General features: G+C 63.1%; 58 protein-coding genes (1 of these 58 cut by a window edge). 36 read left to right on the forward strand and 22 right to left on the reverse strand.

Features of this window, described 5'->3' with window-relative positions; genetic code table 11:
- A partial coding sequence (pbpC, locus tag FF80_RS10190) for a penicillin-binding protein 1C (RefSeq protein ID WP_035099980.1) occupies positions 1 to 1756 on the forward strand: 1756 nt, incomplete at its 5' end.
- Between the two features lie 69 nt (positions 1757 to 1825).
- Here the strand turns inward: pbpC and FF80_RS10195 are convergent.
- Positions 1826 to 3895, reverse strand: coding sequence for a TonB-dependent receptor (locus FF80_RS10195; protein WP_052153387.1), 2070 nt, complete (start codon positions 3893 to 3895; stop codon positions 1826 to 1828).
- A gap of 200 nt (positions 3896 to 4095) precedes the next feature.
- On the opposite strand from FF80_RS10195, the gene FF80_RS21370 reads away from it, so the two are divergent.
- From FF80_RS21370 to FF80_RS10240, 10 genes are all read left to right on the forward strand, one after another.
- On the forward strand, positions 4096 to 4272 hold the full coding sequence (locus FF80_RS21370; RefSeq protein ID WP_081917369.1) for a hemin uptake protein HemP: 177 nt from the start codon (positions 4096 to 4098) through the stop codon (positions 4270 to 4272).
- An 8-nt stretch (positions 4273 to 4280) separates the two neighbouring features.
- The gene (locus tag FF80_RS10200) at positions 4281 to 5336 is read left to right on the forward strand and encodes a hemin-degrading factor (protein ID WP_035099982.1); all 1056 of its coding nucleotides are present in this window, start codon (positions 4281 to 4283) and stop codon (positions 5334 to 5336) included.
- Positions 5337 to 5344: 8 nt separating this feature from the next.
- Positions 5345 to 6214: an ABC transporter substrate-binding protein gene (locus FF80_RS10205; protein ID WP_035099983.1), complete on the forward strand. Its 870-nt coding sequence runs from the start codon at positions 5345 to 5347 to the stop codon at positions 6212 to 6214.
- A gap of 17 nt (positions 6215 to 6231) precedes the next feature.
- On the forward strand, positions 6232 to 7314 hold the full coding sequence (locus FF80_RS10210) for an iron ABC transporter permease (protein ID WP_244445751.1): 1083 nt from the start codon (positions 6232 to 6234) through the stop codon (positions 7312 to 7314).
- A gap of 4 nt (positions 7315 to 7318) precedes the next feature.
- Entirely contained in the window at positions 7319 to 8143 is an 825-nt protein-coding gene (locus tag FF80_RS10215) for a heme ABC transporter ATP-binding protein (RefSeq protein ID WP_052153388.1), read from the forward strand.
- The gene (locus FF80_RS10220; RefSeq protein WP_052153389.1) at positions 8140 to 8574 is read left to right on the forward strand and encodes a hypothetical protein; all 435 of its coding nucleotides are present in this window, start codon (positions 8140 to 8142) and stop codon (positions 8572 to 8574) included. Before FF80_RS10215 ends, FF80_RS10220 begins: the two co-directional genes overlap by 4 nt.
- Before the next feature lie 11 nt (positions 8575 to 8585).
- Positions 8586 to 9281, forward strand: coding sequence for a protein TolQ (gene tolQ / locus FF80_RS10225; RefSeq protein WP_035099986.1), 696 nt, complete (start codon positions 8586 to 8588; stop codon positions 9279 to 9281).
- The gene (locus FF80_RS10230) at positions 9281 to 9715 is read left to right on the forward strand and encodes a biopolymer transporter ExbD (protein ID WP_035099988.1); all 435 of its coding nucleotides are present in this window, start codon (positions 9281 to 9283) and stop codon (positions 9713 to 9715) included. The genes tolQ and FF80_RS10230 overlap by 1 nt, the downstream gene beginning before the upstream one ends.
- Before the next feature lies 1 nt (position 9716).
- Positions 9717 to 10700, forward strand: coding sequence for an energy transducer TonB (locus FF80_RS20965; protein ID WP_052153390.1), 984 nt, complete (start codon positions 9717 to 9719; stop codon positions 10698 to 10700).
- Positions 10701 to 10903: 203 nt separating this feature from the next.
- Complete coding sequence (locus tag FF80_RS10240; RefSeq protein WP_035099990.1) at positions 10904 to 11818, forward strand: dihydrodipicolinate synthase family protein; 915 nt, start codon at positions 10904 to 10906, stop codon at positions 11816 to 11818.
- Between the two features lie 211 nt (positions 11819 to 12029).
- On the opposite strand, the gene FF80_RS10245 is transcribed toward FF80_RS10240, so the two are convergent.
- The 3 genes from FF80_RS10245 to FF80_RS10255 are packed head-to-tail and all read right to left on the reverse strand — an operon-like array spanning position 12030 to position 15007.
- Positions 12030 to 13034, reverse strand: a complete 1005-nt coding sequence (locus FF80_RS10245) for a 4-hydroxyproline epimerase (protein WP_035099993.1) — start codon at positions 13032 to 13034, stop codon at positions 12030 to 12032.
- Between the two features lie 6 nt (positions 13035 to 13040).
- On the reverse strand, positions 13041 to 14273 hold the full coding sequence (locus FF80_RS10250) for an FAD-binding oxidoreductase (protein WP_035099996.1): 1233 nt from the start codon (positions 14271 to 14273) through the stop codon (positions 13041 to 13043).
- A complete protein-coding gene (locus FF80_RS10255; protein ID WP_052153402.1) occupies positions 14273 to 15007 on the reverse strand; it encodes a GntR family transcriptional regulator in 735 nt (244 codons plus the stop codon). The genes FF80_RS10250 and FF80_RS10255 overlap by 1 nt, the downstream gene beginning before the upstream one ends.
- Positions 15008 to 15188: 181 nt before the next feature.
- On the opposite strand from FF80_RS10255, the gene FF80_RS10260 reads away from it, so the two are divergent.
- From FF80_RS10260 to pip, 7 genes are all read left to right on the forward strand, one after another.
- Positions 15189 to 16238, forward strand: a complete 1050-nt coding sequence (locus FF80_RS10260) for a LysR family transcriptional regulator (protein WP_081917370.1) — start codon at positions 15189 to 15191, stop codon at positions 16236 to 16238.
- 113 nt (positions 16239 to 16351) lie between these two features.
- Positions 16352 to 16432: a pyrroloquinoline quinone precursor peptide PqqA gene (pqqA, locus tag FF80_RS21375; RefSeq protein WP_081917371.1), complete on the forward strand. Its 81-nt coding sequence runs from the start codon at positions 16352 to 16354 to the stop codon at positions 16430 to 16432.
- Positions 16433 to 16459: 27 nt separating this feature from the next.
- Positions 16460 to 17353, forward strand: coding sequence for a pyrroloquinoline quinone biosynthesis protein PqqB (gene pqqB, locus FF80_RS10270; protein WP_035099999.1), 894 nt, complete (start codon positions 16460 to 16462; stop codon positions 17351 to 17353).
- Complete coding sequence (pqqC, locus tag FF80_RS10275) at positions 17350 to 18114, forward strand: pyrroloquinoline-quinone synthase PqqC (RefSeq protein ID WP_035100001.1); 765 nt, start codon at positions 17350 to 17352, stop codon at positions 18112 to 18114. Before pqqB ends, pqqC begins: the two co-directional genes overlap by 4 nt.
- Positions 18111 to 18434 carry a pyrroloquinoline quinone biosynthesis peptide chaperone PqqD gene (gene pqqD / locus FF80_RS10280; protein WP_152558337.1) on the forward strand — a complete coding sequence of 108 codons (324 nt, stop codon included), beginning with the start codon at positions 18111 to 18113 and terminating at the stop codon, positions 18432 to 18434. Before pqqC ends, pqqD begins: the two co-directional genes overlap by 4 nt.
- Positions 18431 to 19606, forward strand: coding sequence for a pyrroloquinoline quinone biosynthesis protein PqqE (gene pqqE, locus FF80_RS10285; protein ID WP_035100002.1), 1176 nt, complete (start codon positions 18431 to 18433; stop codon positions 19604 to 19606). The genes pqqD and pqqE overlap by 4 nt, the downstream gene beginning before the upstream one ends.
- Positions 19603 to 20574: a prolyl aminopeptidase gene (pip, locus tag FF80_RS10290; RefSeq protein WP_035100003.1), complete on the forward strand. Its 972-nt coding sequence runs from the start codon at positions 19603 to 19605 to the stop codon at positions 20572 to 20574. Before pqqE ends, pip begins: the two co-directional genes overlap by 4 nt.
- Here the strand turns inward: pip and FF80_RS10295 are convergent.
- Both FF80_RS10295 and FF80_RS10300 read right to left on the reverse strand, forming a co-directional pair.
- Positions 20548 to 21597, reverse strand: a complete 1050-nt coding sequence (locus FF80_RS10295; RefSeq protein ID WP_035100005.1) for a dipeptidase — start codon at positions 21595 to 21597, stop codon at positions 20548 to 20550. The two genes, pip and FF80_RS10295, sit on opposite strands and share 27 nt — an antisense overlap.
- Before the next feature lie 9 nt (positions 21598 to 21606).
- Positions 21607 to 23091 carry a sigma-54 dependent transcriptional regulator gene (locus FF80_RS10300; RefSeq protein WP_035100007.1) on the reverse strand — a complete coding sequence of 495 codons (1485 nt, stop codon included), beginning with the start codon at positions 23089 to 23091 and terminating at the stop codon, positions 21607 to 21609.
- A 234-nt stretch (positions 23092 to 23325) separates the two neighbouring features.
- On the opposite strand from FF80_RS10300, the gene FF80_RS10305 reads away from it, so the two are divergent.
- From FF80_RS10305 to FF80_RS22210, 7 genes are all read left to right on the forward strand, one after another.
- Positions 23326 to 24012, forward strand: a complete 687-nt coding sequence (locus FF80_RS10305) for a YbaY family lipoprotein (RefSeq protein WP_052153391.1) — start codon at positions 23326 to 23328, stop codon at positions 24010 to 24012.
- Positions 24013 to 24087: 75 nt separating this feature from the next.
- Positions 24088 to 25893 carry a M3 family oligoendopeptidase gene (locus FF80_RS10310; protein ID WP_035100010.1) on the forward strand — a complete coding sequence of 602 codons (1806 nt, stop codon included), beginning with the start codon at positions 24088 to 24090 and terminating at the stop codon, positions 25891 to 25893.
- A gap of 52 nt (positions 25894 to 25945) precedes the next feature.
- Positions 25946 to 26197 (forward strand): aa3-type cytochrome c oxidase subunit IV, encoded by a 252-nt coding sequence (locus FF80_RS10315; protein WP_035100013.1) that lies wholly within the window; start codon positions 25946 to 25948, stop codon positions 26195 to 26197.
- A gap of 118 nt (positions 26198 to 26315) precedes the next feature.
- The gene (locus FF80_RS10320; protein ID WP_035100015.1) at positions 26316 to 27821 is read left to right on the forward strand and encodes a Re/Si-specific NAD(P)(+) transhydrogenase subunit alpha; all 1506 of its coding nucleotides are present in this window, start codon (positions 26316 to 26318) and stop codon (positions 27819 to 27821) included.
- Positions 27822 to 28184 carry a proton-translocating transhydrogenase family protein gene (locus tag FF80_RS10325; protein WP_052153392.1) on the forward strand — a complete coding sequence of 121 codons (363 nt, stop codon included), beginning with the start codon at positions 27822 to 27824 and terminating at the stop codon, positions 28182 to 28184.
- Between the two features lie 7 nt (positions 28185 to 28191).
- On the forward strand, positions 28192 to 29595 hold the full coding sequence (locus FF80_RS10330) for an NAD(P)(+) transhydrogenase (Re/Si-specific) subunit beta (protein WP_035100112.1): 1404 nt from the start codon (positions 28192 to 28194) through the stop codon (positions 29593 to 29595).
- A gap of 6 nt (positions 29596 to 29601) precedes the next feature.
- Entirely contained in the window at positions 29602 to 30033 is a 432-nt protein-coding gene (locus FF80_RS22210) for a hypothetical protein (protein WP_035100018.1), read from the forward strand.
- Positions 30034 to 30047: 14 nt separating this feature from the next.
- Here FF80_RS22210 and FF80_RS10340 read toward each other — a convergent pair whose 3' ends face one another.
- The 4 genes from FF80_RS10340 to FF80_RS10355 form a co-directional block, all read right to left on the reverse strand.
- The gene (locus FF80_RS10340) at positions 30048 to 30851 is read right to left on the reverse strand and encodes an alpha/beta hydrolase (protein WP_035100020.1); all 804 of its coding nucleotides are present in this window, start codon (positions 30849 to 30851) and stop codon (positions 30048 to 30050) included.
- 23 nt (positions 30852 to 30874) lie between these two features.
- Entirely contained in the window at positions 30875 to 31081 is a 207-nt protein-coding gene (locus FF80_RS10345) for a SlyX family protein (protein ID WP_035100022.1), read from the reverse strand.
- Complete coding sequence (soxR, locus tag FF80_RS10350; RefSeq protein ID WP_035100024.1) at positions 31078 to 31530, reverse strand: redox-sensitive transcriptional activator SoxR; 453 nt, start codon at positions 31528 to 31530, stop codon at positions 31078 to 31080. Before soxR ends, FF80_RS10345 begins: the two co-directional genes overlap by 4 nt.
- 143 nt (positions 31531 to 31673) lie before the next feature.
- Positions 31674 to 32147: a hypothetical protein gene (locus FF80_RS10355; protein WP_035100026.1), complete on the reverse strand. Its 474-nt coding sequence runs from the start codon at positions 32145 to 32147 to the stop codon at positions 31674 to 31676.
- A 368-nt stretch (positions 32148 to 32515) separates the two neighbouring features.
- Here FF80_RS10355 and FF80_RS10360 point away from each other — a divergent pair, with 368 nt between their 5' ends.
- The 5 genes from FF80_RS10360 (at position 32516) to FF80_RS10380 (ending at position 39087) form a co-directional block, all read left to right on the forward strand.
- On the forward strand, positions 32516 to 35497 hold the full coding sequence (locus tag FF80_RS10360) for a BTAD domain-containing putative transcriptional regulator (protein WP_052153393.1): 2982 nt from the start codon (positions 32516 to 32518) through the stop codon (positions 35495 to 35497).
- A 116-nt stretch (positions 35498 to 35613) separates the two neighbouring features.
- A complete protein-coding gene (locus tag FF80_RS10365; RefSeq protein WP_035100027.1) occupies positions 35614 to 36147 on the forward strand; it encodes a tryptophan-rich sensory protein in 534 nt (177 codons plus the stop codon).
- A gap of 84 nt (positions 36148 to 36231) precedes the next feature.
- On the forward strand, positions 36232 to 36870 hold the full coding sequence (locus FF80_RS10370; RefSeq protein WP_035100028.1) for a DsbA family oxidoreductase: 639 nt from the start codon (positions 36232 to 36234) through the stop codon (positions 36868 to 36870).
- 86 nt (positions 36871 to 36956) lie between these two features.
- Entirely contained in the window at positions 36957 to 37775 is an 819-nt protein-coding gene (locus tag FF80_RS10375) for an alpha/beta hydrolase (protein WP_052153394.1), read from the forward strand.
- Positions 37776 to 37857: 82 nt separating this feature from the next.
- Positions 37858 to 39087, forward strand: coding sequence for a multidrug effflux MFS transporter (locus FF80_RS10380; RefSeq protein ID WP_035100029.1), 1230 nt, complete (start codon positions 37858 to 37860; stop codon positions 39085 to 39087).
- Positions 39088 to 39173: 86 nt separating this feature from the next.
- Here FF80_RS10380 and rpsU read toward each other — a convergent pair whose 3' ends face one another.
- The gene (gene rpsU, locus FF80_RS10385) at positions 39174 to 39443 is read right to left on the reverse strand and encodes a 30S ribosomal protein S21 (protein ID WP_035100030.1); all 270 of its coding nucleotides are present in this window, start codon (positions 39441 to 39443) and stop codon (positions 39174 to 39176) included.
- A gap of 231 nt (positions 39444 to 39674) precedes the next feature.
- Here rpsU and FF80_RS10390 point away from each other — a divergent pair, with 231 nt between their 5' ends.
- A complete protein-coding gene (locus FF80_RS10390; protein ID WP_035100032.1) occupies positions 39675 to 40367 on the forward strand; it encodes an alpha/beta fold hydrolase in 693 nt (230 codons plus the stop codon).
- Between the two features lie 186 nt (positions 40368 to 40553).
- On the opposite strand, the gene FF80_RS10395 is transcribed toward FF80_RS10390, so the two are convergent.
- The 3 genes from FF80_RS10395 to FF80_RS10405 all read right to left on the reverse strand — a co-directional run bounded on the left by FF80_RS10395 (position 40554) and on the right by FF80_RS10405 (position 42429).
- On the reverse strand, positions 40554 to 41639 hold the full coding sequence (locus tag FF80_RS10395) for a 5-(carboxyamino)imidazole ribonucleotide synthase (RefSeq protein WP_280113896.1): 1086 nt from the start codon (positions 41637 to 41639) through the stop codon (positions 40554 to 40556).
- A gap of 4 nt (positions 41640 to 41643) precedes the next feature.
- Positions 41644 to 42138 (reverse strand): 5-(carboxyamino)imidazole ribonucleotide mutase, encoded by a 495-nt coding sequence (gene purE, locus FF80_RS10400; protein WP_200877189.1) that lies wholly within the window; start codon positions 42136 to 42138, stop codon positions 41644 to 41646.
- 75 nt (positions 42139 to 42213) lie between these two features.
- Positions 42214 to 42429, reverse strand: coding sequence for a DUF465 domain-containing protein (locus FF80_RS10405; RefSeq protein WP_035100036.1), 216 nt, complete (start codon positions 42427 to 42429; stop codon positions 42214 to 42216).
- A gap of 155 nt (positions 42430 to 42584) precedes the next feature.
- Here FF80_RS10405 and FF80_RS21380 point away from each other — a divergent pair, with 155 nt between their 5' ends.
- Entirely contained in the window at positions 42585 to 42758 is a 174-nt protein-coding gene (locus tag FF80_RS21380) for a YdcH family protein (RefSeq protein ID WP_081917375.1), read from the forward strand.
- Between the two features lie 124 nt (positions 42759 to 42882).
- Here FF80_RS21380 and FF80_RS10410 read toward each other — a convergent pair whose 3' ends face one another.
- The 4 genes from FF80_RS10410 to FF80_RS10425 all read right to left on the reverse strand — a co-directional run bounded on the left by FF80_RS10410 (position 42883) and on the right by FF80_RS10425 (position 47843).
- Positions 42883 to 43644, reverse strand: coding sequence for a sulfite exporter TauE/SafE family protein (locus tag FF80_RS10410; protein WP_035100037.1), 762 nt, complete (start codon positions 43642 to 43644; stop codon positions 42883 to 42885).
- Between the two features lie 161 nt (positions 43645 to 43805).
- Positions 43806 to 45653 carry a monovalent cation:proton antiporter-2 (CPA2) family protein gene (locus FF80_RS10415; protein ID WP_052153395.1) on the reverse strand — a complete coding sequence of 616 codons (1848 nt, stop codon included), beginning with the start codon at positions 45651 to 45653 and terminating at the stop codon, positions 43806 to 43808.
- Between the two features lie 301 nt (positions 45654 to 45954).
- Positions 45955 to 46689 (reverse strand): cell cycle transcriptional regulator TrcR, encoded by a 735-nt coding sequence (locus FF80_RS10420; protein ID WP_035100039.1) that lies wholly within the window; start codon positions 46687 to 46689, stop codon positions 45955 to 45957.
- 140 nt (positions 46690 to 46829) lie between these two features.
- Positions 46830 to 47843 (reverse strand): NAD(P)H-quinone oxidoreductase, encoded by a 1014-nt coding sequence (locus tag FF80_RS10425; protein ID WP_035100042.1) that lies wholly within the window; start codon positions 47841 to 47843, stop codon positions 46830 to 46832.
- Between the two features lie 78 nt (positions 47844 to 47921).
- Between FF80_RS10425 and FF80_RS10430 the strand changes: the two genes are divergently transcribed.
- Entirely contained in the window at positions 47922 to 48104 is a 183-nt protein-coding gene (locus FF80_RS10430; RefSeq protein ID WP_035100044.1) for a DUF1192 domain-containing protein, read from the forward strand.
- A gap of 346 nt (positions 48105 to 48450) precedes the next feature.
- The gene (locus FF80_RS10435; protein WP_052153396.1) at positions 48451 to 48969 is read left to right on the forward strand and encodes a DUF1465 family protein; all 519 of its coding nucleotides are present in this window, start codon (positions 48451 to 48453) and stop codon (positions 48967 to 48969) included.
- Positions 48970 to 49059: 90 nt separating this feature from the next.
- On the opposite strand, the gene rpmE is transcribed toward FF80_RS10435, so the two are convergent.
- Positions 49060 to 49281: a 50S ribosomal protein L31 gene (gene rpmE / locus FF80_RS10440; protein WP_035100046.1), complete on the reverse strand. Its 222-nt coding sequence runs from the start codon at positions 49279 to 49281 to the stop codon at positions 49060 to 49062.
- A 224-nt stretch (positions 49282 to 49505) separates the two neighbouring features.
- On the opposite strand from rpmE, the gene FF80_RS10445 reads away from it, so the two are divergent.
- The gene (locus FF80_RS10445; protein WP_081917377.1) at positions 49506 to 51323 is read left to right on the forward strand and encodes an ABC transporter transmembrane domain-containing protein; all 1818 of its coding nucleotides are present in this window, start codon (positions 49506 to 49508) and stop codon (positions 51321 to 51323) included.
- Between the two features lie 116 nt (positions 51324 to 51439).
- Here FF80_RS10445 and FF80_RS10450 read toward each other — a convergent pair whose 3' ends face one another.
- Together FF80_RS10450 and FF80_RS10455 are read right to left on the reverse strand one after the other, a co-directional pair.
- Positions 51440 to 52465 (reverse strand): peptidoglycan -binding protein, encoded by a 1026-nt coding sequence (locus FF80_RS10450; protein WP_035100047.1) that lies wholly within the window; start codon positions 52463 to 52465, stop codon positions 51440 to 51442.
- Positions 52465 to 53451 carry a hypothetical protein gene (locus tag FF80_RS10455; RefSeq protein ID WP_035100050.1) on the reverse strand — a complete coding sequence of 329 codons (987 nt, stop codon included), beginning with the start codon at positions 53449 to 53451 and terminating at the stop codon, positions 52465 to 52467. The genes FF80_RS10450 and FF80_RS10455 overlap by 1 nt, the downstream gene beginning before the upstream one ends.
- Positions 53452 to 53612: 161 nt before the next feature.
- Here FF80_RS10455 and FF80_RS10460 point away from each other — a divergent pair, with 161 nt between their 5' ends.
- A complete protein-coding gene (locus FF80_RS10460; RefSeq protein ID WP_035100051.1) occupies positions 53613 to 54326 on the forward strand; it encodes a DUF1868 domain-containing protein in 714 nt (237 codons plus the stop codon).
- On the opposite strand, the gene FF80_RS10465 is transcribed toward FF80_RS10460, so the two are convergent.
- Positions 54323 to 54739: the 3' portion of a group II truncated hemoglobin gene (locus FF80_RS10465; protein ID WP_035100054.1), read on the reverse strand. It continues 54 nt past the right edge of the window; only the last 417 of its 471 coding nucleotides appear in the window; its start codon lies off the right edge, out of view; it ends in the stop codon at positions 54323 to 54325. The two genes, FF80_RS10460 and FF80_RS10465, sit on opposite strands and share 4 nt — an antisense overlap.

Consider the following 54739-nt stretch of genomic DNA (forward strand, 5'->3'; position numbering starts at 1 on the left):
GGCCGGGGGCAATGTGGTCTCGGGTGGCTCGACCCTGACCATGCAGGTGGCGCGGCTGATCGAAGGCGGGCCGACGCGGAACGTCTGGGGCAAGCTGCGCCAGATGGTGCATGCCGATAGTCTCGAGCGGCAATTGAGCAAGGACCAGATCCTCAATCTCTACCTGACGCTGGCGCCCTATGGCGGCAATATCGAGGGTATTCGTGCGGCGAGCCTGGCCTATTTCGGCAAGGAGCCGACGCGGCTGACCACGGCGGAGGCGGCTTTGCTGGTGGCCCTGCCGCAATCGCCTGAAGCGCGGCGGCCCGATCGCGACCCCGATGCCGCCAGGCGCAGCCGCGATATGGTGCTCGACCGGCTGGTCACCGCCGGTGTCCTTGCTGCTGAAGAGGCGGAAGCGGCCAAGCAGGAGCCGATCCCGACGGCGCGCAAGCAGTTTCCTATGCTCGCCAGCCACATGGCCGAGCAGGCTTTGCGAGCCCAGCCGGGCATGCGCCAGATCGGGCTGACGGTGGACAAGCGTCTGCAGGATGCGCTGGAGCGGCTGGGTGCGGCGCGGGCGCGCCAGATCGATCCCAAAGTGTCCGTGGCGATTGTTGCCGCCGATATCCAGACGGGGGAGATTTTGGCTTCGGTCGGCTCGGCCGGCCTGTTCAATGCCGAGAGCGCCGGCTATGTCGACATGACCAGCGCGATCCGCTCGCCCGGCTCGACACTCAAGCCGCTGATCTATGGCCTCGCCTTCGAATTGGGCCTGGCCCATCCCGAAAGCCTGATCGAAGACCGGCCCACCGCCTTTGGCGGCTATGTGCCGGTCAATTTCGATGGCTTCAGCCGGGGCACGGTGACCGTGCGGCAGGCACTGACGGAATCGCTCAATATCCCCGCCGTGGTGGTGCTCGACGCGGTGGGGCCATCGCGGCTGATTTCGCGGATGAAACGGGCCTATGCCGATCCGCGCCTGCCGGTCAACACGGCGCCGAGCCTGGCCGTCGGGCTGGGCGGGGTGGGCATTAGCCTGCGTGATCTGGTCTCCATCTATGGCGCCATTGCGCGCGGCGGCTCGCCGGTGCGCTTGAGGGATGGGGTCAAGCCGGATACGACATTGGCGTTCGAAAAGCCGGCGCCGGTGCTCGATCCGGTCGCGGCCTGGTATGTCGCTGACATCCTGGCTGACGTGCCGCCGCCGCTGAATGGCTCGCCTGGCCGCATCGCCTACAAGACCGGCACGTCCTATGGCTATCGCGATGCCTGGGCCATTGGCTTCGACGGCAAGACTGTGATCGGCGTCTGGGTGGGGCGGCCCGATGGTGCGCCGGTTCCGGGGTTATCCGGGATTATCGGGGCTGCGCCCATCCTGTTCGAGAGTTTCGACCGGCTGGGGAGCCGTTCTGCGCCGCTGCGCAGGCCGCCGCCGGGCGTGTTGTTTGCCTCCAATACCCAATTGCCCGCGCCGCTGCGCCGGTTCCGCCATCCCAATGAGGATGTGGTGGCGCGTGACGCCGCCCCCAAGATTGCCTTCCCCGCCGATGGTGTGGATGTCGATCTGGGGCTGGCCTCGGGCAGCACGGCTTCGCTGATGGTCAAGGTGCGCGACGGGGTGCCGCCCTTTACCTTTTTTGCCAATGGCGCGCCGTTTGGCCGCTCCGCCTTTGCCCGCCAGAATGCGTGGCAGCCGGATGGGGCGGGTTATGTGACACTGTCAGTGGTGGATGCAGAGGGGCGCGGGGATAAGGTTACGGTGTTTTTGAACTGAGGGGACCTGCAGCCTTGCAGCAATCACAACCAGTAAGGCCCCGGATTTTCATCCGGGGCCTCTTTCAATTTACCAGTCGAACTGCTTGGCCAGGGTCACCTTGAAGGTGCGGCCGAGCGAGCGGTCCGGGGTCTGGTTGTCGCGGTAATCGGCATTGAAGATATTGTCGATGCCGAAGCGAACCTCGGCACCTTCGAGCGGGCCGGTAGTGGGCTTCCAGGAGGTGAAAAGGTCAACCGTGATATAGCCTGGGGTAGCTGCCGAGCCGCCGGCCGACGGGGTCACGCCGGTATCGGCCGATGCCGCGAAGGTCGCCTTGGCCCCATATTCGATGCCATATTCCGGCTCGCGCCCGCCAAGGGTCACCACCAGCTTGTGGGCAGGGATGGAGGTAAGCGCCTCGCCGGTCTGATCGTCCTCGCCGACCGTTGCGGTATAGGCGACGCGGCCGAACAGGCGTTCGGATTCATAGGCGCCTTCCACTTCCATGCCATAGATCGTGGCTTCCCCGATATTGCGGAAATAGGGATTGCCCGCGACGCTGGGCGAGGACTCGATCATATTGGTCAGCGCGCTATAGAAGCCGGTGACCTTGACGCTGGCCTGGTCGCCTTCCTGGATCAGTTCGTAGCCCGACAGCGCGAAACCGGCTTCGAAATTGTTGGAGCTTTCCTTTTCGAGACCGAGGCTGGGGACCTTGGTTGCATTGTACTGGTAGAGCTCGTCGAGCGTGGGCAGACGCTGGGTGTGGGCGACCGAACCGAAGACCGAGAAATTGTCGTTGAACTCGTAAAGCGCGGCGATCTTGGGCGAGAGCGCGACGTCCTCGATATTGCGTTCGCCCTTGGAGGTTTGCTCCGGCGTTTGCCAGACGAAATCGGCGCGCCCGCCAGCGATGATGGTCAGGCGATCATCATAGATGGCTTCGTTTTGCACGAAGACGCCGAGGCGCGTGTCCTGACCCTCGGGGTGGGTGGTGATGGCGGGATTTGGAACCGGAAGCGTGGTGAAAGCCGTGCGGTCCTGATAGCTGCCCTGAAGGCCATAAGTCAGGAAATGCACCCAGTCGCCCGTGTCGAATTCGGAGGTGTTCTGGATATTGGCCTGCCAGGTGCGGTAGCCGTATTCAGCGTCCCCGATCGGTCCGATTGACGAGCCGGACTGGGTCACATAGGTGTCCGAGAACGAGACATTGGCCTTGAGGTCGACCCAGGGGTTGTCGCTGTCGGCGTTCTCGTAGCTCAGCACGGCGGTCTGATCGACGACTTCGCGGTCGACAAGGCCGAACTGGGCCACGGTGCCGGTCTGGGCATAGTCCTGGTTCTCCGCATCGCTGCTCCAGCGCTGGTAGGACAGACGCAGAACCTGTTCGTCATTCTCGCCGAAGCGGGCCGTGCCCTTGATGAGGCCCGACAGCGCATCGAAATCGGAGCCGGACAGGGTATTGCCATTGGCCAGGTCGTACTCTTCCGAGCGGCGCCAATTGCCTGCAGCCAGAATGTCGAAGCTCTCGTTGACCTGCTGGGCAACAATGCCCGAGAGCAATGTGCCATCGCCATTGGAGCTGTACTGGGTCTTGAGCCGGGCGGCGCCGGTATGGCCTTCGGTGATGAAGTCGGAGGCGTCCTTGGTGGTGAAGTTGATCACCCCGCCCAGGGCGCCCGAGCCGTACAATGTCGAGGAGGCCGGGCCGCGCAGCACTTCGACCTGCTTATAGAGTTCGGGATCGGAGAAGAACGAGCCCATGCGATATTGCTCGTAGAACTTCTTGGCGCCATCGACATTGACGATGATGCGCGCTTCATCGCCCGAGGTTTCGGCCGTACCGATGCCGCGGATGTTGAAGGATTCGCCGAAAATGCGATCCGAGCCGATGATGGTGACGCCGGGTACGGTGCTCAGCACCTCGCCGATGCTGGTGGCCTGCGTGGCGTCGATATCGGCCTGATTGACCACGGTCACCGCTTGCGGTGTGTCGATGGCGATCTTGGGCGCCCCCGCCCCGATCACCAGACGCTCCAGCATCGTGATATTGCTTGCATTCGTGGTGGTGGATTGGGCGAAAGCCGCCCCCATTCCAACCACACTCAACGCCGCGCCGCACATCAGTGCGGCCGCATGCGACCTGACCAGCCCCATTGTTAACTCCAGTAGTCTGTTTGGTTTGTCGGTTTTGGCTGGCGGCTGGCTGGCTGTTTCGTGATCGGATCTTTAAGCTGACTCTTAAAATCACCTATTGCGTCCTGTAATTAACATGACTAGTAGAGTCAAGAAACTATGGACAGGCCGGCCGCTGCTGTCAGGCACAGTCAAGCCCCTGATCCGACGAGACATTAGTGATGCAACGAAGCGATCATTCCCGGCCGGGCGAGCAAGCCAATGCGGCGCCGCAAGGCACCAGAACCGTCACCACCGCAGAGCTGTTCGGCGGCGGGGACGAAATCGTGCTGCTGCATAACGGGGTGCCATACCGGTTGCGCATCACCCGCCAGGACAAGCTCATTCTGACCAAATAGGCCAAGCCATGACCGAAAAAACCACCAGGACTCCCGCCCAGATCCGCGAATTGCGGGCGCGCCACCCCGAAATGCGGGAGCGCGACTTCGCCCGTATCCACGGTATTTCCGAGGGCGAGCTGGTTGCCGCCGAAGTGGGCCGCAGCGCCGTGCGGCTGCAGGTCGATCTCGATCTGCTGCTTAACGGGTTGCGCGCCTGCGGCGAGGTCATGGCGCTGACCCGCAATGAAAGCGCGGTGCATGAAAAGATCGGCCCCTATGAAAAGGTGGTGATCGGGCCGCGCGCTTCGATGGTGCTGGGCGAGCAGATCGATCTGCGCATTTTTCCCTCGCGCTGGGCCTTCGGCTTTGCGGTTGAGAAGGCGGGTGACGAGGGCGCGGTGCGCCGTTCGCTGCAGTTTTTCGACCAGCAGGGCGTGGCCGTACATAAGGTGCATGCGCGGCCTTCGACCAATTTCGAGGCCTGGGATCTGCTGATCGCCAATCTGCGCCATGCGGACCAGTCCGAAGGCATCATGGTGAGCGAGGCCGAGGCGCCGGAGCCGCTGGGCGAAGCCGCCGGTATCGCCGAACTGCGCGAGCGCTGGGCCGCGATGACCGACACGCACCAGTTTTTCGGCATGATCAAGGCGCTCAACCTGCCCCGGCTCGATGCACTCGAAATGGTGGGCGAGGATTATGCCTTCCAGCTCGATCACGCGGCTGTTGCCAAGCTGTTCGAGGAATCCGCGGCCACCGAATTGCCGCTGATGGCCTTTGTCGGCAATCACGGCTGCATCCAGATCCATGCCGGGCCGGTCAAGACCATCAAGACCATGGGGCCCTGGCTCAATGTGATGGACGACACGTTCCACCTGCATTTGCGGCTCGACCAGGTTGCCGCGGTCTGGGCGGTGCGCAAGCCGACTTCGGATGGTCATGTGACGTCGGTGGAAGTCTATGACGCGCAGCGCGAGCTGATCATCCAGTTCTTCGGCAAGCGCCAGGAAGGTTTTGACGAGCGCGTCGCCTGGCGGACGATTGTCGAGTCGCTGCCGCTCTTTGCCCAAACCCACGCTGCGTGAGATCAGTCATGACTTTGTCTTTGAAGCGTTTCCTGGCCGCCGGTGCGATTGTGGCGCTGGCCTCGCTGCCGGCCAATGCGCAGGAGCTGCATCCCTTTGCCGATAGTTCGCGGCTGGTGTCGATCGGCGGCTCGCTGACCGAAATCATCTATGCGCTGGGCGAGGAGGGCAAGCTGATCGCCCGCGACCAGACGGCGACCTATCCCGAAGCGGCGGCGGCGCTGCCTGATGTGGGCTATATGCGCCAATTGGCGCCCGAAGGCGTGCTGTCGGTCAGCCCCAGCGCGTTGCTGGTAATCGAGGGCAGCGGCCCGCCCGAGGCGCTCGACGTACTCTCCCATGCCGGTGTGGAATATCAGACTGTGCCCGAAGGCTTCAGTCATGAAGGTATCCTGGTCAAGGTGCGGGCTGTGGGGCAGGCGCTGGGCGTGCCTGACAAGGCCGAGGCGCTGGCCACGGAACTCGATACGGCGCTCAAGGCCGTGGAGGAGCGCACCGCCAATATTGCCGAGCGCAAGCGCGTGCTGTTCGTGCTTTCGGCCGAGGGCGGCAAGATTCAGGCCTCGGGCACCGGGACGGCGGCTGATGGCATTATTGCGCTGGCTGGCGCGGTCAATGCGATCGACGAATATTCGGGTTACAAGGCGCTGACCGAGGAAGCCATTATCGAGGCGGCGCCCGATGTGATCCTGATGATGGATCGCGGTGGGGACCATAGCGCCAGCAATGCCGATCTGATCGGCAATCCGGCTATCGCACTGACCGAGGCGGGGCGCAATCACGCCATCATCCGGCTGGACGGCGCCTATCTGCTGGGCTTCGGCCCTCGCACGGCCGAAGCGGTTTCCGAGCTCGTCGACGCGCTTTACGGCGAGTAGGCAGGATGAGCCAGGTCATGTCCATCAATGGTGCCATTGCCGAGCGTGCCGAGGGCGACCGCAGCGGGCTTGGCCGCATGGTGGTGATCGCCCTGGCGCTGTTGCTGGTGGTGACCATGGCCATTTCGATGACCACGGGGGCATCCGGCGCCTCGGCCTCTACCATTATCGGAGGCTGGTTTGGCCTGGTACCCGAGAGCGAGGTGCAGGCGGTGCGCGATTATGCGGTGATCTACAATATCCGCTTGCCGCGCATGATCCTGGGCGTGTTGATCGGGGCCGCGCTGGCGGTGTCGGGGCTATTGATGCAGGGCCTGTTCCGCAATCCGCTGGCCGATCCGGGGCTGGTGGGCGTGTCGGCCGGGGCGGGGCTGGGCGCGGTGGGCATTATCGTTTTGGGCACGACGATGCTGGCGCCGCTGACGGCGTTTCTGGGGATTTATGCGCTGCAGATTGCCTCGTTCATCGGCGGGCTCATCACCACGTTCATTCTCTATCGCGTGGCGACGCGCAGCGGGCAGACGGCGATTGCCACCATGCTGCTGGCCGGCATTGCGCTGGGGGCGCTGGCCGGGGCGGTCACGGGTGTACTGGTCTATGTGGCCAATGACGCGCAATTGCGGGACCTGACCTTTTGGGGCATGGGCTCGCTGTCGGGGGCCAATTGGACCAAGATCATGGCGTCCGGCCCGATCATCGTCGTGGCGCTGGCCGTCTCGGCTTTTCTGGGCAAGGGGCTCAATGCGCTGACCCTGGGCGAGGCGACGGCCGGGCATCTGGGTATTCCTGTGCAGCGGTTCAAACGCGTGGTCATTGTCGCCGTGGCGGCAGCCACCGGTGCCTCGGTGGCGGTCAGTGGCGGCATTGGCTTTGTCGGCATTGTCGTGCCGCATCTGCTGCGGCTGGTGATCGGGCCTGACCATCGCTATCTGCTGCCGGCCTCGGCACTGTTGGGCGCCTCCTTCCTGCTGATGGCGGATGCCGTCAGCCGGCTGATCGTTGCGCCGGCGGAATTGCCGATCGGCATCGTGACCGCCGCGGTGGGCGGGCCGTTTTTCCTCTGGATCCTGCTGCGCAAGCGCGCGGCCCTTGCCTGGTGACGCCATGATCCATGTCGACAATATCGCGGTTGAAATCGGCCAGCGGCGCATTCTCGATGGCGTCAGCTTTACCGCCCGTTCGGGGCAGGTGACCGCCATTATCGGCCCCAATGGCTCGGGTAAATCCACGTTGATGAAGGCGCTGTGCCGGGACTATGCGTTCAGCGGCAGTATCAGCATCAATGGCCGCGATGTGGCCAGCATGGACCTGGGCACTGCCGCCACGTTGCGGGCCGTGCTGCCGCAATCGAGTACATTGCCGTTTCCCTTCACGGTGCGTGAAGTGGTGGCTCTGGGGCTTACCGCCGGCCGGCCGGGCGTATCGCTCGCGGCCCTGCGGCGGTTGCCGGACGAGGCGCTGGCGCGGGTGGATCTCAGTGGCTTTGGCGGGCGGTTCTACGGCGAATTGTCGGGCGGCGAGCAGCAGCGTGTGCAACTGGCGCGGGTGATCTGCCAGGTGTGGGAGCCGGTGCTCGACGGGGTGCCGCGGTTCCTGTTCCTCGATGAGCCGGTATCGAGTCTGGATATCAAGCACCAGTTGATGATCATGGATGTGGCGCGTCAGTTCGCGGCGGCAGGGGGCGGCGTCATCGCCATCCTGCACGATCTGAACCTGGCTTCCATGTATGCCGACCAGATCGTGGCGATCCGCAATGGCGCGGTGGCCGGCGCCGGTACGCCCGCCGAGGTGCTGACCGATGGCCTGATCGCCGAGGTTTTCGATTGTCCGATGCGGGTGGGCGCTGTTCCCACCGGCAATATTCCCTTCGTCTTGCCGCAGTCGGCGCAGCGTTTCGTCGCTGCGGCACCACAAAGCAAGGTTGCATGATGTCTAAAATCCCCGCCCTTCTGTTCAGCCTACTCGCTCTCAGCGCCCCTGTGCTGGCGCAAGAGGCTGCACCCGCCACTGCGCCATCTCTGGCAGTCGAACTCAATGCCCTTCAGCCCGCCGAGAACGGCTGCCGGGTGACGTTTCTTGCCACCAATAATCTGGGCGGCCAGCTCGACCGTGCCGCGGTGGAAGTGGCGTTCTTTACCAGCGATGGCGCTATTGACCGGATCGTGACGCTCGATTTCAAGGCGCTGGCCGAAGGCAAGACCAAGGTGCTGCAATTCGAGCTCAAGAATCTCAGCTGTGACGGCATCGGGCGCCTGCTGATCAACGATATCACCGCCTGCGAAGGCACGGGCATTGCTGCGACGGCGTGCCTTGACGGCCTCGTCACCACGACGCGGCCCGACATTGCCTTTGGCGTTTGAGGACGGGACAGATGGACGTAGCAGCGCAAGCGCATGATTTTTCCATGTTCGCCCTGTTCATGCAGGCGGACTGGGTGGTCAAATCGGTGATGATCGGGCTGGTCATCGCCTCGGTCTGGGTCTGGGCGATCATCGCCAATCGGCTGGCCGCCTATGGCAAGGCCAAGAGCGAAATGGCCGCGTTCGATCGGGCCTTTGCCTCCGGCCGTCCCCTGGCCGAGTTGCGGGCTGATTACGCAGGCAGCGGGCACCATGGGCTTTCGGCCGTGTTCCTTGCCGCCATGGAAGAATGGGACAAGAGCCATGCGGTTCAGGCTGATAATGCGGTGGGCCTGCAGAGCCGGCTTGAAATCGCGCTCGATCTGGCCGTGAGCGAGCAGAGCGCGGACCTGGAAAAGCGCCTTGGCTTTCTCGCTACCATTGGTAGCGCCGGTCCGTTCGTGGGCCTGTTTGGCACGGTCTGGGGGATCATGAACGCCTTTACCGCCATTGCCGCGGCGGAAAATACCAGCCTTGCCGTCGTGGCGCCGGGTATTGCCGAAGCGTTGTTGGCGACGGCTTTGGGGCTGTTGGCGGCTATCCCCGCCGTGATCGCCTACAACAAGCTCAGCGCCGATGCGGGCAAGCTGATCGCGCGGCTGGAAGGCTTTGCCAATCGGCTGGTGGCGTTGATGTCGCGGCAGCTCGATGCCGGAAAGTCGCTCTGATGGGCATGGCGCTGGGCAATAATAAAGGCAGGCGTGGCCGGGGCAGGGCCCCGATCAGCGACATCAACATCACGCCGATGGTGGATGTGATGCTGGTGCTGCTGATCGTCTTCATGGTCGCCGCCCCGCTGATGACCATGGGCGTGCCGATCGACCTGCCCGAGACGCGGGCGCAGGCCATGCCGCTGCAGACCAAGCCGATCACGGTGACGGTCGAGCCCGATGGCGCGCTCTCCATCGAGGGCGAACCGGTAACGCTGGATACGCTGGTAAGCAGTGTTGAGGCGTTGGCTGTCGAGGGCACCGATGAGCGGCTTTATGTGCGCGGCGATACGACGGCGGCCTATGGCGCCATCATGGAAGTGATGGGCGAATTGTCGGGCGCCGGCTATAGCCGCATCGGCCTTGTCACCGTGCCGGCGCGGACCCCCTGACATGCGCTATGCCCTGCCAGGTTCGGTCTTGGTGCATGCCGGCATTTTCGGCATGGCCTTTATCGGCTTTGCCTGGCCGCAGCCCGAGGACGCGCCGCCGCCGGGCGCGGTGACGGTGGATATCGTTTCGGTGAGCTCGGTTTCGAGCAATGAGACCTCCACCATCGAGGATGGTGCCTCGGAGAATATGATCTCGGCTGGCGGCGAAATCGTTGCGACGACGCCGAGCGAAACGCTCGAGCCGGTGGAGCCCGAAACCCAGGTCGCCGAAGTGCCGGTCGAGCCGGCGGTGCCGCCCGAGCCTGTCGAGCCGCTTGAGCAGGACGAGGCGCCACCGGTGGAAACCGCTGCAGCCGAACCCGTCGAGGTCGAACCCGTCGAGCCGGTTGTTGAGACGATGGACATCGCAGTGCTGGCGACACCAGTCACCAGCCCGGAACCCGTCGAGACGGTTGCGCCCGTGGCAGCTGAACCGCTCGAGCCGGTCGAGGAGAGCGAGTTGAACGCAGCTCCGGTGCCCCGGACGCTGAGTTTCGAACGGCCCAGCGCACCCACACAGCGGCCCCGTCCGCAGCAACAACCGACGCAGCAAGCCTCGCGCGAAGCCACGCGGCCACCGCCGCCGGCCGGCAATGGCGGGCAGAGCAATGCGGATAGCGCCGCCGCGCGGGCCGCTGCCGGCCAGCAGGGTCAAGGCAGCGGCGGGGCCTCGCAAATGGCATCCTGGCAGAACCAGGTGTCGCGGCGGCTGAACAATGCCAGGCGCTATCCGCGCTCGGCCGGTGGGGCGACGGGAACGGCCGTGGTAAGGTTCACCGTCTCAGCCGGCGGTGGGCTGGCGGGCGTGAGCCTGGTGCGTTCTTCCGGCAATCCGGCGCTCGATCAGGCAGCCGTCGATGCAGTGACGCGGGCCGCACCCTTTCCGCCACCACCGAGCGGCGGCAGCGAAACGCTGGGCGTTCCGGTGGATTTCACGCGCGGCTAGCGGCGGCGAATTTTCGGCTCGGCATTCTTAGCAAGAAAACAGAGGTTCCCGCCTGCGCGGGAATGACACCGTGGGTGTATGGCTCTCCCAAGCAAACTTGAGAGCCCCGTGGGACGTTTCTTTGTCGCTTTTGTTGTCGACAAACTAAATACAAAACTCTAAATCTGGTTGCAGCGACGCTATGCGACAATGAGGAATTAGGCATGCAAAAGAGTGATTTCCGCGGTGTGCTGCCCGCGATCACCACCAAGATGACGGCGGACCAGCAGGTCGATTTCGACGGCGTCAAGGCCGACGTGGTGTTTCAGATTGAGGGTGGCGTCGACGCCATCGTGGTCTGCGGCTCGCTGGGCGAGGCCTCGAGCCTGACGGTCGCGGAAAAGCTCGCCATCGCCAAGGCGGCCATCGAAGCGGCGGCGGGCCGGGTGCCGGTGGTGCTGACCATTGCCGAGGACTCGACCAGCACTGGTGCGGCGCTTGCGGCCGAGGCCGAGAAGATCGGCGTCGAGGGACTGATGGTGCTGCCGGCGATGCGCTATCTGGCCGATGACCGCGAAGTGGTGTTTCACTATCGCGCGATCGCTGCGGCCTCGAACCTGCCGATCATCATCTACAACAACCCCCTGGCCTATGGCATCAATATCACGGCCGAGATGCTCAAGGAGATGGCTAACGAGCCCAAATTCGTCGCCATCAAGGAATCCACCGGCGACACGCGCCGCATCAACGAGACCATCAATGCATTGGGCGATCGCTATCAGCTATTGACCGGCGTCGATGATCTGGCGCTGGAAAGCCTGGTGCTGGGGTGCCATGGCTGGATTGCGGGCCTGGTCGTCGCCTTCCCCAAGGAGACCGTGGCCATTTACAAACTGGTGCAGCAGGACCGCATCAAGGAAGCCATGGAAATCTACCGTTGGTTCCTGCCGCTGCTGCATCTCGATATCGGCCCTAAATTCGTCCAGAATATCAAGCTGTGCGAAGCCATTGTGCGCGGCACGTCACCAGTGGTGCGCCAGCCGCGGCTGGAGCTGGTTGGGGATGAGGAAAAGGCTATCCGCGCGGTCGTGGAGCAGGGGCTGAAGACGCGGCCGGATTTGACCAAGTACGGGTTCTGATCGGGGCTCCGATGCGGGGCAGTGTTCACTGAGGACTCCCTGCGTCCTTCCTAAGCTGGCCCTTCTGTCGTCATTGCCCGGCTCGTCCGGGCAATCCATTGTGGTCGCGCGTGCTGAGCGATGGATCACCCGGACAAGCCGGGTGATGACGATGAGTGGAGGGAGTCACGAAAGTGACGACGCCCGACAAACGCCCCCCGCAGAGGACCCCTCAGTTCACCGTAAACCCCTTCACGAACGGATCGCGGTCGTCGAGGAAGATGGTGTTGTAGCCGGTGATCCAGGCTTGGCCGGCAATCGAGGGGACGATGGCGTCGTAGGGGCCGACTTTGGTGGCGGCTTCGACGCGGCCGACAAAGAGGCTCCCGATGATCGATTCATGCACGAAGCTCTCGCCAATCTTGAGCTCGCCGCGCGCGGCTTTCTGGGCCAGGCGCGCCGAGGTGCCGGTGCCGCAGGGGGAGCGGTCGATGGCTTTTTCGCCATAGAACACCGCGTTGCGGGCGTCGGCCTTGGGGTTCACCGGGGCGCCGGTCCACATGATATGGTGCAGGCCATTGATGGTGGGAAATTCGGGATGCTGAAAGGTATATTTCTCGTTGATCAGACGGCGCGCCATGGGCGAAAGCTGCTGGATGTCGAAGGCCGAGAGCTGGCTCATATCTGTAAAGCCGGGCTGGGACTCGAAAATGGCGTAGAAATTGCCGCCATAGGCGACGTCGAACTTGAGCGGGCCGAGGCCGGGCAGGTCGATATCGAGCCCGGTGGCGTAGAGGAATGAGGGCACATTGGTGATGCGGACGTCGATCACATGGCCCGCATTGTCCATAGTGTATTCGGCTTCAATGATCCCGGCCGGCACTTCGAGCCGCAGCTTGCCGGGTGTCCTGGGCGTGACCAGGCCTTCTTCGATCATCACCGTGACCGTGCCGATCGTGCCATGGCCGCACATGGGCAGGCAGCCCGAGGTTTCGATGAAGAGGATCGAGCCGTCCACATCCTCGCGCAAGGCGGGATAAAGGATCGAGCCGCTCATCACGTCATGACCGCGCGGCTCGAACATCAGGCCGGTGCGGATCCAGTCATATTCGGCCAGGAAATGCTCGCGCCGTGCATTCATCGTATCGCCCTTGAGGTCGGGGCCGCCGCCGGCCACGACGCGGACCGGATTGCCGGCTGTATGGGCGTCGATACAGAAAAAGCTCTTCTTGCTCATGATGGCCTATTGGAAGCGGGTAATGCTGAAAGGGGCGAGCGCCGGATCGGCCGGGGCGTCGGCAATGAGACCAGCCACCAGCCGCGCCGTGACGGCGCTCAGGGTCAGGCCGAGATGGCCGTGGCCGAAGGCATAGACCACGCGATCATCGCCGGGATGGCGGCTGATGACGGGCAGGGAATCGGGCGTCGAGGGGCGGCGGCCCATCCATTGCTTGCCGGTTTCGGGCAAAGCCGGCACATAGCGCCGCATCTTGGTGCGCATGGCTTTGGCGCGGGCAAAATTGGGGGCGGTATCGGGCTTGGCCAATTCCACCGCGCCGCCGACACGCAGGCCATCGACCAGTGGCGAGGCGATAAAGCCATGATCGGCAAACCCCACCGGCATGGGCAGGTTCCAGTCCAGATCGGTGAAGGTGGTGTTATAGCCGCGCTCATTTTCGAGCAGCACTTTGGCGCCCAGCCCACGCACCAGATCGCGCGACCAGACCCCAGCGGCGACCACGACTTTGTCGAAGGTTTCCTGGCCGGATGCCGTGATGACGGTGATGCCGTTTTCGCCCTGCGTCAGCCGCGTGACCTTGGCTGGCACCAGCCTGGCGCGGCCGCTGACGAAGCCTTGATAGTGGCGCAGGATGGTCAGGGGATTGGAGGCGGTCCAATAGCTGGGCTGATAGATGGCACCGGCAAAATTGCCCTCCAGCTGCGGTACCAATTGGCGCGCACGCTGGGGGGTGATGCGCTCGAAATCATAGCCCAGTGCGGCCTTGACCACGCCGGCTTCATGCAAGGCGGAGGCGACGCTTTTTTCGCTGTCATGCACCGAGACATAGCCGGTTTGCCGCAAATGGCCGGTGAGGTTCGCCTTGTGGCCAAGTTCTTCATGATCGGCGAGGGCCGTTGTCATCAATAGCGTCAGCGCCTCGCGCACCTTGACGCCGCGGGCCGGGGTGGCCGAGGCAAGGAAGGCCAGAAGCCAGGGCAGGAGCGCGGGAACGTCGGTCCAGCGCAGGGTCAGCGGCCCCAGCGGATCGAGCAGCCAGCCGGGCACGGCCTTGAGAATACCGGGGCTGGCAATCGGCGCGATTTCGGGCAGGGCGATCAGCGAGGCGTTGCCTGATGAGGTGGGCAGGCCATCGGGCTCGGGCTCGAAGACCGTCACGTCATGGCCCTGATCGATCAGCCAGGTGGCAATGGCGGCGCCGATAATGCCGGCGCCGGCGATGGCGATACGGGCCATTAGCGGGCTTCCGTCAGGGTGATGTTGGCGGCGGTGTCGCGGGCGATATAGCTCTGGATTTGCCGCACGATCTGGGCGGCGTGTTCGGCGCCCAGTTTGTCGGCCAGCTCCCCGTCGCCCGCTTCGATGGCAGCGACCATGGCGCCGTGTTCGTCCACATATTGGCGCGGCAGCTTGTCGTCGAACGAGGAATAATAAAGCCGCAGGATGCGGCGGCCTTCATCAAGCAGGCGGCCAAAGAGATTGGTGAAATAGATATTGCCGCCCGCTTCGGCGATAGCCATGTGAAAATCGCGATTGGCCTGGATCATGCCCAGCGCGTCGCGGCGTGCCACTGCCTCCGAATAGGCGCCCTCAAAGCCGCGAATGGCCAGCAGATGTTCGGGCCGGCGATGCACCGCCGCCGAGCGCGTGGTGACGCGATACATCAGCGTCAGCGCCTCGAAATAAAGCGGCAGCCGCACGAAATCGATACTGGACACCACCGTGTTGCGATTGGGGAGCGTGGTTACCAGCCCTTCGCCCGAAAGCCGCACCAGCGCCTCGCGGATCGGGGTGCGCGACATTTCGAACTGTTCGGACAAGCTCGATTCGTCGAGCGGGCTGCCCGGCTCGAGTTCGAGGTCGAGAATGGATTGGCGCAGCCGCTCATAGACGGTCTGGGCGCCTTGCCCACGTACGCGGCCATTGGCGGGAGCTTCGGTGGCCGGCTTGATTTTCTGGGTCTTGGCCATAGCCATGTTCAGTCCTGCTCCAAAGGCTGCTGCGCGATTACGCCATGCTTGTCAGCCGGCCGGCGCGGTTTCAAGCGCACACGAACCTACATCGTATTCAGTTTGTCGACAACATGGTCTTTGCACTGCCAGCCGGTTCGCCTTAGCTCTAGCCGCGCGAAATTGACAGGGGCCGGCGGCGATGGATGATGAACGAGCAGGCGCAAAGATCAAGCGTGCCGGCGGCACCAAATCTGCCGCGCGCCAGAAGGCCGGCGAGGTCACGCTGCACCAATTGCGCATCTTCTGGGCGGTGGCCCGTTCGGAAACGCTGACCAAGGCGGCCAAGCAATTGGGGCTGGCGCAACCTTCGATCTCCCAGCAATTGAGCAAGCTCGAAGCCAATGTCGGCACATTGCTATTTCATCGCCGCTCCAATGAAATGGCGCTAACCGAGGCGGGGAGTTACCTGCTGCCCAAGGCCGAGCAGGTGTTGCGCAACATGCGCGAGCTGGAGGATGGGCTGGCCCAATTCTCTGGCGGCAAGCGGCTGACGCTGCGGCTGGCGGGGATCAATTCGGTGCTGCGCGTGCTGCTGCCCGCGGCCATCGGCAAGATGCAGAGCCAGTTTCCCGAGGTGGATTTCGATATACAGGAAAGCGCACCGGCCGATATTCTGGAATTGCTCTATGGGCGGCGGGTCAATATCGGTCTGCTCGCGGCTAATTCGGTGGCCCAGGCCGGTGTCGGCTTCGTGCAGGTCCCGCTGATCGAAGACCCCTATGTGCTGGTCGTGCCCGAGTCGTTGACGCTGGGTGGCATTGCCGATCCGCAGCGTGAATTGTCGGCGGAACAATTGGCGCGGCTCAACCAATCCATCCAGTTCACCTTTGGCAGCCAGCACGCCAATCGGGTCGCAGACTGGTATGACCGGCTGCTGCCGCAGCATCGCGTCGTGGCGCAATGCCGCAGTTTTGAGACGGCCATTGGCCTGGTGCGGGCCGGGTCGGGGGTATGCCTGGCGCCAGCTCTGGCCACCATTGCCGGCAATGGTCCGCCGGGCGGGGTCAGGCTTTATCGCGTCAAGGCGCCGCCGCGCCGCATCGTGGCTTTGGTGCCCTCGCAATATCGCCGCACCGAGCCTTATGCGAGCCTGCTCGAGCTGCTGCAGCAGACTTCGACGGCTTATGTCCTGCCGGATATCTTGCCGACGCCGCCATTTCTGGCACTGGATACCGAAGAGGATTTCTAGGCGCTACCAGCACTATAGGCAAAAGCTATTGCGGCCATAGAGTGCGTTACAGCCGGCCAATCGTCACCCTCACCGCCGGCGGCAATCCCGCCGCCTTCGTGAGGAGACCTGAAATGGCCTGGAAAAAGCCCACCATCATCGAAATTCCCGTCAGCATGGAAATCAACATGTACGCTTGCGCAACGCGCAAGTAGGGAATTGGCCTGCCGCGGGCGAGGACAATGATCAAGATAGTCATCCTGGGCTCCGCGGCAGGCGGGGGCCTGCCGCAATGGAATTGCGGGTGCGACAATTGCCTTGCAGCACGACGCGAGCCGGGCCTGCGCGCGAGCCAGGCTTCGATCGCCATTAGCGGGGATGGCGAGCATTGGTTTTTGATCAATGCGTCGCCTGATCTGCGCCAGCAGGTCATCGATACGCCAGCCCTGCATCCTCGTGCTCTCAGGCACAGCCCGATTGCCGGGGTGATCCTGACCAATGGCGAGGTCGATGCGGTGACGGGCTTGCTGTCGCTGCGCGAAGGCTCGCCCTTTGCCCTTTATGCGCATCAGCGCGTGCAGGCGATTTTGCGGGCCAACAGCATTTTCAATGCGCTGAACCCGGAAAAGGTGAAGCGCATCGCCATCGAGACGGATGCGGTCTTCGAGCCGACGCTGCCCGATGGTTCCGGCTCGGGGCTGCTCATCGAGCCCTTCATCGCCCCCGGCAAAACCGCGCTTTATCTCGAAGGCGCGGCCGAGAATGACGAGGGCGATACGCTGGGCCTGCGTATCACGCGCAATGGCAAGGTACTGGTCTTCCTCGCCGCCTGCTCTGCCGTTACGCCTGAAGTCGCCGAAAAGCTGGCCGGGGCCGATCTCGTCTTTTTCGACGGTACGTTGTGGCGCGATGATGAATTGATCGCCCTGGGCTTGGGACCAAAAACCGGGCAGCGCATGGGCCATATCGCCATGGATGTGGCCATGCCGGCGCTGGCGGGGCTCGAGATCGGCCGCAAGGTCTTCCTGCATATCAACAATTCAAACCCGGCCTGGCGGCGCGATGCGCCTGAGCGGCAGGCAATAGAACAGGCAGGATGGATCATTCCTGCCGATGGGATGGAGATGATGCTTTGACGGCCATGACAGCTTTTTCGGTCGCGTCCGACGCGCGGCTCGACAATGCCGAAGATTTGGAAGCGCAGCTGCGCGCCATCGGCGCCATTCGCTACCACAACCTGCATCCCTTTCATCACCTGCTGCATGGCGGCAAGCTGAACAAGGGCCAGGTGCAGGCCTGGGCGCTCAACCGCTATTATTATCAAAGCTCGATTCCGCTGAAAGACGCCGTGGTCATTTCTCGCTTCCGCGACCGGGCGACCCGCATTGAATGGCGCCACCGCATCGAGGATCATGATGGCGATGTGGGGAGCGAAGGCGGTATCGAACGCTGGCTGCAACTGACCTCGGGCCTGGGCCTCGACAATGACTACGTCGAATCCGCCGAGGGCATTCTGCCGGCCACGCGCTTTGCAGTGGATGCCTATATCCATTTCGTGCGAGACCGCAGCCCGCTGGAAGCCATCGCCTCCTCGCTGACCGAACTCTTCGCGCCCAATCTGCATCAAGAGCGGATTTCGGGCATGCTGGAGCATTACGACTTCATCAATCCCGGCGTGATGAGCTATTTCAAGCGCCGGCTGGAACAGGCCCCGCGCGATGCCAATTTCGCGCTCGATTACGTCAAGGCCAATGCCAGGACCCCGGCTGAGCGGCAGGCGGTGTGCAATGCGCTGATCTTCAAGACCAATGTGCTCTGGGTGCAGCTCGATGCCCTCTATCACGCCTATGTCGAGGGGCATGTGCCGCCGGGCGCTTTCGTGCCGGCTGCATCATGACCGAGTTTATCGCCCCGGCCACACGGCGTCGCATGAGCGTGAGCGAGGCCAGCGTGCCCACCCTGGCGCGGGGTACGAAATTGCGGCTCGATGAGACCCGGCAGCGCTGGGTGCTGCTGGTGCCCGAGCGGGTGATGGCGCCCGACGAGATCGCCGTCGAGGTGCTCAAGCTCTGCGATGGGCGGCGCAGCGTTGCTGACATTACCGACCATCTGGCCGCCATCTACAATGCGCCGCGCGAGGAGATTGCCCGCGACATCATCGCCATGCTGCAGGATCTGGCGGATTCCGGCTTTCTGGTCGAGGCGGCAAAGCCATGAGCCCGGCACTGAGCGATGCCAATGATGGTCTCGCCGTCCTCGAAGGCCAATCCGTTGCGCAAGCCTATGGCATTCCGTTGGCGGTGCTGCTGGAAATGACCCATCGTTGCCCGCTGCAATGCGGCTATTGTTCCAATCCGGTGGAAATGGAGCGGGCGGGCAATGAGCTGACCACTGACGAGTGGAAGAAGGTGCTGACCGAGCTGGCCGAAATCGGCGTGCTGCAGGTGCATTTTTCCGGCGGCGAACCCAGCGTGCGCAAAGATCTGGTCGAGCTGGTGCGCCATGCCAATGACCTGGGGCTCTATACTAATCTCATCACATCGGCCGTGCTGATCACCAAGGAGCGCCTCACCGAGATAGCCGATGCGGGGCTGGCTCATATCCAGATCAGCTTCCAGGCCAATGATCCGGCGCTGGCCAATCGCATTGGCGGCTTCAAGAATGGCCATGCCAAAAAGCTCGAAGTGGCGCAGTGGTCGCGCGAACTGGGCCTACCGCTCACCGTCAATGCGGTGATGCATCGGCAGAACCTGCATGAGCTGCGCGACATGATTGCGCTGGCCGTGCAGCTCGACGCCGACCGGATCGAGGTCGCCAATGTGCAGTATTACGGCTGGGCGCTGAAGAACCGCGCGGCGCTGATGCCGACCATCGAGCAGATCGATGAGGCCACGGCGATTGTCGAGGAAGAGCGCGAGCGGCTGCGCGGCATTCTCGATATCGATTTCGTGGTGCCCGACTATTATGCCCTGCGCCCCAAGAAATGCATGGGCGGCTGGGGACGGCAGTTTTTCAACATCACGCCCTCGGGTAGAATCCTGCCATGTCACGCCGCCGAGACGATCACCGAGCTCAATTTTGAATCGGTGCGCTCCAATCATTCCATCGCCTGGATCTGGCAGAATTCGGATGCCTTCAACCGCTATCGCGGCACCGGCTGGATGCCCGAGCCGTGTCAGAGCTGCGCCTTCAAGGAGATCGATTATGGCGGCTGCCGCTGCCAGGCTTTTGCGCTGACCGGCAATGCTGGCAATGCCGATCCGGCCTGCCACCTGTCGCCGCTGCATGAGAGCATTTTCAAAACCGCCGAGCGGGAATCGAGCGAGGGCGGCGATCGCTTCATTTATCGCAATTTCGCCGGCGGGATGCTGGAGCCGGAGCTGCCATGACGCCACCGGACGGCGGGGGCGATCCCTTCGCGCCGCTCACCAGCCAGATGCTCGATGTTGGTGACGGACATAGCCTTTATGTCGAAACCGTGGGCCGCGCCGATGGCATTCCCGCCGTCTATCTGCATGGCGGCCCAGGCAGCGGCTGCCAGCCATCGCATCGGCGGCTGTTCAACCCGGCACGGTTTCGCGCGTTGCTGTTCGACCAGCGCGGGGCAGGGCGCAGCCGGCCGGCTCGGTCGCGTGAGCACAACACTATTCAGCATCTGATCGCCGATATGGAGCTTGCGCGGACTGCGCTGGGGATCGAGCGCTGGCTGGTGGTCGGCGGCAGTTGGGGCGCGACCCTGGGGCTGGCTTATGCGCAAACCTTTCCTGAGCGGGTTAGCGGGCTGGTGCTTCGCGCAACGTTTCTGGGCACGCGGGCCGAGTTGGACTGGGCTTTTGGTACGGGGCTCAGCGCGTTCCATCCGGGGCTCTACGAGGACTTCCTGAGCATCCTCACCCCGCACGAGCGGCTCAGCCCGCTTGATGCCTATTTTCGCCGCATCCTCGATCCCAATCCGGCAATCCACGGCCCCGCTGCTCGCGCCTGGCATGATACCGAACGGGTGCTGTCGGAGGCTCGGCCGGGTATGAATCGGCTTGATCTGGACGACATCCACAATGGCGGCCGGCTGCCGGCAACTGCCTTTATGGAAGCGCATTACTTTGCGCAGGACTCGTTTCTGGCGACGGGCCAATTGCTGGCCGGGGCCGGGCGGCTCAAGTCTATTCCGGGGGTGATCGTGCAGGGGCAGTTTGACCTGCTGTGTCCGCCTGCGATGTCATATGCACTGGCAAAGACATGGGGGAATGCGGAGATTGTGCTGGTCGAGGGGGCGGGGCACGCCATGTCGGAGCCGGGGGTGACGGAAGCGGTGGTGGCGGGGATCAACGCTCTAGCGATCAATCACCCGCGCCAATAGGTCCAGCCAATTGCCATGCGCCAGCCGCTGTACCAGCGCCTCACCAAACCCATGCTGCTGCATGGCCTCGATCAATACTTGCAGCCCCGCCGATGAACCAATCGCCGCGGGCAGCATGGCTCCGTCGAAATCCGAGCCCAGGCCCACTCGCGTCTCGCCGACCGCCTCGATCATCGCGTCGAGATGGCGTAACAGGACATCCAGTCCGGTATCCGGCCGCCATGCGCCGTCGGGCCGCAGGAAGCCGGTGGCGAAGTTGAGGCCCACCATGCCGTCGCTGTCGCGGACGGCTTTGAGCTGATCGGCGGTGAGATTGCGCGGATTGGGGCAGATGGCGTGGACATTGGAATGGGTGGCCACCAATGGGGCGGTCGAGAGTTCGGCCACGTCCCAAAAGCCTTTTTCGGTGATGTGGGACAGATCGATCAGTATGCCGAGCCGGTTGCAGGCGACGACGAGGCGCTTGCCCGCTTCGGTGAGCCCCGGGCCGGTATCGGGCGAGCCGGGGAAGTTGAACGGCACGCCATGGCCGAAAATATTGTCCCGGCTCCAGACCGGACCAAGCGAGCGCAGGCCCGCGGCATAGAGCATATCGAGAAACTGCAGATCGGCGTCGATTGCCTCGACACCTTCGAGATGCAGCACCGCGGCAATCTTGCCAGCCGCCATGGCGGCCTTGATCTGCGCTGTATTGCGGCAGACGGCGAGGGCACCGGCAGCTTCCAGCCGATAGAGCAGGCTGATCTGTTTGATCGCCATGGCCTGGGCCGGCTCAAGCTCGAGCGGCAGCGGCGCCATGTCGAAGGCCATGCCGGGGGGCAGGGCGCCATCGGGTTTTTTCGGCGAGGGGCAGAACACGGCGAAGATTCCACCGGAAAAGCCGCCTGTCCTGGCCTTGATCAGGTCGATATGGCTGGCAAATGAGCCGGTGAGGAAGGCTGCGACCGGATCGGCGACATCGGAGGTCGCCAGATGGCCCAGAATATCGTTATGGCCATCAAAGACCGGAATAGGCTCGCTCATACCCTGCCGTCATGCTGCGTCGTTGATCAATTCCTCAGCCAGACCATATTCGTGCAACTTGCGGTAGAGGGTGGAGCGGCCAATTTTGAGGGCGCGCGCGACGCGCGACATGCGCCCGCCATGATGCTCGATGGCAAAAACGATGGCGGCGCGCTCGATTTCGGCAAGAGCGGCGATTTCGCCCGAGGCATCGAGAAAGCGGTCGGGCGCGGCGGGTTGTTCTTCAAACGCCCGCTGGCGGGCGGTTGCGGTGTCGATATGGATAGGGGCGGCAGGCACCGGCACGGCCTCGATAGCCGACACGGCTGTTTCGCGGCCCGAGGCCTGGGCGATGATCTGGGGGAAATCCACTGTTTCAAGGAAAGCGCCGTCGCTGAGCACAATGGCGCGATAAACCGCGTTTTCCAGTTGGCGCACATTGCCCGGCCAATCATAGCCGAGCAGCAAATCAAGCGCGGCGGGGGAGAGCCCCAGCACCCGCTTGCCGGCTTCGGCTGAAAAGCGGGCGATGAACATGGACACCAGTGCCGGCACATCTTCCATACGCTCGCGCAGGGGCGGCACATAGATGGGGAAGACGTTGAGGCGGTAGTACAGGTCTTCGCGGAATTCGCCGGATTTGGCGAGATTGAGCAGCCGCCGATTGGTGGCCGAGATGACGCGGACATTGACCCGCTCGGTGCGGCTGGCGCCGACCGGCTCGATCTCGCCATCCTGCAGCGCGCGCAGCAATTTGACCTGGGTGTCGGGCGGCAGCTCGCCGATTTCATCGAGAAACAGGGTGCCGCTATGGGCTTCGGCAAACTTGCCCGGCTGGTCGGCAATGGCGCCGGTAAAGGCGCCTTTCTTGTGCCCGAATAATACGGATTCCACCAGATTGGGCGGAATGGCTCCGCAATTGACGGTGATGAAGGGCTTGCCCGCGCGCTCGCCGGAGCCCTGGATGATGCGGGCGACCAGCTCCTTGCCGACCCCGGTTTCGCCCTCGATCAGCACGGGAATGGTGGATTTGGCGGCTTTGGCGCAGAGCGTCAGCACGCGGCCCATGGTGGAGGCCTTGGCGATCATATCAGCGGCGGTGAAGGTGCCGGTCTTGCGGGCATGTTCGGCGCGAATTGCCGCTTCAAGCGTATCGAGCTTCATGGCATTGCGCAGCGAGATGACCAGTCGCTCAGGCGATACCGGTTTGACGAAATAGTCCGCCGCGCCCTGGCGCATGGCCGAGATGACGGTTTCGAGCGAGGCATTGGCCGTCTGGATGATGACGGGCGTGGTCAGCCGCTCGCGGCGCATCGCCTCCATCACCGCCATCCCGTCGAGATCGGGCATGACCAGATCAAGGATCATGGCGCCGATATTGCGGTCCTCGCGCAGAATGGTCAGCGCCTGTTCGCCCCCGGTGGCGGTCAGCGGCTTGAAGCCGGCACGGTTGGCGATTTCGGCGGTCAGCCGCAGCTGTACCGGATCATCGTCGACAACCAGAACTCGCGTCATACTTACCTCAGGCATTGATCCCGGCAGCGAATCTGGTGTGCCGTTTTGGGAGGAGGATGGGGCAAGGGGTTTAAGAGGGGATTAACTGTGTGGGATTTTGGGGGAATGGGCATCCAATGGACGGCCCGACCCCCGCTCGCTAGGATCGCCCGAACACAAAGGGAAGGCATTATGGTCCTCAGAATTTTCGCAAGGCTGGCAACGATCATCGTCCTCCTATCCGCAGCACCCGCAATGGCCGACGGCGCCGTGCTCAGCGGTACGGTGTTCTTCCGCGAGCGCATCATGTTGCCCGATACGGCCAAGGTAACAGTGCAGTTGCTCGACGTTTCGCTGGCCGACGCCCCCGCCAAGCTGCTGGGAGAAGCCACAGCGACTGGCAAGTCGCCGCCCTATGCCTATGTCATTCCCTATGACCCCGATGCGATCGTGCCCGGCCACCGCTATACGGTGTCCGCCCGCATCGCCGAGGGCGACAAGCTGCTCTTTATCTCGACCACGCATAATAGCGTCTTCGGTTCTGGCACCGACGCCACTGAAATCCTGGTCGAGCGCGTTGCCGAGGCCATTTCCGCTTCCAGTGATGGGTGGCCGGAAGGGCGCTGGCTGGCCGAGGACATTAATGGCGGTGGGGTGATCGATAATTTGCAGACGGTGCTGGAATTCGCACCTGATGGGCAGGTGGGCGGCATGGCGGGCTGCAACCGTTTCGGGGGCAAGGCCAGCATTGATGGTTCGGCGCTCAGTTTTGGCGATCTGTTCTCGACCGAAATGGCCTGTGCGCCGGCCGTGATGGATCAGGAGGCCAAGTTCCTCGACGCGCTGGGGCGGGTGGCGAGCTACCGGCTCGACAATGCTCGCGGCAAGCTGATCCTGCTCGATGCAGCAGGCAATGACATCGTCGTTCTCGCCCGGATTTGACGGCGGTGCCCTTCCAATCGCCGCCCTCGCTGGCTAAGGTCCGCGCGCAATTGGACCAGCCGGAGAGAGCACGCCATGACCGAAGCAAGCAGCCAAAAGGGCCACAATCAGTTCGGCGCCTTGCCGGTATGGGACCTGAGCGATCTGTATCCTGGCAAGGACAGCAAGGAATTTGCCGCCGCACTGGACGAGGCCAAGGCGCTCGCGACGCAATTTGAGACCAATTATAAGGGCAAATTGGTCGAGCTGACCAAGGCGGGCAAGTTGGTCGAGGCGATCAAGGCCAGCGAGCAGCTGGGCGATATCAGTGGCCGTATCGGCTCGTTCTCCTTCCTGCAATATGCGCAGAAATCGACCGATCCGGATCGCGCCAAGTTCATGGGCGATACCAATGAGGAGCTGACCAATCTCTCCACCAAAGTGCTGTTCTTCGAACTCGAACTGAACCGCATCGAGGACGCCGATCTCGAAGCCGCCTTTGCCGGCGACCCGGAGCTGGCGCGCTACCGCACCTGGTTTGCCGAATTGCGCAAGGCCAAGCCCTACCAGCTCGATGACAAGCTCGAAGAGCTGTTCCACGACAAATCGGTTACCGCCTATTCGGCCTGGAACCGGCTGTTCGACGAGACGCTGTCCAGCCTGCAATTCGAGGTGGATGGCGAAATCCTCAATATGGAATCCACCCTGCATCTGCTCTCGGAAAAGGACGACAAGAAGCGCGAGGCCGCGTTCAAGGCGCTGGGCAAGACGCTCAAGGACAATTCCAGGCTCTTCACGCACATCACCAACGTGCTGGCCAAGGACAAGGAAATCTCCGATCGCTGGCGCGGCTATGAGGACATTGCCGATAGCCGCCACATGGCCAATTCGGTGGAACGCGAAGTGGTCGATGCGCTGCAAAAGGCGGTGACCGAGGCCTATCCCAGGCTCAGCCACCGCTACTACAAGATGAAAGCCAAGTGGTTCGGCAAGGACAAGCTCAATGCCTGGGACCGCAATGCGCCGCTGCCGACCAGCGACGAACGCACCTGGGATTGGGACAGCGCCGTCTCGACCGTGCTCGAGGCCTATGGCAAATTCTCGCCGGAGCTGGCCGAAGTCGCGAGGCCATTTTTCAATTCCGGCTGGATCGATGCGCCGGTGGCCGAGGGCAAGCTCTCGGGTGCCTTTGCCCATCCCACGGTGCCCAGCGCCCATCCCTATTTGATGCTCAATTATATGGGCCGCTCGCGGGACATCATGACGCTGGCGCATGAGCTGGGCCATGGCGTGCATCAGCGACTGGCGGCGGCGCAGGGGCCGATCCTGGCCAATACCCCGCTCACCCTGGCCGAAACCGCTTCGGTGTTTGGCGAAATGCTGACCTTCCGCTCGCTGCTCGACAAGACGACAGATCCCCAGCAGCGCTTTGCACTGCTGTCCTCAAAGGTCGAGGACATGCTCAATACGGTGGTGCGGCAGATCGCGTTTTACACCTTTGAGCGGCGCGTCCACACGGCTCGCCGGCAGGGGGAATTGCGCACCGAGGAGATCAACCGGATCTGGCTCGACGTGCAAGCGGAATCCCTCGGCGATGCCATCATTGCCAATGAAGGCTATGACATCTTCTGGGCCTATATTCCCCACTTCATCCATTCCCCATTCTATGTCTACGCCTATGCGTTCGGGGACTGCCTTGTGAACTCGCTTTACGCGCAGTATGAGAAGGCCAGCGAGGGCTTTGCGGAGCGGTATTTCGAACTGCTCAAGGCCGGCGGGAGCAAGCACCATTCCGAGTTGCTGGCCCCCTTCGGCCTCGACGCGAAGGACCCGGAATTCTGGTCACTCGGCCTGTCGATGATCGAAGGATTGATCGACGAGCTGGAAGCGACCAGCCCATAAGGCGCCACTCGGGCGCAAAGACTTTGAGACGACTGAATTATTGAGGACGACTATGGCAGCCAGCAAGCACGAACCGCTTCCGCCCCTGCGCGAAGAATCCCCGATGGACTACGCCCAGCATGAGGCCACCTATAGCGGCTTTGTGACGGTGACCAAGTATACCCTTATGGGCGTCGCGATCCTGATGGTGGGACTCTACTTCGCCGTGATCGCCGGCCAGCCGGTGCTGGGCCTGGTGCTGGTGCTTGCCTCTTTCGTCGTGCCGCCGGTGGTGGGCGTGCTGAGCGAGATATCCAAGAAATAGCAGGCCATGCGGCAGGCGCCGCATTGGGTCAGCAGCGCGCCGGGCCATGGCCCGGCAGCGCATGTCGTCGGCATGCCGCAGTGCACGCTAGGTGCATTGCCGCCGCAGGAGGTAGTGCATGAAGATCGCCATCGTCCGTGAACGTTTTGAAGGCGAGAACCGCGTCGCGGCCACGCCGGAAACCGTCGGCAAGCTCGTGGGCCTGGGCGCCAGCGTGACGGTGGAGAAGGGTGCGGGCCTGGGCTCGCGCATTCTCGATGCCGATTATGTCGCGGCAGGGGCCACGATAGCAGCGGGTGCCGATGCGGCCCTCAAGGGCGCTGAAATTGTTCTCACCGTGCGGCGGCCTGCTGCTCCGGCGCTGGCCGGCGTGGCCAAGGGGGCGCTCGTCATCGGTGCGCTCGATCCCTATGGCAATGATAAGGATGTGGCGGCTCTGGCCAAGGCAGGCGTTACCGCCATCGCCATGGAATTCATGCCCCGCATTACCCGCGCGCAGGTGATGGATATCCTGTCCTCCCAAGCCAATCTTGCCGGGTATCAGGGCGTCATCGAAGCCGCGGCGCAGTTCGATCGCGCGCTGCCCATGATGATGACCGCTGCCGGCACGGTGCGACCGGCCAAGGCCTTCGTGATGGGGGCGGGTGTCGCGGGCCTGCAGGCCATCGCCACAGCCAAGCGGCTGGGCGCGGTGGTTTCGGCTACCGACGTGCGCCCGGCGGCCAAGGAACAGGTGGAAAGCCTGGGCGGCAAGTTCGTCGCCGTCGAGGATGAGGAATTCAAGCAGGCCGAAACTGCGGGCGGCTATGCCAAGCAGATGTCGGCTGAATATCAGGTCAAGCAGGCCGAGCTGACCGCCAGCCACATTGCCAAGCAGGATATCGTCATCACCACCGCACTGATCCCGGGGCGCCCGGCGCCGCGGCTGATCACCAAGGCCATGGTTGAATCCATGGCGCCCGGTTCGGTGATTGTGGACCTTGCCGCCGAGCGTGGCGGCAATGTCGAATTGACCGTGCCCGGCAAGGTCATCGAGCATAATGGCGTGACCATCATTGGCCATACCAATGTACAGGGCCGCATTCCGACCACGGCCAGCCAGCTTTATGCGCGCAATCTTTTGGCCTTTGTCACCACGCTGATCGACGCCAAGGAAAAGGCGTTGGCGATCGATTGGGATGACGAATTGGTCAAGGCGACGGTGCTGACCCGCGATGGCGCGGTGGTGCATCCGAGCTTTGCCACCGTTGCTCCGGTGGCCGAGGCAAGGCCGGTTGCTGTGCCTAAAGCCGCACCCAAGGCACCGGCAGCCAAGGTCGAAGCCAAGCCTGCTCCGGCCAAGACCGGCGCTGCAAAGCCCGTGCCGGCCAAGAAGCCTGCGGCCAAGAAGACCGAAAGCGCGGCTATGGGCGATACGCCCAAAAAGGCTGCGCCGGAGGTGACACAATCGACCCCGGCGGCCGCCGAGGCGCCGGTTCCGGCCCGCAAGCGTGCCGCCGTCAAGAAAGCCAGCGCGGTGATCGAAGCGGCCGCCGAGGCGCGCAAGCCGGCTGCTGCCAAAAAGCCTGCGGCGAGAAAACCTGCGGCGGCCAAGACGCCGACCACTCCTAAGGGGGCCAAGTAAATGGAAACGACGGCAGGACAAAGCGCCGATGTGATTGCGGCCGTGGCGCATGGCGCGCTGGGCGGGGCGATTGATCCATTCACCTTCCGCCTGGCCATTTTCGTGCTGGCGATCTTTGTGGGTTATTTCGTGGTCTGGTCGGTTACGCCGGCTCTCCACACTCCGCTGATGAGCGTTACCAATGCGATTTCCTCGGTGATCGTGGTGGGTGCCTTGCTGGCGGTGGGCGTGCATCTGGCGACGGATGCCAGCTGGGTGTCCAAGCTGTTCGGCTTCATCGCCCTGGTCTTTGCCAGCGTGAACATTTTTGGCGGGTTCCTCGTCACCCAGCGCATGCTGGCCATGTACAAGAAAAAGGGTTGAGCCGATGATCTCTGCAGATATCGCAGCCCTGCTCTATCTCGTTGCCGGGGTGCTGTTCATCCTGGCTCTGAGGGGGCTTTCCAGTCCGCGTTCGTCCCGCCAGGGCAATATGCTGGGCATGGTGGGCATGGGTATTGCCATTGTCACCACGCTGGCCGTCGCCGCGCCGTCCGATTGGCTGAGCTGGCTGCTGATCATTGGCGGGCTGGGCATTGGTGGCGGCATTGGCGCCTATATGGCCCGCACCGTCAAAATGACCGACATGCCGCAATTGGTTGCGGCCTTCCACTCACTGGTGGGCCTGGCCGCGGTCTTCGTGGCTGCCGCCGCGCTTTATGCGCCCGAGGCTTTTGGCATTGGCGAAGTGGGCGCCATCCATCCCCAGGCTTTGATCGAAATGAGCCTGGGTGTCGCCATCGGCGCCTTCACCTTTACCGGCTCGGTCATCGCCTTTGCCAAGCTCAACGGCAATATGAGCGGCAAGCCCATCCTGCTGCCGGCCCGCCATGCCATCCACATCGCGCTGGGCCTCGTGCTGATCGGGTTGGTCTGGGCCTTTGTCGTCACCGGCAATCCCTGGCTGTTCTGGCTCACCACCATCCTGGCGCTGGTGCTGGGCGGGTTGATGATCATCCCGATTGGCGGCGCCGACATGCCCGTCGTGGTCTCGATGCTCAATTCCTATTCGGGCTGGGCCGCTGCCGGCATCGGCTTCACGCTGGGCAATACCGCGCTGATCATCACCGGCGCATTGGTGGGCTCGTCCGGCGCGATCCTAAGCTACATCATGTGCAAGGCGATGAACCGCAGCTTCATTTCGGTGATCCTGGGCGGATTTGGCGCCGATAGCAGCGCCGCGGCTTCTGCCGCCGAGGATGACCGCCCGGTCAAGCAGGGCGCTGCCGAAGATGCAGCGTTCCTCATGAAAAACGCCGGCAAGGTCATCATCGTGCCCGGCTACGGCATGGCCGTAGCCCAGGCCCAGCACGCGCTGCGCGAAATGGCCGATATGCTCAAGAAGGAAGGCGTCACCGTCAAATATGCCATCCATCCGGTGGCCGGCCGCATGCCGGGGCACATGAATGTGCTGCTGGCCGAAGCCAATGTGCCCTATGACGAAGTGTTCGAGCTGGAAGATATCAATTCCGAATTCGCCCAGTCCGACGTCGCCTTCGTCATCGGCGCCAATGACGTGACCAATCCAGCCGCCAAGACCGACAAGACGTCGCCGATCTACGGCATGCCCGTGCTCAATGTCGAAGATGCCGGCACCGTGCTGTTCATCAAGCGCGGCATGGCGGCCGGTTATGCCGGGGTGCAGAACGAATTGTTCTTCCGCGATAACACCATGATGCTGTTCGGCGACGCCAAGAAGGTGACCGAGGACATCGTCAAGGCGCTGGGGCACTGAGGGGGGATGTCGCAACCCCGCGACGTTCTCACTGAATTCGATCGGTTGATGCGTTGGCTTTATGTTGTTCCAGTGCTCATCAGCATGGCCTTTTGGCTCCAGGGCAGTATCTCCGCTGAAAGCCTTCTAGGGGGCTCGCCGGTTGCTGGGTTGTGGGGACTTGTCGGCGCAAGTTCCGGTATCGCGTTTCGTGCGGTGCATCGAGGGATTGCGGTTCTTGCAGAGAGGGCCGAGTCACATGCGAAACGCCTAAACGAGAAGATCAAGCTTCTCGCGGCAACGGTGAATGTCATCGCACTAGGGTGCGCGGCCGCCGCTGTTGTGGAACCCCTTCGGTCGGGCGGCGGCTTTTCGCCGCTCGTTGTTGTGCTGCTTCTGGTCGCGACCTATGCTCACATAGGTGCACAGCGCTTTCTGTCTTTAATGATCAAGGAGTAGCGCCTCAATTGGCGCTAAAGCCCGCTCAGAAACTCCAGCACCGCGCCGTTGAACAGGTCCGGCCGCTGTAGCGGCGCGAAGTGGCTGACGCCTTTTAGCTCCACCAGCTTTGCGCTCGGAATGGTGTCCGCGAGATAACGGGCGTGTTCGGGTTTGATGAACTCGTCATGCTCGCTTTGCACGATGGCGACCGGAACGGCGATCTCAGCGAGATCGGCCGGGGTGTAATTGGGCTCGCTGGCCATCATGCGGCCGACGGCGCTGACAAAGTCCTTGAATTGGTCGGGTGTGGCCGAGAGGGCGGCATAGTCCTTGGAGTGGCGGCCAAAGCAGCGGTCGAGCAGGGGGCTGGCGGCGATTTCCACATTGGTGCCGCTGGGGTCCATGTTGCAGCCGAAAAAGAACACGCCGGTAACGCGTTCGGGCGCCTGGTGGGCCAGCACCATGCCGATGCAGGCCCCGTCGCTCCAGCCGATCACGGCGGCGCGGGCAATGCCCAGATGATCGAGTACACCAAGTACGTCGGACGCCATCAATTGATAGGTATAGGGCCGGTCGTCGCGGGTGCTGCGGCCATGACCACGGCTATCGATGAGGATGGGCTGGTAGCCGGCTTCGGTCAGCGCAGGCAGCTGATAGCCCCAATTGCCCGAATGTCCGAGGCCGCCATGCAACAACACCACGGGGGTGCCGCTGCCATAGGTCGCGTACCAGATGCGGGCGCCGTCATGCGGCAAATGCCCTTGTGCCGAGGCCGTGGGCAAGGGCGCTGCGCCGTGTTCGGCAAAGGCGATCAACTCGTCATCGGCAAACGTCATCTATCGGCTCTCCTTGCAATGGCTCAATAGTGCGGCGGCGGCACTTCCGTGCTGGGATCGGCAATCTGGCTGCCCGAACGCACCTGCTCTTCGAGCGTCGTCAGCTTGCGCGTCAGCCCATCGATTACCCGCCATTGCGCCGTTATGGTGGCGTTGAGTTCCTCAATGGTCTGGTCCTGAAAGGCGATGCGGGTTTCCAGCGCCTCGAGCCGTTCGGCGAAATCACTCATGGGGAATCTCCGTCATCGGGGTCCAGCAGGCGCGGGCCGCTGCCCTCTGCGCCCAGCCGGTCATGCGGGTTGCGCAGCGGGCAATGGTCCAGTGACAGGCAGCCGCAGCCGATGCAGCTATCGAGCCCTTCGCGCAGGCTCTGCAGCCTTTCGATCCGCCGGTCAAGAGCCTTCCCCCAGGCGCCGGCAATCACCGACCAATCGGCGCGACTGGGGGTATGGTCGCGCGGCAGGCCGGCAAGGGCGGTGGCGATTTCGGCGAGCGGAATGCCCAATTCCTGGCCGACCCGGATAATGCCGAGCCGCCGTAGGACATCGCGATCATAGCGGCGCTGATTGCCCGGCGTGCGATGGGCATGGATCAGCCCCTTGTTCTCGTAAAAATGCAGCGCGGATACGGCCACACCACTGCGCGCAGCAATTTCGCCGACGCTCATGCCAAGGGCCATGCTGTCGTCTCCTGAAGCTCAAGGTTACTTCAGCTTTTAAGATGTTCTGTTGCGCTCACCAAGCGGGCCGCTTGCAAAAAACCCGCCGCTCCAAGTGGGGAGCGACGGGCCTCTATGGGTTCTTTATGCGCGCGAGTGCTAAATTATTCTGCCGGTGCGTGGGTCTGGAAACTGGGGGCGGCAGCCGGGCGCAGCACGGCGGCGTGTTCGGAGCGCCAGACGCGATGCACCAGATAGGCTTGGACCAGCAGCAGGGCCAGTTCGCACACCCAGAGCACGCCGATCAGCCCCGGCACGCCGTTGAAAATGGCGTTGAGCATGGCGATCGAGAAGAAGGTGCGGACCACCACATCGGTTAGCCCATTGGCCCAACTGGGATTGATCAGCCGCAGTACGGCCCAGATCGAGATCAGCGAGCCCAGGAAATTGATGAACATCATGGCCAGCGGCGAAAGGTCGCCAACATGGCCCCCCAGCCCGACAGCACCATTAAGCGTATCGAGAATGGCCAGATAGACCCCGGCTATGCCCGGCAAAGCGAGCGGCAGGCAGGTAACAAGATCATAGACCGCGCTAGTCTTGACTGCGCGCGCCAGTTGGACGTTCAGTTCCGCCATCGACATTCCCCCGAGATGACCGAGGGGATCGTTACATATTTACGAAAGTTTTACCATATCGATGATTCGGCCGCAAAAAAGCGCCCCCGCTGGTCAAGCGGGGGCTTAGCGGCGGTCAACTAAAGGTCGAGGAAGCAGCACCCATGTGCGGCGGAAAGGCGCCGCTCCCTCGATGGGTGGACAACCAGGGCAACACTGGAAGCCACTTTTCTTCGGACAGCACTGTATTTCGCGCCCTTCAATGCATGAAATAGGGCGGTAACGTCATGGCGTCGTGATCTCGGGCAAGTCGATGCGTGATTTACTCGTGATTTTTTCTTGGTTCTGCTAGCCTGGTGCAAATTGGTAGCAGGAATTTGCAACGGCTTATGGACGCGCCGCATCTTTATCTCCGGCTGCTGGGGGCGTTCGAGGCGCGGACCGGTGATGGCCGGCGCCTGACGTTCAAGCTCAAGCGGGCGCGGATTTTGCTGGCCTGGCTGGCGCTGCGGCGTGGACAGAGCGGCAGCCGCGAGGAGATCGGCGCCCTGCTGTGGAGCGAGCGCAGCGAGGCCCAGGCGCATCAGAGCCTGCGCCAAACCCTGGCAGTGACCCGGGCGGAACTGGCCGAGCTGGCAGAAGCGATTCTGGGCATTGATCGCGAGTCGGTGGCTTTTACCCCAGGTGCCGTGCAGTCCGATGTGGGCCTTTTGGTCCGATGCACGCCCGATAGCCCGATCGAGGAGCTGGAGCGGGCCGTCGCCCAATATGGTGGCGAGTTCCTTGAGGGTATCAGCATTCACGACCCGCTGGCCCAGGAATGGTTGCAGGCCCGGCGCGCCGAGTTGCGGGCGATTGCCACCAAGCGCTTCGAATGGCTGCTCGGCGCCTATGCACAGGCGGGGCGCCATGCCGAGGCCGAACCGGTCGCCACCAGGCTCATCGAGATCGACCCCCTGGCCGAGGAAGGCCACCGAGCCTTGATCCGCGCGCTGTTGGCCGGGGGCAAGCGCGCCATGGCCGTGCGGCAATATCAGCGCTGCCGCGCGATCCTGGCGCGGGAATTGTCGGTCGAGCCATCGGCGGAAACCAAGGCGCTGTTGCGGATGGCGGCGGAGCCTGTGGCGGAACTAGGTGGTCCGGCGCCATTCCTGCACGAACAGTTCCGCCCCCATCGGGCGCATAACCTGCCCCGGCAAATGAATACCCTTGTGGGTCGCGACATGGCGGTGGGCGAGGTGCTCGACCGGCTACGCCGTTACCGGCTGGTGACGCTGACCGGGCCGGGTGGCGCCGGCAAGACGCGGCTGGCCATCGATACTGGGTTTCGCCTGGTAGGCGCCTATGCCGACGGCATCTGGCTGGTGGAATTTGCCTCCATTGCCGACCCGCAACTGGTGGAGGAGGCGCTGTGCGGCGCGCTGGGCGTGCCTGTGGCGGGCGACCGGCCGGCGGTGGAAAGCGCCATCGCCTATCTGGCGCAAAAGGAAGCGCTGCTGATCTTTGACAATTGCGAGCATCTGGTGGCCAATTCGGCGCGGCTGGCCGAGGCCCTGCTGCGCAATTGCCCCTCCATCGCTATCCTGGCTACTAGCCGCGAAAGCCTGTCGGTGGGCGGGGAAAGCCTTTATCGCGTGCCCCGGCTGGCTTTTCCGGCCGATACCGAGGTGATCACGCCCGACGCTGCCATCGATTACAGTGCGGTGCGATTGTTCGTCGAGCGGGCGGCCGCCACCATTGATGGATTCGTGCTCGATGCCGCCACGGCGCCCGCCGTCGTCAGCATCTGCCGGCAGGTCGATGGCATTCCGCTGGCCATCGAGCTGGCCGTGGGGCGGCTCAAGATGATGCGGCCCGATTGGCTGGCCGCCAATCTCAGCGAATCCTTCCTGACCCTGCGCGGTGCCGCCCAGGCGACCCCGCCCCATCACCGCACGCTGCAGACTATGCTCGACTGGAGCTACGATCTGCTCCCGCCGGTCGAGCAGAGCTTGCTGCGCCGGCTCTCGGTCTTTGCCGGTGGTTGTACGCTGACCTCGGCCGCAAGGGTGATCGGGGGGGCGCCGGTTGGCGAGCATGACATGTTCGACCTGCTCTCCTCGCTGGTGGAAAAGTCGCTGCTGACGGCGGACCTGTCCGAGGCCGAGCCGCGCTACCGGCTGCTCGAAACCACACGCCGCTATGCCATGGACAAGCAGCGCGAAAAGGGCGAGCCGGGGCGGCAGCGCCAATTGGCCGAATATCTCATCCACCGCTTTGCCGATGCGGGCGAGAGTTGGCCGGCCACGCCGACCGTCACCTGGCTGGCGCGGTACGAACCCGAACTCGACAATCTGCGCGCGTCGCTGGAATGGGCCTTTGGCAGCGATGGCGATGCCGTATTGGGTGTGGAACTGGCCGGGCATAGTATGCGGCTCTGGGATGAGCTGTCGCTGTTCCGCGAGCGTGGGCGCTGGACGGAAACGGCAATGGCCCATCGTCACCCCGATACCCCGCCGGCCATAGTGGGGCGGCTTTGCCTGGCGCGCACGTCCAATAGCGCCCACGGCGATCAATCCGCCTTTTCTTATGCCGACCAGGCCGTGCAACTGTTTCGCGCCAGCGGGCGGGCCCTCGATCTGGGCGAGGCGCTGGCGCGGGCCGGGGCGGCGCTACTCACCCCACAGACGATTGCCAAATCGCTGCCTTATCTGGATGACGCGCTGGCCGCATTGGAGCCGCTTGGGCCCACCAAGCCACTGGCCAATTGCCTGCGCTCCAAGGGGGTCGCTGCCTATCTCGGTGGTGATTTCAGCGCGGCGCGCCCGCTGATCGGCCGCTCCATGGCGGTATGCCGCAGCGTGGGGGATTCCCGGGGGACGGCCAGCGCGCAGATCGCCCTGGCCGAGCTCGATTTCGGCGCCGGGAAGGTGGAGGACGCCATTGATGGCGTCCGCCTGATGCTGGAAGGCCGGGACCATAATCGTCGCCAGGCCACGCTCGGTCTTGCCAATCTGGCCTCCTACCTGCTAGCGGCCGGCAATGTCGAACAGGCCGCGCAGGCGGCGTTCGAAAGCCTGCGCGAGGCGCGGGCCTTGGGCTGGTCCGGCGCCATAGTGCGCGCCAGCGAGCATCTCGCATTGGTCGCTACGCTCAGCGGCGATGCCGATCTGGGCGCACGGCTGCTGGGGTTTTCCAGCGCCTTCTATGCCAGGGGCACGGCCAGCCGCGAATTGACCGAGCAGGTGACGCATCAACGGCTGGGTGACGAGCTGGCCCGCCGCCTCACGCCCTACCGGCTCAAGGCGCTGCTGGAGGAGGGCGCCACGCTCACCGAATTGCAGGCTGCCGAGGCTGCAAGCCAGGCCGGTCGCATGCTGCGGCCGGTGTGAAAGCAACAATCACAACGGCTGGAAAGCCAGCCATCACGCGAGCGTGTTGACGTATAGGGAACCCTATTGGCGTTTAGGCCATTGGTTGGGCGTAACAACGACCTACAGGTGCCATCATGGCGGCCAAGGCAATCGCGATTCCCTATGGTTCGGTGCTCGATGCGGACCGGCATGATGTTCTCGGGCTGGTACTCAGCGCATCCCTGCCGCTAGCGGTATTCATAATTGCCAATGGCATGGCGCATCTCATCGGCACACGTCCCTTATTCTTCGCCCCGTTTGATGTGCCCTTCTGGGCCGCAGCAGCCCTTCACCTGGGCGCCTTGCCGCTGTTCGGAGTAGCGCGCTGGATGGTGGCGGGCAAGGGTCGGGCGGGTCGCAGCGCCGGCTGGTGGGTGGTCGGGCTAATGGCCGGCACCATTGCTTTCCCCTTTCTCGTCGCCCCGCTCGATTCCCTCGCTTTGAGTGTCGTGGCCATGCTGCTGTTGGTCGTGGCGCTTGCCGCCATGGCCCGCGTCGCCAAAATCTCGCCCCGCGCAGCGCTGCTGATGGCGCCGGGCCTCGGCTGGATGGGCTTTTCGGCGCTGATGGGGCTGAGCTTTCTCAGCGGCTGGTCGCCGCCTTTCGGGCCGACCAATAGCCAGAACTGACCTAAGTTACCTCAACGTGCGTTCTTGCAGGACGCGGCTTTCCGCGCCATGTGGTTGGGCAATGTGAATGGCAAGGGTTGCCCAATGTCCAAAATCCTCAAGATCGATGTGTTCACCGATGTCGTATGCCCCTGGTGCCTGGTCGGCTCGGCGCGGCTCGATACGGCGCTGGCCGCCTTGCCCGACGATATCGAGGTGGTGGTGGAGAACCATCCGTTCTATCTCGATCCGAGCGTGCCGCCCGAAGGTGTCGATGTGGGCGAGATGCTGCGCGCCAAATATGGCAAGGACCCGCGCGAAATGTGGGCGCGGGTCGAGGACGAGGCCAGAAAGGCCGGGATCGAGCTGGATCTGTCCCGGCAGCCGCGCATGTTCAACACCGCCAAGGCGCATACCATCACCCGGCTGGCCAAGCCCCTGGGCATTCAGCACGAGCTGGCCAACGCCATTGCGGAGGCTTATTTCCTCGAGCATCGCCAGATTAATGACGACAATGTGCTGGCCGATATCGCGGTGGCCTTCGGCTATGACCGGGGCGACGCGCTCGACGCGATGAATGATGAGAACGAGCTGGCGATTACCGAGCAGCTGGCGACCGACGCGGTACAGCAGGGCATTCGCGGCGTGCCCTTCTTCATCTTCGCGGAAAAATATGCCCTTTCCGGCGCCCAGCCGGCCGAAGTGTTCGACCGGGCACTAGCGCAGGCGATCGAGGAGCTTTAGGGCGGAGGACGCGAGCATTTGCGCCTAGACGGGCCAAAAATCCGCACTAAGGTGTGGCCCGTCCCGCTGCTCCAGGAACTCCCCAAATGAAGCTGTTGCGCCGCATCGTCCTTGCCGTGCTGATTGTCGTCGTCGTGCTCTATGCGGCGGTGGTGGTCTATATGTATGTCAACCAGCGCGCGCTGCAGTACGATCCGACTGGAGACGTGGTGGCGCTTGCCGCCGCGGGCCTGCCGCAGGCGAGGGAAGTCGCCATCCCTTCCGGTGATGGGACAATCAATGGCTGGTATCAGCCGCCGCAGGCGGACAAACCGGTCATCATCTATTACAAAGGCAATGCCGGCAGTTTTTCGTCCGAGCATGAGCGCTTCGAGCGTTTCGTGGCTGATGGCTACGGCTTCTTGTCCTTCGACTATCGCGGCTTCCCGCTGTCGCCGGGGCTGATCACGCAAGACAATATTCTTGAGGATGCATTGGCGGCGTTTGATTGGGCGCAGGCGCAGGGCGCGCCTATCGTCATCTGGGGCCGCTCGATCGGCACCGGGCCCGCCACCTATGTCGCCAGTGAACGCCAGGCCGATGCGCTGCTGCTCGAAACCCCGTTCTATTCGGCGGCCAGCGTTGCTGCCGAGCGCTATCCCATCCTGCCGGTCTATTGGGTGATGCAGGACCAGTATCCGGTCAATGACTGGATCACCAAGGTCGACGAACCCGTGCTGGTGGCCCATGGCACGGCCGACCAAACCATCAGCGTGGGCAATGGCGAGCGCGTCTATGGTCTGGTCAAGAACAAGGACGAGCTGTGGATCGAGCCGGGCGCCGATCATAATGATCTGTGGAAGCTAAACATCTGGAGCCATGCCGAGCCGTTTTTCGAACGGGCCGAGGTGGCGGCGGGGCGTTGATCGTACTGCGCAGCCCCTCAAGGGGAAGGGAGGCAGATCGTGCCTTCCGACGTGATATCGCTTCAACCGACTGGATTTAGTTATGACATCGCCATCCAACAGCCAGCCCATGAGTGCGCGGCGCACCGCGATCATTGGCGGGCTGATGGTGGCGGCGGGGCCGCTCAGCATCACGCTTTATGCGCCGGCTTTGCCCACGCTGGTGGCCGATCTGAGCACGAGTGAAGCCATGGGCAAGCAGACTCTCTCGGTTTATTTCGGCGCATTTGCTTTGGCGCAGTTGATCTGCGGCCCGCTCTCGGACCGTTTTGGGCGCAAGCCCGTCGCCCTGGCGTTCTTCGCGCTCTATGTGGTGGGCAGCCTTGCCGCCGCGTTGGCGCCGAATATCGAAATGCTGCTGCTTGGCCGTGCGCTGCAAGGGGTGGGCGTATCGGCCGGTGTTGCCTTGTCGCGCGCCATGGTGCGCGATCAATTCGTGGGCTCGGAATCGATCCGCATCCTGACCCTGATCAATCTGATCCTCACCGTCGCCCCCGCTATCGCGCCGACCCTGGGCAGTGTGCTGCTGCTGGCCGGCAGCTGGCATTTGCTGTTTGTGGTCATGGCGGGGTTCGGCATGGCCATCATTGCAATGCTGGCCTGGGGCGCGCGGGAAACCCAGCCGGTGGCGGTGCAGGCTCCGCTCAAACCCAGTCGCATTCTCGCCAATTACGGGCGGTTGTTACGATCGGCCGAATTCATGGCGCCGGCGCTGCTGCTGGCCATTGCCTTTGGCGGCTTTTACGGCTTTTCGGCACTGCTGCCCTTCGTGCTGCTCGACGATCTGGGGCTGAGCACCTTCCAGTTCGCCATGACCATGCTGATCCAGACCGGCTCGTTTATCACCGGCAATCTGGTGGCCGGGCAAATAGCGCGCCGCGCCTCGGGCCTGCAGATGGTGCGGATTGGCCTGGTGCTGCTGGTGCTGGCCGGGCTTGGTTTCGCTATCGGCCCGCGCCTTTTTCCCGATTCGCTGTTTGCGGTGATGATTCCGGTGGGCTTGTGGATGCTGGCTTTGGCCTTTATAGGCCCCAGCACCACGGCGGCCGCCATGGCCGGCTTCGGTACCATTGCCGGCGCCGCCGGCGCGCTGACCGGTGTGTTTCAGGTCGGTGGCGGCTTTATCGGCTCGACCCTGGCCAGCGTGCTGTTCCCCGATGCCCGCAGTGCCCTGGTGACACTGTTGCCGATCATGGGGGGCCTTGCCATCCTACTCGCCCTCTGGCGCCGCATCTCGGCAAGGCCAGTGGCCGAAGCCCCGCCGGAGACTTGAGCCGTCACGCCCCACGCTCCATGGCCAAACCCCAAAACAAAAACGCCGCCCCGAAGGACGGCGTTTTCAAATTCTGGTTGCAGCGCTTAGCTGCGAACGTTGGCTGCGCTCGGACGGACCGGAGCGCCGGGGCGCGTCGTGGTCGGAGCGGGCAGGCCGCCTTCGCGCTGGGCGCGCTTGCGAGCCAGCTTGCGAGCGCGGCGCACGGCCTCGGCCTTCTGGCGAGCCTTCTTCTCAGAGGGCTTCTCGTAGTAGTTGCGCAGCTTCATTTCACGGAAGACGCCTTCGCGCTGCAGCTTTTTCTTCAGCGCGCGCAGCGCCTGATCAACGTTATTATCGCGAACGACTACTTGCAAAGGTCAACCGCCCTTTCGAAACTTGGACAATGTGTTTGGATGGAAGCGGCGGGGCCAAAACAACCACGCCGCCGACCAGCAGAGCCAGTCACCGTGGGTGGGTCTATAGCCCAAGCTCAGGGGCTTGTCCACTGTCACGCTCAGAAAAACCGCGCAAACCCGTGTCCGGACTTGCTCCTGCCACCCGGCCGGCGCAGTTTTGAGAGCAATTCCAGAATAATGGAGATCAGAATGACCCGCAATCTCGTGCTGCTGCCGGGCCTGTTATGCGATAGCCGGCTGTGGCGCGATCCGCTGGGGGCAATCGGCGAGGTGGTTTCCCCGACGATTGCTGACCTGACGCTGGACGATTCCATCGCCGCCATGGCCGCCCGCACCCTGGCGCAAGCCCCGGCCAGCTTTGCTTTGGCGGGCCTGTCCATGGGCGGCTATGTGGCGCTCGAGATCATGCGGCAGGCGCCCGAGCGCGTTACCCATCTGGCGCTGCTGGACACCAGCGCCCGTCCCGACGACGAGGAGCGGCGCGCCAAGCGCCGGGCGGGGATCGAGAGCATCAAGCTGGGCAAGTTCATCGGCGTGTCACGGGCTTTGCTGGCGTCGCTGCTGACACAAGAGCATCAGGATACGCCCTTGGCCGAGGAGGTGCAGGCCATGTCTGAACGCGTTGGGCAGGAGGCCTATATAAGCCAGCAGACCGCGATTCTCGGGCGGATCGATTCCCGGCCGAGTCTGGGGGCGATTGCCGTGCCGACACTGGTGGGGGTGGGTGAGGCGGACATGCTGACGCCGCTCGCCATGGCCGAGGAGATGGCGGCCGGGATTGATGGGGCCGAGCTGGTGGTATTCCCGGATAGTGCGCATTTGCCGACGATGGAGAATCCGGCCGCGGTGGTGGTGGCACTGCGAAAGTGGCTGGAGCGGTAAGGCAGAAGGCCCCCTCCACCGCCCTTCGGGCACCTTCTCCCACGAGGGGAGAAGGGAGGCTTGGTGCTTGGTCAGGTTCGGAGCCAACCTTCGCCCCTTGTGGGAGAGGGACAGATTTTCTGCGTTCAGCAGAAAATCAGGGTGAGGGGTGCGGTGCTTCCGCAACTACGAAGCCGTGGTGCCCCGCTACCCCCGCACAATCCTGTTCACATGCCCCATCTTCCGTCCTGGCCGGATTTCGGTTTTGCCGTACAAATGCGGCTGCGTATTCCCATCGATCCCGCCGGGCACGATGTTCACTTCGTCGCCGACGAGGTTTTCCATCACCACGTCGGCCAGGCGGGCCGGGTCACCCAGCGGCCAGCCGAGGATGGCGCGGATATGTTGCTCGAACTGGTCGGTGAGGCATACGGCTTCGGTCCAATGCCCCGAATTGTGTACGCGCGGGGCGATTTCGTTGACCATCAGCGTGGGGCGCTCGCCGGGCACGACGAAGAATTCGACCCCGAGTACACCCATATAATCGAGCGCCACCACGATCACCTTGGCCAGCATGGCGGCGTGCTTTTCCAGCCCCGGCACAATGTCAGCGGGCACGGTGCTGGTGAAGAGAATATGGTGGCGGTGCACATTTTCGGCCGCGTCGAAACTCTTGACCTCGCCGGAGGGGTTGCGCGCCACGACCACCGAGATTTCCTTCTCGAACGGCACGAAGGCCTCGAGTACCAGCGGCTTGGGTTCGAGCGCGGCAAAAGCCGTTGCCGCCTCCTCCCGCTCGCGGATGACGCGCTGCCCCTTGCCGTCATAGCCCAGCCGTGTGGTCTTGAGCACGGCGGGCAGGCCCAGTGCGTCGATGGCGGCGTCCAGTTCGGCCAGCGTCTCGACGGCGCGGTGCGGCGCTACCGGAATATTCTTCCCGGCTAGAAAGCGCTTTTCCGCCAGCCGGTCCTGCGAGATGGCCAAAGCCTTGGCGCCGGGCCGCAACGGCTTGCGGGCGGCGAGGAACTCGGCGGTGGCGGCCGGCACATTCTCGAATTCATAGGTGATGACATCGACCGCGTCGGCAAAGGCGGCCAGAGCGACTTCGTCGTCATAGGCGGCCACTGTCTTGTGCGGGGTCACCTCGAAGGCGGGGCTATTGGCATCCGGGCAATAGATATGGGTGCGCATGCCCAATTTGGCGGCTGCCAGCGAGAGCATGCGGCCCAGCTGCCCGCCCCCCAGAATGCCGATCATGCTGCCGGGAGGGAGGGCTGAGAGGTCGTGGGCCACGAAATTACTCGGTGTCGGAGGGAAAAAGAGGCACGCGCGCGCTTTGCTGGGCGCGATAATGATCGAGCCGGTCGGCCAGGTCTTCATCGGACAGCGCCAGCACGGCGGCGGCCAATAGCGCCGCATTGATGGCGCCGGGTTCGCCAATGGCCAGCGTGCCCACGGGGATGCCGCCGGGCATCTGCACGATGGAGAGCAGGCTGTCCTGCCCGTTCAGCGCCTTGGATTTGACCGGCACGCCAAATACCGGCAGCGGCGTCATGGCGGCGATCATGCCGGGCAGATGGGCCGACCCGCCAGCGCCGGCAATGATGATCTTGAACCCTTCGGCGCGGGCATTGGTGGCAAAATCCACCATGCGCTCGGGCGTGCGATGGGCCGAGACGATGCGCGCCTCATATTCGATTTCGAGGATTTCGAGCGTTTCGGCGGCAAGCCGCATGGTGGGCCAGTCGGACTGGCTGCCCATGACGATGGCAACGGAAGGCTTGGTGAGCAAAGGCCTGATCCCTATCGGTCGTTGCAAAACGGGGAATTAGCCCAATTGCCGCCACAAAACAAGCGCGGCGAAGCCTCAGGCGATGATGTCGGGCAGCAAAATATTCTCAAGCTGGACGATGCGGTCCTTCAGCGCCAGCTTACGCTTCTTCAGCCGTTGCAGCAGCATTCTGTCGGCCACATGGGATTGGGTCAGCGTATCGATCGCCGCATTGAGATCGGAGTGTTCCTGGCGTTTGGTGGCCAGCTCGAGCCCAAGATTGGCTTCCTGCTCTCTGGTTAATGGCAACATCGAATTTAATGCTTCCCCAGCGCCTCAACCCTCACCCTTGGTTAACCGATCACAATAGGTTTTGCACCAGATTTCCAAAGGCAGGTGGAAGGTGGTCGACAAAGCGTGAATTATTTGTGACCATCAGCGCGTCCACCAAGCTTCAAGGAGTTGTTATGACGACTGAAGGCCATGTTGCGGCGCTGGAACGGCGCCACCAGGAGTTGGATCGCCAGATCCAGGCCGAGATCAAAAGCACACGGTATGACGAGCTGGCGATCAGCGCACTCAAGCGCAAAAAGCTCGAAGTGAAGGACGAACTCTACAAATATACGACGGGTTCGCAATAAGCGAACGCTGTTCCCCAAATGGAACAGAGAGGGTCACAGCGCGGCGCTGCGGCCCTTTTTTATTGTGCTTTTTTTGGGCTCGTCTCCGAACCGCAAAATCGTTGCCATTTGTGTTGGAAACGCTTCAGGCTCCGCCAAACAGCCCTGTCGCGCCCTTCCAGATGATGTAGAGCGACAGGATAAAGACCAGCCAATAGGCGATGCGGTAGAACCAGACCATCGAGATGCGGCGCACCAGCCAGACGCCGCCGAGTACGCCGATCAGGCCAACCGGGATCAGCGAGGCCGACAGCGTTAGATTGTGCAGGTTGAGCTGGCCCAGGAAGAAGTAGGGCACCAGCTTTGCCGTATTGACGATGGCAAAGAACACGGCCGTGGTGCCCGCGTAGATAGCCGGCGACAGACGCTGGGGCAGCACATAAATCTGGAATGGGGGTCCGCCGGTATGGCTGATAAAGCTGGTGAAGCCGGCAAAGCCGCCCCAGAAAACGCCCCAGGGTTTCGACGGATGCAGCCCTTCGAGCTTCTTGCGCAGCGGCAGGATGGCATCGAGGATAAACAGCAGCGTTACGACGCCCACAAACAGCAGTACCGCATCGTCGGACACGAAAGACCACAGCACCCAGCCCAGAATTGTGCCGATGGCCGCGCCGGGCAGCATGATGCGGATGATCCGCCAGTCCACTTCCTTGCGATAGGTCCAGACGGCGATGATATCCATGGCCAGCAGCACCGGCAGCATCATGCCGGCGGCGTCGCGGGCCGGCATGACCAGGCTCAGCAGCGGCACGCCGACCATGCCCAGGCTGCCCAAGAGGCCGGCCTTGGATAGGCCAACGATCAGCACCGCGATCGCAGCGATCGTGACGAAATAGGGATCGAACATGTTTGGGCGTTCCGGCAGGTGGGAGGAGGGCGGTGGCGGGCGGAATGGTTCAGTAGACCTCATCCTGAGCCCGTCGAAGGACGAGGTCGTGGCAACTAAGCCTCCACTTGCTCGACCTCGTGGTTCGACAAGCTCACCATGAGGTCTTCATGGATATTGCGCTATTCGCCCCTTGGCGAATCCTTCTTGTCGAGAGGGGCGGGCGGTTCGTCGCCTTCCATGGTCTGGTTGAGCAGGCTCATGGATTGGCGAACCATGCCGACATAGGCGTCCTCGTCTTCGCGCACGGCAAAGGAATCGGTGAGCAATTGGTTGTCGTGCCGCTCGAAGGCCTGCGCCATATGCTGGGCATCGATGGGCGGCACGCCCAATTGCACCAGCACCTTGGCGCCAAGGCTGATCGCCGAGAGGAACGTCTCGCGTTCGAAAACTTCCACACCCAGCGCCATCAATTCATGGGCGTGGCCCCGATCGATAGCGCGTGCGGCGATGATCACTTCGGGGAAATGCCGCCGCACCTTGCGGGCAATATCCGAAATCCGGTCGGCTCCGCCCACGGCGACAACGACCAGCGCGGCTTGCCCGACGCCAGCGGCGTGCAGCAGATCGAGCCGCGAGCCATCGCCATAGAACACCTTGACGCCGAACTTACGCACCAACTCGATCTGGGCCGGATCGTCATCGATCAGCGTGGTCTCAAACCCTTGCGCCCGCAGCATGCGGGTCACGATCTGCCCGAAGCGGCCATAGCCCAGCACCACGATCTTGCGATGCTCGGTAATGTCGTCGCTGTCGCGAGCACTGCGGGCATCGAGCCGGGGCGCTACCAGCCGGTCGAAGGCCAGCAGCAGGAGCGGCGTCGTCGCCATGGACAGGGCCACGGCTACTGCCAACAGGCCATGATCCTGGGCGCTCAGCGCGCCCGCGCTCTGGGCAAATTGCAGGATAACGAAGGCGAACTCTCCCGCCTGGCTCAACAGAATCGCCAGCAGCAGCCGGTCGGCCAGATGCATGCGGAACAGGCTGGCCAGCCCGAACATCACCGCGATCTTGACGCCGACAAAGCCGCCCACCAGCGCCAGCAATCGCAGCGGCTCTGACCACAGCACCGAAAAGGCGATCGACATGCCCACCGAGATGAAGAACAGCCCCAGCAACAGGCCCTTGAACGGTTCGAGATTGCTTTCGAGTTCGTGCCGATATTCGCTATCGGCCAGCAGCACGCCGCCGATAAAGGCGCCCAGAGCGGGGGACAGTCCTTCAAGCTGGGTCAGAAGCGCGGCGCCAGACACGATGGCAAGGCCCAGCGCGGTAAAGGCCTCGCGCACCCCGGTCCGTGCGACATAGCCCAGCAGGGGCCGTACCAAGTAACGCCCGGCGACGATGGCGCCGAGAAAGGCCCCGATCAGGATCAGCGGGGTCACCCAATCGAGAGGATCGGCAATGGCTTCGACCGCATGGCTCAATTCGGCATCGACCGAGCCGCCGCTGCCGGAAATGGCGAGAAGCGGAATAGCGGCGAGAATGGGAATGACCGACACATCCTGCACCAGCAGTACGGCAAGGCTGGCGCGCCCAGCATCGGTGCGGGTGATATCGCGCTGCTGGGCCGATTGAATGGCAATAGCGGTGGATGACATGGAGAGCGCCAGCCCGATGATGATGGCGGTGTTGAGGTCAAAGCCAGCAATGGTCAGAGTTGCGGCAATGATGGTCGTGGTCACAGTCAATTGGGTGACCCCCAGCCCCAGAACCTTGTGCCGCATGCGCCAGACTTCGGAGGGCTGCAAATCGAGCCCGATCAGGAACAGCATCATGACGATGCCGAATTCGGCCACCTGCCGGATCAGCTCGCTATCGGAAACCAGACCCAGCCCATAGGGTCCGATCAGGATGCCGGCGGCGAGATAGCCCAACACCGTACCCAGCCCCAATGCCTTGGCCAGCGGCGCCAGCGCGACACTGGCAGCCAGCAGAACGAAAATGGCCAGCAAGATGTTGTTTTCCAACGACCGGGTCTTTCACAAAGCAGCGCTGGCAATCATGTGACGGCGAAGTGGCGCTGTCGAGATATTGTCGCTGGTGACGTGAATTTGAGCCGGTGTCGGGACACCTCTTGAGGAGAACCGCGACGCTTCCTCGGGCTCGACCCGAGGACGACTCGCCAGATGTGCCGCGCTGAGAATGGCCCTCGGGTCGAGCCCCGGGGGGATGCGGTGGGCGGGGAAGGGTTTTGTTCAAGGATGGGCGCCCCAAAACAAAAACCCCCGCTTTCGCGGGGGCTTCATCATGGCGGGCAGGAGCCCAGCTCTAGTTGTCCGTGTCGCTCTTGAGCGACTTGAGCTTGGCGAAGACGGAATCCGCGTCGAATTCTTCCTGCGCCGGGGTGTGGTGCGGGCGGTGGTCGCCCTCGACATATTCGCCGTCTTCGGCAGGGGCATTGCTGCGGCTGCCGGAGCGGGCCATGGCTTCCTCGGCGGTCATCAGCGTGGTGCCTTCATCGGCCTCGTCGACGCCCGGGCCGCCCTTGGAGGCGCGCTTGACCTCGAGATCGAGATCGATCTGGCTGCACAGGCCCAGCGTCACCGGGTCCATGGCGGTGAGGTTGGCGGCGTTCCAGTGGGTGGATTCGCGCACCGACTCGATGGTCGACTTGGTCGTGCCCACGAGGCGCATGATCTGCGCGTCCTTGAGTTCGGGATGGTTGCGAACCAGCCATTTAATGGCATTGGGGCGCTCATTGCGGCGCGAAATCGGGGTATAGCGCGGGCCTTTGCGCTTGGCGGCGGCGACGCGCACCTTGGGTTCGCTGAGCTTGAGACGATAATTGGGATCGGCCTCGGCCTTTTCGATTTCCTCGCGCGTCAGCTGGCCGTTCTGGATCGGGTTCACACCCATGATCCCGCCTGCGACGTCACCGTCGGCAATGCCCTGGACTTCCAGCGGATGCAGCGTGCAAAAGGCCGCGATCTGCTCGAATGACAGCGCAGTGTTGTCGACGAGCCAAACGGCGGTCGCCTTGGGCATCAACAGGGGCTGGGTCATATAATAACTCCTCGTGGCGCGGCCGGTATTCCTCCGGACCGCTCCGCCTCGTGCTTCATTGCTGAGGGGAACAGATGCTCAATATATGGCTTGCCCGGCCAATCTGCAATGAGATTGTAACTATAGTGATGGGCTGCGCGTCACAGCGCCGCCCCAAACGCGGTCACCAGCACGATCTTGCCGATATGTTGTCGCGTCTCCATGGCCGCATGAGCCGCCGTCGCATCGGCCAGTGCAAAACGCGTGACGTGCGGCCCGCGGAACCCCGGCGCTGCCAGTGCCGGCAACAAATCCGTGCGGATGCGCGCAGCGACACTTGCCTTGAATTCCGCAGACTGCGGTCGCAGGGTCGATCCCGACAGCGTCAATTGCTTGGCCATCAGCAGGCCTAGCGACAGTTCCGCCTTGCTGCCGTCCAGAGTCGAGACCTGCACGATATGCCCGCCCCGCGCCGAGGCGGCGATATTGGTTTGCGCCATGGCGCCGCCGACAATATCGACTACGCGGTCGACACCCTTGCCATCGGTCAGCGCCAGCGCGCGGGCCGCGATGTCCTCGCTGCTATAGTCGATTGTCGCCACTGCCCCCAGTTCGCGGGCATAATCCGCCTTTTGCGGTGACGACACCACGGCAATGGCTTTCGCGCCCAAAATCGTGGCGATCTGGATCGCCGCTCCGCCAATGCCGCCCGCTGCACCATGCACCAGCACGCTCATGCCCGCGGTAAGCCCGGCGCGCATCACCAGGGTCTGGGTGATGGTAAACCAGGTTTCGGGCAGGGCCGCCGCGTCAGTCAAAAGCCAGTGGTCGGGTACGGGCAGCACCTGGCCGGCCGGAACCGCCACATATTCGGCATAGCCGCCACCATTGGTCAGCGCCATCACCCGGTCGCCCACCTGCCAACTGGTCACCGCCGCGCCCATGGCGGCGATTTCGCCGGCGACTTCAAGCCCGGGCAGGGGCGAGGCGCCTTGTGGCGGATCGTAATGGCCACGGCGTTGCGCCAGGTCGGGGCCGTTGACGCCGGCCGCTGCAACGCGGATCAGCACGTCGTTGGCGCCCAGATCGGGCAGATTCTGTTGCCGCGCTGTCAAGACTTCGGGTCCGCCGGGGCTGGCGATGGAGATCACAGTCATGCTGTCGGGAAGCGTCATGGCGATATGCTGGACGAAGTGATCTTGCCCGGCAAGAGCGGTGCGCTATCCTAATGGGTAAACAACAGGAGGCTGAGTATGGATGACGAGGAAGTCAGCAAGCCAAAACGCCACGAAGTGGGCATGCCGATCGACACCATGTCGGTGGAGGAATTGAGCGAGCGCATCGGGCTGCTCGAAGCCGAGATCACCCGGCTGCGCGCGGCCATCGAAGCGCGCGGCGCCACGCGCAAGGCGGCCGATGCGGTGTTCAAGTTCTAGCCGTTCATCTTGATGGCAAATCTGTGTCAATAGGCCGGGTGGCGGAGCGGTCAACACCAGGCAAATTTTCAGGGTTAAGAAATCGACACGCTTTAACCGGCAATTAATGTTTGCGCGGTAATCTCTCATTATTCAGGTTCTTCTGAATTTTTCAGAGTGGTTTCTCCCTCTGTTTGACGCCTCCCTGTTAACTTCGAGAGCCGTTCTTACGGCTCTTTTTTCTTTTTCAGGGCCGTTTTATCGTCACTATCATCATGTTCTTAAAGCTCTTTTCAGCTTGATGCGAAGTGGCGGGTGACGCTTGCAGCGTTTGCGCCTAGCATGGAATGATGAGCGAGGAGGTCGCGTGACGGAACTGAGCGAAAAGGGCCAGGCGATTGCCATCGGGCCGCGCATCGTGGCGTCCGGCGGGTTTGACCTGCTGTATCGCGAAGGCATGGCGCTAATCGAGGAGGTTGCGGCCTATCTCGATGGCGAGGGCCGCGGCGATAGCCGCATCCTGGGCCGCGAAGCCTCGTTCCTCTATGCCACCGAATCGATGCGCCTGACCACGCGGCTGATGCAGCTGGCCTCCTGGCTGTTGCTGCAGCGCGCGGTCAATGAAGGCGAAATCACCAAGGAAAATGCCCGCTCCGAAAAGGAGAAGGTCAAATTCTCCGCCACGCCATCCGAACGCGGCGGGCCGGGCTATGCCCAATTGCCCGCGCCCCTGCGCGATTACATCGACAAGGGCGATCGTCTGTTCGAGCGGGTGATGCAATTCGATACGCTGGAACGCGGCAAGCTGCCCGAACTCGATATCGGCGTCGCCAACGGCATTGCCGATCAGCTGGCCCGCCTCAAGGCGGCGTTCGGCCGGGCTTAGTTGCCCATGGCCCGGCGGGCACACTATGCAACAGTTTAAACAAAAAACCCGGCACAAGGCCGGGCTTTTCGAATTCCGAGAAGGACTGGCTTAGATGCCCAGGCCCTTGAAGCGCTCCTTGAAGCGCGAGACGCGGCCGCCGCGGTCGAGCAGCTGGCCCGTGCCGCCGGTCCAGGCCGGATGGGTCTTGGGATCGATGTCGAGCTGCAGCGTATCGCCGGGCTTGCCGTAGGTCGAACGGGTTTCGTACTTGGTGCCGTCGGTCATGACCACAGTGATCGTGTGGTAGTCCGGATGGATATCAGCCTTCATCGGTATCGCCTCAAATCAAACGGGCGCCGTGGCGCCCGGAGAGCATCTAAAACTGGTGTTGGCGGCTTCATACAGAAAGCAGGCCCGGTCTGCAAGGGCATGGGCGTGGCAAAATTGCGCGGGACAAAGCTGTTGCGGGCATTTCGGGCAACGCCTATATCGGAGCCGCAGCGCGGCCCGGGCTCTTCCGGACCCCAACTCCACCAGAGTGGCGTATCCGAGCGATGACAGACCAGGCGACCCAGGCACCGACCGGGGCCGAAAAACTACTCGAAACGCCCAATATGAATCCGCGCAAGCTGCAACCCTTGCGGCGTCTCATGCCCTTTGTGCTGCGTTATCCGTGGCGGCTGGTTCTAGCTATTCTCTTTCTCCTCGTCTCGGCGATTTCCTCGCTGGCCATTCCCGCCATGTTGGGCGGGGCGATCGACCAGGGCTTTGTCGAGCAGAATCTGGAAAATGTCGGCCGCTATGGCTGGCTGATCGTCTCCATAGCGCTGGTGATGGCCATTGCCAGCGGGCTGCGCTTTTATTTCATCTCGGTCATTGGCGAGCGCGTGCTGGCCGATCTGCGCCAGGCGGTGTTTTCTCATCTGCTGGCGCTGGATGCCCGTTTCTTCGATACCCACCGGGTGGGCGAGCTGACCAGCCGGCTCAATGGCGACGTCGCGACGATTCGCAGCGCGGTGGGCTCCAGCATGACGCTGGCTTTGCGCTCCATCGTCACCATTATCGGCGCGCTGATCATGATGCTGCTGACCAGCCCGGTACTGACCATCGCGGTGGTCATTGCTGCGCCGCTGATCCTTTTGCCGCTGATCGCCTATTCGCGCCGGCTGCGCGGCATGTCGCGCCGCACCCAGGATGCGCTGGCCGATCTCTCTGCCATGGCCACCGAAATGCTGGGCGCCACCCGCACGGTCAAATCCTTCACCCAGGAAGCTGCGCAATCCTCCCATTACGGCAAGCGCAGCGAAGCCAGCTACGTGGCCGAAACCAAGCGCCTGGCGGCCCGCTCGGTGCTGGTGGGTATGGTGATTTTCCTCGGCTCGGCGGCCATCGTGTTTCTGGTCTGGTGGGGCGCGCGTTCGGTCTTCGAGGGCACTGTCACCGCCGGCCAGCTGGCGCAATTCCTGGTCTATGCGCTGATGGCCTCGGGCGCGCTGACCAATGTCAGCGAAGTGCTGGGCACCCTGCAGACGGTTGCTGGTGCCACCGAGCGGCTGACTGAAATCCTCGATACCGAGCCCAGCATCACCGAAGCGGTCAAGCCCGTGGCGCTACCCAATCCGCCGCTCGGCACCGTGGCGTTCGAGCAAGTCAATTTCGGCTATGATACCGGCGGCTACGAGCATGTGCTGACCGATCTCAGCTTTACCGTGGGGCGCGGGGAAACCGTGGCTCTGGTGGGTGCCTCCGGCTCGGGCAAATCGACCACGCTGTCGCTGTTGCAGCGCTTTTATGACGTCAAGAGCGGCGCCATCCTGGTTGACGGTATCGACATCCGCCAGGTGCGGCTGAGCGAGTTGCGGCAGCGCTTTGCCTATGTCGAGCAGGAGCCGACCATTTTTGCCGGCACCATTGCCGACAATATCCGCTTCGGCAAACCCGATGCGAGCGATGCCGAGGTGATTTCTGCGGCCACGGCGGCTTTGGTGCATGACTTCGTCACCGACCTGCCGCTGGGCTATGACACGATTGTCGGCGAGCGCGGCGTGATGCTGTCGGGCGGGCAGAAGCAGCGGCTGGCCATCGCGCGGGCGATTTTGAAGAACGCGCCGATCCTGTTGCTCGATGAGGCGACCAGTGCGCTGGACGCGCAGAGCGAGCAATTGGTGCAGAAAGCGCTGGAGCATCTGATGCAGGGTCGCACCACGCTGGTGATCGCCCACCGGCTGGCCACCATTCGCGACGCCGACAAGATTCTGGTGCTCGACGCCGGCCACATCATCGACCAGGGCACCCATGACGAGCTGGTCGCCAAGGGCGGCCGCTATGCCGAACTGGCGCGGCTGCAATTCCGGCTGGATGATCTGGCTTAGGTGCCACGACCTCGTGGTTCGACAAGCTCACCATGAGGTCTACTTCTAGAGCGCAGACCAACCGGAGACCTCATCCTGAGCCTGTCGAAGGACGAGGTGTGCCCCTGACGCGGGCTCTAGCCTTCCGTCAGCTTGAACTCGATGCGGCGGTTGCGACGATAGGCCTCGTCGGTGTCGGCGGGATCGAGCGGGGTGAATTCGCCGAAGCCGGCGGCGACCAGCCGGTTGGGCGAGACGCCCTTGGTTACCAGATATTGTGCCACCGAGATGGCGCGGGCGGCTGACAGCTCCCAGTTCGAGGGGAAGCGAGCATTGGAGATCGGACGCCTGTCGGTGTGCCCGTCGATGCGTAGCACCCAATTGATGTCGGGCGGAATTTCGGTTTCGAGCTGCAGGATGGCCGCGGCCAGCGCGTCGAGGTCGGGTGTGCCGCCGGGCTGGATATCGGCCTGGCCGGGATCGAACAGCACTTCGGACTGGAACACGAAGCGGTCGCCGACGACGCGGACATCGGCGCGGCCCTCAAGGATTTGCCGCAGCCGGCCAAAGAAATCGGAGCGATAGCGGCTCAAATCCTGCACGCGCTGGGCCAGCGCCAGATTGAGGCGGCGGCCCAGATCGGCGATCTGGGTACGCGATTCGGTGTCGCGGCTTTCCGACGCCTCAAGTGCGTTTTCCAGCGCACCGATCTGGGTGCGCAGCGCGGCCAATTGCTGATTGAGCAGGGTGATCTGTGCATTGGCCTCGTCCGACAGGTCTTGTGCATCCGCAAGTTCGGATTGGAGGCCCGCAATAGTCTCATCCCTGCCGGTCAGCCCCGCGCCGATACCCGAAAGCTGGCCGGTCAGCTCAGCATTTTCGGACTGGGCGGTAGCGAGCGTTGCGGTCAGATTAGCGATCTGGGAGGTCAGATCATCGGAATTGGACCGCTCGAGCTGCAGCAGGTCGGTCAGTTCGGCAATCTGGCTATTGAGCCGGGAGAGCGCGGTGTCGCGGCCCTGCAATTCCTGGCTCAGAAAAAACTGGGTCAGCATGAACAGCGAGAGCAGGAAAATGATGACGAGCAGCAGGCTCGACAGAGCGTCGACAAAACCAGGCCAGTAATTGGCCTCGATGCGCCGGCGGGAGCGGGCTCCTGGCATTAGTTCCGCCGCTCGCTATCAGCCTGGGACAGCACAGCCTCGATCAGCTCGCGCAGTTTCTGATTGGTTTCGGCCTGGTCGGTAATATGCCTGCGCAGGTCATCCTGCTCGGTGCGGATATGCTTGACCAATCCATCAATGCCGCGCGCCAGCTCGGCCATAGCGCGAATGGCGTTTTGCGAGGAATTCTGGTTCTGCATCGAGCTGCCGAGCTTGTCGAACATGGCCTGCATTTCGGGGCCCCCGGCATTGGCCTGCATGGCCGAAACGGGATGGTCCAGCTCGGTCATCGAGGTCATCCAGTCCTCAAGATCGGTATAGAAGGCGTTTTGCGCCTGGCTGGTCTGCAGATCCAGAAATCCCAGCACAAGGGAGCCGGCAAGACCGAACAGGGACGAGGAAAATGCGGTGCCCATGCCGGCCAGCGGGGCGGATAGTCCCTCGCGCAGGCTCGAAAATTGCGCCGCGCTATCACCATCGGTCACGTCGAGCGAATTGATCACGCCGGCAACGCTGCTGACGGTTTCGAGCAGGCCGTAAAACGTGCCTATCAGGCCCAGAAAGACCAAAAGGCCGGTCAGGTAGCGCGAGGTATCCTTGGCCTCATCGAGCCGGTTTCCCACGCTGTCCAGGATCGAGCGCATGGAGGAGGGCGTAATGATCGCTTCCCCGATCCGCTCGCGCAGCAGGCCCGCCACCGGCGCCAGCAGCACGGGCGGGCGCACATTGGTGACATTGCCGTCCTGCAGCGAATTGACCCATTTCACCTCGGGGAACAGGCGGAATATCTGACGGAAGCTGAGGAAAATGCCAACGAACAGGGCCAGGAAGATCATCGAATTGATGAACGGATTGGCCCAGAAGAAGGTCACGATCGTGGTGAACAGGATCGCCCCAACCAGCGCCACCAGCACCAGGAAAATCAGGATCTTGATGAGGTAAACAGTCGGGCTGGCGAGATGGTATGGATCGTAGCCTTGCGTCATCTTTGCCGGAACCTTGCCTCATGCGCGCAAATCACTGCCAAGACTAGTCAGTGCAGCGTGGCAGGGCAATGACAAAGGTTTGTGTGATGGCATCGCTGTCACAGAGGTTTCGTTCAGGACAGGTAGCGCTGTGCCCAACACATCTCATCCGGAGCCCCGCCATGTCCATGGCCATGATCTCGCCCGATCTACAGGCATTTTCCCGCACGCATCGTCCCGCAGCGCCGCGCCATCTGGGCCAGCGCTACAACCGGGACGGCATTTTCCTGTCCGAGCGTGGCAATACCGTCGTGTGTCATCTGCAGGAAGGCTCCGACACCGAACGCGTCCTACGCGCCGCGCGTCAGCGTTATCTCGACATGCCCGAAGCCCGCCAGCTGGCCTTCACGGCGCCGGAGAGCCTGCATATGACGCTGTTTCAGGGCATTATCGAGACCTGTCGCGAGCCCACCTATTGGCCCGCAGGCGTGCCGCTGGATACGCCCGTCGATACGATGACCGAGTTGATGCTGGAGCGGTTGGCCCCCTATGCAGGTGGCGCGGCATTCGCCGTAGAAGCCGTCAGGGCGCTGCCCACCGGGCTGGTGGTGCAGGGCATTACCGAGGCCGATCGCCGTGCCATGGCGGGCTGGCGCAACGATCTTGCGGCCCTATTGGGCTATCGGCACCCCGATCACGACAGCTACCAATTCCACATCACCTTCGCCTATCTGATCGACTGGTTCGACGAAGCAGCGTTGCCCGGCTGGCAGGATATGCTGGACGATGCACTGGCCATGATCCGCGTGCAGGCGCCGGTGCTGGAATTGCGCGCACCGGCCTTCTGCAGCTTTGAGGACATGAACTGGTTCGAGGAACTGCTGCCGCTCGGCTAGTCGGTTTTGGGAATATAGGGGCCGCCGGTTTCGCCCCAGCCCCATTTGGGCATTGGCGCTTGTTCGGAGACGGTTGCGCCGGGTGCCGAATTGATGACAGCCAGCCGCGATCCCCATTCGAGATAGCCAACCAGCGCCGAGGCAAATTCGGGATCGGCCGGCAGGCCCAGATCGGTATAGGTATCGAGCAGCAGGCCGATCCAGCGCCGCCGCATGGCTTCGCTCAAATGCCGGCCCAGATGGTGGCGCACCATTTCGGGATGGCCGCCATGTTCGCGCGAATAAAGCTCTGGGCCGCCCAGCACTTCGGCGAGAAACAGCGCAACATGTTCGGGATGGTCCGCCGCCATATGGGCGAATACCGGCGCCAGCACCGGATCGTCGGGGATGCGCGCGTAAAATTCGGCGGTCAG

Source organism: Devosia sp. LC5 (assembly GCF_000735585.1).
GTDB lineage: Bacteria > Pseudomonadota > Alphaproteobacteria > Rhizobiales > Devosiaceae > Devosia.

Excerpts from the sequence above, each read along its gene's own strand:
- FF80_RS10195 (WP_052153387.1), bottom strand. The coding sequence starts at position 3,895 with ATGGGGCTGGTCAGGTCGCATGCGGCCGCACTGATGTGCGGCGCGGCG.
- FF80_RS21370 (WP_081917369.1), top strand. The coding sequence starts at position 4,096 with ATGCAACGAAGCGATCATTCCCGGCCGGGCGAGCAAGCCAATGCGGCG.
- FF80_RS10200 (WP_035099982.1), top strand. The coding sequence starts at position 4,281 with ATGACCGAAAAAACCACCAGGACTCCCGCCCAGATCCGCGAATTGCGG.
- FF80_RS10205 (WP_035099983.1), top strand. The coding sequence starts at position 5,345 with ATGACTTTGTCTTTGAAGCGTTTCCTGGCCGCCGGTGCGATTGTGGCG.
- FF80_RS10210 (WP_244445751.1), top strand. The coding sequence starts at position 6,232 with ATGTCCATCAATGGTGCCATTGCCGAGCGTGCCGAGGGCGACCGCAGC.
- FF80_RS10215 (WP_052153388.1), top strand. The coding sequence starts at position 7,319 with ATGATCCATGTCGACAATATCGCGGTTGAAATCGGCCAGCGGCGCATT.
- FF80_RS10220 (WP_052153389.1), top strand. The coding sequence starts at position 8,140 with ATGATGTCTAAAATCCCCGCCCTTCTGTTCAGCCTACTCGCTCTCAGC.
- tolQ (WP_035099986.1), top strand. The coding sequence starts at position 8,586 with ATGGACGTAGCAGCGCAAGCGCATGATTTTTCCATGTTCGCCCTGTTC.
- FF80_RS10230 (WP_035099988.1), top strand. The coding sequence starts at position 9,281 with ATGGGCATGGCGCTGGGCAATAATAAAGGCAGGCGTGGCCGGGGCAGG.
- FF80_RS20965 (WP_052153390.1), top strand. The coding sequence starts at position 9,717 with ATGCGCTATGCCCTGCCAGGTTCGGTCTTGGTGCATGCCGGCATTTTC.
- FF80_RS10240 (WP_035099990.1), top strand. The coding sequence starts at position 10,904 with ATGCAAAAGAGTGATTTCCGCGGTGTGCTGCCCGCGATCACCACCAAG.
- FF80_RS10245 (WP_035099993.1), bottom strand. The coding sequence starts at position 13,034 with ATGAGCAAGAAGAGCTTTTTCTGTATCGACGCCCATACAGCCGGCAAT.
- FF80_RS10250 (WP_035099996.1), bottom strand. The coding sequence starts at position 14,273 with ATGGCCCGTATCGCCATCGCCGGCGCCGGCATTATCGGCGCCGCCATT.
- FF80_RS10255 (WP_052153402.1), bottom strand. The coding sequence starts at position 15,007 with ATGGCCAAGACCCAGAAAATCAAGCCGGCCACCGAAGCTCCCGCCAAT.
- FF80_RS10260 (WP_081917370.1), top strand. The coding sequence starts at position 15,189 with ATGGATGATGAACGAGCAGGCGCAAAGATCAAGCGTGCCGGCGGCACC.
- pqqA (WP_081917371.1), top strand. The coding sequence starts at position 16,352 with ATGGCCTGGAAAAAGCCCACCATCATCGAAATTCCCGTCAGCATGGAA.
- pqqB (WP_035099999.1), top strand. The coding sequence starts at position 16,460 with ATGATCAAGATAGTCATCCTGGGCTCCGCGGCAGGCGGGGGCCTGCCG.
- pqqD (WP_152558337.1), top strand. The coding sequence starts at position 18,111 with ATGACCGAGTTTATCGCCCCGGCCACACGGCGTCGCATGAGCGTGAGC.
- pqqE (WP_035100002.1), top strand. The coding sequence starts at position 18,431 with ATGAGCCCGGCACTGAGCGATGCCAATGATGGTCTCGCCGTCCTCGAA.
- pip (WP_035100003.1), top strand. The coding sequence starts at position 19,603 with ATGACGCCACCGGACGGCGGGGGCGATCCCTTCGCGCCGCTCACCAGC.
- FF80_RS10295 (WP_035100005.1), bottom strand. The coding sequence starts at position 21,597 with ATGAGCGAGCCTATTCCGGTCTTTGATGGCCATAACGATATTCTGGGC.
- FF80_RS10300 (WP_035100007.1), bottom strand. The coding sequence starts at position 23,091 with ATGACGCGAGTTCTGGTTGTCGACGATGATCCGGTACAGCTGCGGCTG.
- FF80_RS10305 (WP_052153391.1), top strand. The coding sequence starts at position 23,326 with ATGGCCGACGGCGCCGTGCTCAGCGGTACGGTGTTCTTCCGCGAGCGC.
- FF80_RS10310 (WP_035100010.1), top strand. The coding sequence starts at position 24,088 with ATGACCGAAGCAAGCAGCCAAAAGGGCCACAATCAGTTCGGCGCCTTG.
- FF80_RS10315 (WP_035100013.1), top strand. The coding sequence starts at position 25,946 with ATGGCAGCCAGCAAGCACGAACCGCTTCCGCCCCTGCGCGAAGAATCC.
- FF80_RS10320 (WP_035100015.1), top strand. The coding sequence starts at position 26,316 with ATGAAGATCGCCATCGTCCGTGAACGTTTTGAAGGCGAGAACCGCGTC.
- FF80_RS10325 (WP_052153392.1), top strand. The coding sequence starts at position 27,822 with ATGGAAACGACGGCAGGACAAAGCGCCGATGTGATTGCGGCCGTGGCG.
- FF80_RS22210 (WP_035100018.1), top strand. The coding sequence starts at position 29,602 with ATGTCGCAACCCCGCGACGTTCTCACTGAATTCGATCGGTTGATGCGT.
- FF80_RS10340 (WP_035100020.1), bottom strand. The coding sequence starts at position 30,851 with ATGACGTTTGCCGATGACGAGTTGATCGCCTTTGCCGAACACGGCGCA.
- FF80_RS10345 (WP_035100022.1), bottom strand. The coding sequence starts at position 31,081 with ATGAGTGATTTCGCCGAACGGCTCGAGGCGCTGGAAACCCGCATCGCC.
- soxR (WP_035100024.1), bottom strand. The coding sequence starts at position 31,530 with ATGGCCCTTGGCATGAGCGTCGGCGAAATTGCTGCGCGCAGTGGTGTG.
- FF80_RS10355 (WP_035100026.1), bottom strand. The coding sequence starts at position 32,147 with ATGGCGGAACTGAACGTCCAACTGGCGCGCGCAGTCAAGACTAGCGCG.
- FF80_RS10360 (WP_052153393.1), top strand. The coding sequence starts at position 32,516 with ATGGACGCGCCGCATCTTTATCTCCGGCTGCTGGGGGCGTTCGAGGCG.
- FF80_RS10365 (WP_035100027.1), top strand. The coding sequence starts at position 35,614 with ATGGCGGCCAAGGCAATCGCGATTCCCTATGGTTCGGTGCTCGATGCG.
- FF80_RS10370 (WP_035100028.1), top strand. The coding sequence starts at position 36,232 with ATGTCCAAAATCCTCAAGATCGATGTGTTCACCGATGTCGTATGCCCC.
- FF80_RS10375 (WP_052153394.1), top strand. The coding sequence starts at position 36,957 with ATGAAGCTGTTGCGCCGCATCGTCCTTGCCGTGCTGATTGTCGTCGTC.
- FF80_RS10380 (WP_035100029.1), top strand. The coding sequence starts at position 37,858 with ATGACATCGCCATCCAACAGCCAGCCCATGAGTGCGCGGCGCACCGCG.
- FF80_RS10390 (WP_035100032.1), top strand. The coding sequence starts at position 39,675 with ATGACCCGCAATCTCGTGCTGCTGCCGGGCCTGTTATGCGATAGCCGG.
- FF80_RS10405 (WP_035100036.1), bottom strand. The coding sequence starts at position 42,429 with ATGTTGCCATTAACCAGAGAGCAGGAAGCCAATCTTGGGCTCGAGCTG.
- FF80_RS21380 (WP_081917375.1), top strand. The coding sequence starts at position 42,585 with ATGACGACTGAAGGCCATGTTGCGGCGCTGGAACGGCGCCACCAGGAG.
- FF80_RS10410 (WP_035100037.1), bottom strand. The coding sequence starts at position 43,644 with ATGTTCGATCCCTATTTCGTCACGATCGCTGCGATCGCGGTGCTGATC.
- FF80_RS10420 (WP_035100039.1), bottom strand. The coding sequence starts at position 46,689 with ATGACCCAGCCCCTGTTGATGCCCAAGGCGACCGCCGTTTGGCTCGTC.
- FF80_RS10425 (WP_035100042.1), bottom strand. The coding sequence starts at position 47,843 with ATGACGCTTCCCGACAGCATGACTGTGATCTCCATCGCCAGCCCCGGC.
- FF80_RS10430 (WP_035100044.1), top strand. The coding sequence starts at position 47,922 with ATGGATGACGAGGAAGTCAGCAAGCCAAAACGCCACGAAGTGGGCATG.
- rpmE (WP_035100046.1), bottom strand. The coding sequence starts at position 49,281 with ATGAAGGCTGATATCCATCCGGACTACCACACGATCACTGTGGTCATG.
- FF80_RS10445 (WP_081917377.1), top strand. The coding sequence starts at position 49,506 with ATGACAGACCAGGCGACCCAGGCACCGACCGGGGCCGAAAAACTACTC.
- FF80_RS10450 (WP_035100047.1), bottom strand. The coding sequence starts at position 52,465 with ATGCCAGGAGCCCGCTCCCGCCGGCGCATCGAGGCCAATTACTGGCCT.
- FF80_RS10455 (WP_035100050.1), bottom strand. The coding sequence starts at position 53,451 with ATGACGCAAGGCTACGATCCATACCATCTCGCCAGCCCGACTGTTTAC.
- FF80_RS10460 (WP_035100051.1), top strand. The coding sequence starts at position 53,613 with ATGTCCATGGCCATGATCTCGCCCGATCTACAGGCATTTTCCCGCACG.